At 67.4% G+C, this 57671-nt stretch carries 48 protein-coding genes (1 of these 48 running past the window's edge); 16 read left to right on the top strand and 32 right to left on the bottom strand.

Annotated elements, in window-relative coordinates:
- Positions 1-430: 430 nt before the first annotated feature.
- From QRN07_RS18330 to QRN07_RS18320, 3 genes are all read right to left on the bottom strand, one after another.
- A complete protein-coding gene (locus tag QRN07_RS18330; RefSeq protein ID WP_285241829.1) occupies positions 431-1705 on the bottom strand; it encodes a DUF4192 domain-containing protein in 1275 nt (424 codons plus the stop codon).
- A gap of 158 nt (positions 1706-1863) precedes the next feature.
- Positions 1864-3225 (bottom strand): MFS transporter, encoded by a 1362-nt coding sequence (locus QRN07_RS18325; protein WP_285241828.1) that lies wholly within the window; start codon positions 3223-3225, stop codon positions 1864-1866.
- Positions 3226-3276: 51 nt separating this feature from the next.
- Positions 3277-4215 (bottom strand): proteasome assembly chaperone family protein, encoded by a 939-nt coding sequence (locus QRN07_RS18320; protein WP_050685723.1) that lies wholly within the window; start codon positions 4213-4215, stop codon positions 3277-3279.
- Between the two features lie 259 nt (positions 4216-4474).
- Here QRN07_RS18320 and QRN07_RS18315 point away from each other — a divergent pair, with 259 nt between their 5' ends.
- The 5 genes from QRN07_RS18315 (at position 4475) to QRN07_RS18295 (ending at position 10531) form a co-directional block, all read left to right on the top strand.
- A complete protein-coding gene (locus tag QRN07_RS18315) occupies positions 4475-6001 on the top strand; it encodes a leucyl aminopeptidase (RefSeq protein WP_285241827.1) in 1527 nt (508 codons plus the stop codon).
- A gap of 245 nt (positions 6002-6246) precedes the next feature.
- Positions 6247-7629: a dihydrolipoyl dehydrogenase gene (gene lpdA / locus QRN07_RS18310; RefSeq protein ID WP_050685721.1), complete on the top strand. Its 1383-nt coding sequence runs from the start codon at positions 6247-6249 to the stop codon at positions 7627-7629.
- A 115-nt stretch (positions 7630-7744) separates the two neighbouring features.
- Complete coding sequence (gene sucB / locus QRN07_RS18305) at positions 7745-9475, top strand: 2-oxoglutarate dehydrogenase, E2 component, dihydrolipoamide succinyltransferase (protein WP_056598824.1); 1731 nt, start codon at positions 7745-7747, stop codon at positions 9473-9475.
- Between the two features lie 126 nt (positions 9476-9601).
- A complete protein-coding gene (locus QRN07_RS18300; RefSeq protein WP_050685719.1) occupies positions 9602-9955 on the top strand; it encodes a hypothetical protein in 354 nt (117 codons plus the stop codon).
- A 147-nt stretch (positions 9956-10102) separates the two neighbouring features.
- Positions 10103-10531 (top strand): OsmC family protein, encoded by a 429-nt coding sequence (locus QRN07_RS18295; RefSeq protein ID WP_050685718.1) that lies wholly within the window; start codon positions 10103-10105, stop codon positions 10529-10531.
- 280 nt (positions 10532-10811) lie between these two features.
- Here QRN07_RS18295 and QRN07_RS18290 read toward each other — a convergent pair whose 3' ends face one another.
- Positions 10812-14318 carry a S41 family peptidase gene (locus QRN07_RS18290; protein WP_285241826.1) on the bottom strand — a complete coding sequence of 1169 codons (3507 nt, stop codon included), beginning with the start codon at positions 14316-14318 and terminating at the stop codon, positions 10812-10814.
- Between the two features lie 74 nt (positions 14319-14392).
- Here QRN07_RS18290 and QRN07_RS18285 point away from each other — a divergent pair, with 74 nt between their 5' ends.
- Positions 14393-15286 carry a TIGR01777 family oxidoreductase gene (locus tag QRN07_RS18285; protein WP_285241825.1) on the top strand — a complete coding sequence of 298 codons (894 nt, stop codon included), beginning with the start codon at positions 14393-14395 and terminating at the stop codon, positions 15284-15286.
- Between the two features lie 91 nt (positions 15287-15377).
- Here QRN07_RS18285 and QRN07_RS18280 read toward each other — a convergent pair whose 3' ends face one another.
- Positions 15378-17369 (bottom strand): serine/threonine-protein kinase, encoded by a 1992-nt coding sequence (locus tag QRN07_RS18280; RefSeq protein ID WP_285241824.1) that lies wholly within the window; start codon positions 17367-17369, stop codon positions 15378-15380.
- 133 nt (positions 17370-17502) lie between these two features.
- Between QRN07_RS18280 and lipB the strand changes: the two genes are divergently transcribed.
- The 4 genes from lipB (at position 17503) to QRN07_RS18260 (ending at position 20447) form a co-directional block, all read left to right on the top strand.
- Positions 17503-18171, top strand: a complete 669-nt coding sequence (gene lipB, locus QRN07_RS18275) for a lipoyl(octanoyl) transferase LipB (RefSeq protein WP_056598811.1) — start codon at positions 17503-17505, stop codon at positions 18169-18171.
- Complete coding sequence (gene lipA, locus QRN07_RS18270) at positions 18168-19175, top strand: lipoyl synthase (RefSeq protein WP_056598808.1); 1008 nt, start codon at positions 18168-18170, stop codon at positions 19173-19175. The genes lipB and lipA overlap by 4 nt, the downstream gene beginning before the upstream one ends.
- An 87-nt stretch (positions 19176-19262) precedes the next feature.
- Positions 19263-20009 carry a DUF4191 domain-containing protein gene (locus QRN07_RS18265; RefSeq protein ID WP_050684175.1) on the top strand — a complete coding sequence of 249 codons (747 nt, stop codon included), beginning with the start codon at positions 19263-19265 and terminating at the stop codon, positions 20007-20009.
- 84 nt (positions 20010-20093) lie between these two features.
- A complete protein-coding gene (locus QRN07_RS18260) occupies positions 20094-20447 on the top strand; it encodes a DUF3817 domain-containing protein (RefSeq protein ID WP_050684174.1) in 354 nt (117 codons plus the stop codon).
- Between the two features lie 10 nt (positions 20448-20457).
- On the opposite strand, the gene QRN07_RS18255 is transcribed toward QRN07_RS18260, so the two are convergent.
- Complete coding sequence (locus QRN07_RS18255; RefSeq protein ID WP_050684178.1) at positions 20458-20895, bottom strand: RDD family protein; 438 nt, start codon at positions 20893-20895, stop codon at positions 20458-20460.
- Positions 20896-21185: 290 nt separating this feature from the next.
- On the opposite strand from QRN07_RS18255, the gene glnA (QRN07_RS18250) reads away from it, so the two are divergent.
- Positions 21186-22610: a type I glutamate--ammonia ligase gene (gene glnA / locus QRN07_RS18250; RefSeq protein WP_050684173.1), complete on the top strand. Its 1425-nt coding sequence runs from the start codon at positions 21186-21188 to the stop codon at positions 22608-22610.
- A 254-nt stretch (positions 22611-22864) separates the two neighbouring features.
- Here glnA (QRN07_RS18250) and QRN07_RS18245 read toward each other — a convergent pair whose 3' ends face one another.
- The 4 genes from QRN07_RS18245 to glnA (QRN07_RS18230) all read right to left on the bottom strand — a co-directional run bounded on the left by QRN07_RS18245 (position 22865) and on the right by glnA (QRN07_RS18230) (position 28268).
- Positions 22865-23392: a GNAT family N-acetyltransferase gene (locus QRN07_RS18245; RefSeq protein WP_056598805.1), complete on the bottom strand. Its 528-nt coding sequence runs from the start codon at positions 23390-23392 to the stop codon at positions 22865-22867.
- A 5-nt stretch (positions 23393-23397) separates the two neighbouring features.
- The gene (locus QRN07_RS18240) at positions 23398-23838 is read right to left on the bottom strand and encodes a VOC family protein (protein ID WP_050684171.1); all 441 of its coding nucleotides are present in this window, start codon (positions 23836-23838) and stop codon (positions 23398-23400) included.
- Positions 23839-23906: 68 nt separating this feature from the next.
- Positions 23907-26918 (bottom strand): bifunctional [glutamine synthetase] adenylyltransferase/[glutamine synthetase]-adenylyl-L-tyrosine phosphorylase, encoded by a 3012-nt coding sequence (locus tag QRN07_RS18235; protein WP_056598803.1) that lies wholly within the window; start codon positions 26916-26918, stop codon positions 23907-23909.
- A 9-nt stretch (positions 26919-26927) separates the two neighbouring features.
- Complete coding sequence (gene glnA, locus QRN07_RS18230) at positions 26928-28268, bottom strand: type I glutamate--ammonia ligase (protein WP_050684169.1); 1341 nt, start codon at positions 28266-28268, stop codon at positions 26928-26930.
- Positions 28269-28535: 267 nt separating this feature from the next.
- Between glnA (QRN07_RS18230) and panB the strand changes: the two genes are divergently transcribed.
- On the top strand, positions 28536-29429 hold the full coding sequence (gene panB / locus QRN07_RS18225; protein WP_050684168.1) for a 3-methyl-2-oxobutanoate hydroxymethyltransferase: 894 nt from the start codon (positions 28536-28538) through the stop codon (positions 29427-29429).
- Position 29430: 1 nt separating this feature from the next.
- On the opposite strand, the gene QRN07_RS18220 is transcribed toward panB, so the two are convergent.
- Positions 29431-29595, bottom strand: coding sequence for an SPOR domain-containing protein (locus tag QRN07_RS18220; protein ID WP_157370968.1), 165 nt, complete (start codon positions 29593-29595; stop codon positions 29431-29433).
- A 120-nt stretch (positions 29596-29715) separates the two neighbouring features.
- Here QRN07_RS18220 and map point away from each other — a divergent pair, with 120 nt between their 5' ends.
- The 3 genes from map to QRN07_RS18205 all read left to right on the top strand — a co-directional run bounded on the left by map (position 29716) and on the right by QRN07_RS18205 (position 32280).
- Entirely contained in the window at positions 29716-30594 is an 879-nt protein-coding gene (gene map / locus QRN07_RS18215) for a type I methionyl aminopeptidase (RefSeq protein ID WP_050684167.1), read from the top strand.
- A 99-nt stretch (positions 30595-30693) separates the two neighbouring features.
- The gene (ppgK, locus tag QRN07_RS18210) at positions 30694-31497 is read left to right on the top strand and encodes a polyphosphate--glucose phosphotransferase (protein WP_056598800.1); all 804 of its coding nucleotides are present in this window, start codon (positions 30694-30696) and stop codon (positions 31495-31497) included.
- A gap of 3 nt (positions 31498-31500) precedes the next feature.
- Positions 31501-32280, top strand: a complete 780-nt coding sequence (locus QRN07_RS18205) for an SDR family oxidoreductase (protein WP_157370967.1) — start codon at positions 31501-31503, stop codon at positions 32278-32280.
- 91 nt (positions 32281-32371) lie between these two features.
- On the opposite strand, the gene nrdR is transcribed toward QRN07_RS18205, so the two are convergent.
- The 3 genes from nrdR to QRN07_RS18190 form a co-directional block, all read right to left on the bottom strand.
- Positions 32372-32878 (bottom strand): transcriptional regulator NrdR, encoded by a 507-nt coding sequence (nrdR, locus tag QRN07_RS18200; RefSeq protein ID WP_050684164.1) that lies wholly within the window; start codon positions 32876-32878, stop codon positions 32372-32374.
- Positions 32879-33010: 132 nt separating this feature from the next.
- Positions 33011-34384, bottom strand: a complete 1374-nt coding sequence (gene hisD / locus QRN07_RS18195) for a histidinol dehydrogenase (RefSeq protein WP_056598797.1) — start codon at positions 34382-34384, stop codon at positions 33011-33013.
- 4 nt (positions 34385-34388) lie between these two features.
- A complete protein-coding gene (locus tag QRN07_RS18190) occupies positions 34389-34922 on the bottom strand; it encodes a hypothetical protein (RefSeq protein ID WP_050684162.1) in 534 nt (177 codons plus the stop codon).
- Positions 34923-35089: 167 nt separating this feature from the next.
- On the opposite strand from QRN07_RS18190, the gene QRN07_RS18185 reads away from it, so the two are divergent.
- Positions 35090-35548 (top strand): flavin reductase family protein, encoded by a 459-nt coding sequence (locus QRN07_RS18185; protein WP_197273508.1) that lies wholly within the window; start codon positions 35090-35092, stop codon positions 35546-35548.
- 25 nt (positions 35549-35573) lie between these two features.
- On the opposite strand, the gene dnaE is transcribed toward QRN07_RS18185, so the two are convergent.
- The 18 genes from dnaE to QRN07_RS18095 all read right to left on the bottom strand — a co-directional run.
- Positions 35574-39131, bottom strand: coding sequence for a DNA polymerase III subunit alpha (dnaE, locus tag QRN07_RS18180; RefSeq protein ID WP_050684160.1), 3558 nt, complete (start codon positions 39129-39131; stop codon positions 35574-35576).
- Positions 39132-39166: 35 nt separating this feature from the next.
- Positions 39167-40093, bottom strand: coding sequence for an RluA family pseudouridine synthase (locus QRN07_RS18175; protein WP_056598794.1), 927 nt, complete (start codon positions 40091-40093; stop codon positions 39167-39169).
- Complete coding sequence (lspA, locus tag QRN07_RS18170) at positions 40086-40676, bottom strand: signal peptidase II (RefSeq protein WP_050684158.1); 591 nt, start codon at positions 40674-40676, stop codon at positions 40086-40088. The genes QRN07_RS18175 and lspA overlap by 8 nt, the downstream gene beginning before the upstream one ends.
- Positions 40677-40767: 91 nt before the next feature.
- On the bottom strand, positions 40768-41466 hold the full coding sequence (locus tag QRN07_RS18165) for a DivIVA domain-containing protein (protein ID WP_056598790.1): 699 nt from the start codon (positions 41464-41466) through the stop codon (positions 40768-40770).
- 176 nt (positions 41467-41642) lie between these two features.
- Positions 41643-41930, bottom strand: coding sequence for a YggT family protein (locus QRN07_RS18160; protein WP_056598786.1), 288 nt, complete (start codon positions 41928-41930; stop codon positions 41643-41645).
- Positions 41931-42051: 121 nt separating this feature from the next.
- On the bottom strand, positions 42052-42582 hold the full coding sequence (locus QRN07_RS18155) for a cell division protein SepF (protein ID WP_050684155.1): 531 nt from the start codon (positions 42580-42582) through the stop codon (positions 42052-42054).
- A 92-nt stretch (positions 42583-42674) separates the two neighbouring features.
- The gene (locus QRN07_RS18150; protein ID WP_056598783.1) at positions 42675-43430 is read right to left on the bottom strand and encodes a YggS family pyridoxal phosphate-dependent enzyme; all 756 of its coding nucleotides are present in this window, start codon (positions 43428-43430) and stop codon (positions 42675-42677) included.
- Positions 43423-44112, bottom strand: coding sequence for a purine nucleoside phosphorylase YfiH/LACC1 family protein (locus QRN07_RS18145; RefSeq protein WP_056598780.1), 690 nt, complete (start codon positions 44110-44112; stop codon positions 43423-43425). The genes QRN07_RS18150 and QRN07_RS18145 overlap by 8 nt, the downstream gene beginning before the upstream one ends.
- A gap of 8 nt (positions 44113-44120) precedes the next feature.
- A complete protein-coding gene (gene ftsZ, locus QRN07_RS18140) occupies positions 44121-45353 on the bottom strand; it encodes a cell division protein FtsZ (RefSeq protein ID WP_050684152.1) in 1233 nt (410 codons plus the stop codon).
- A 210-nt stretch (positions 45354-45563) separates the two neighbouring features.
- The gene (locus QRN07_RS18135) at positions 45564-46601 is read right to left on the bottom strand and encodes a cell division protein FtsQ/DivIB (RefSeq protein ID WP_285241823.1); all 1038 of its coding nucleotides are present in this window, start codon (positions 46599-46601) and stop codon (positions 45564-45566) included.
- Positions 46594-47970 (bottom strand): UDP-N-acetylmuramate--L-alanine ligase, encoded by a 1377-nt coding sequence (gene murC, locus QRN07_RS18130; protein WP_285241822.1) that lies wholly within the window; start codon positions 47968-47970, stop codon positions 46594-46596. The genes QRN07_RS18135 and murC overlap by 8 nt, the downstream gene beginning before the upstream one ends.
- Complete coding sequence (gene murG, locus QRN07_RS18125; RefSeq protein WP_050684149.1) at positions 47967-49067, bottom strand: undecaprenyldiphospho-muramoylpentapeptide beta-N-acetylglucosaminyltransferase; 1101 nt, start codon at positions 49065-49067, stop codon at positions 47967-47969. Before murG ends, murC begins: the two co-directional genes overlap by 4 nt.
- A gap of 6 nt (positions 49068-49073) precedes the next feature.
- On the bottom strand, positions 49074-50462 hold the full coding sequence (gene ftsW, locus QRN07_RS18120; protein WP_285241821.1) for a putative lipid II flippase FtsW: 1389 nt from the start codon (positions 50460-50462) through the stop codon (positions 49074-49076).
- Positions 50463-50464: 2 nt separating this feature from the next.
- Entirely contained in the window at positions 50465-52042 is a 1578-nt protein-coding gene (murD, locus tag QRN07_RS18115) for a UDP-N-acetylmuramoyl-L-alanine--D-glutamate ligase (RefSeq protein ID WP_285241820.1), read from the bottom strand.
- Positions 52024-53133, bottom strand: coding sequence for a phospho-N-acetylmuramoyl-pentapeptide-transferase (mraY, locus tag QRN07_RS18110; protein WP_050684146.1), 1110 nt, complete (start codon positions 53131-53133; stop codon positions 52024-52026). The genes murD and mraY overlap by 19 nt, the downstream gene beginning before the upstream one ends.
- Positions 53130-54596, bottom strand: coding sequence for a UDP-N-acetylmuramoyl-tripeptide--D-alanyl-D-alanine ligase (locus QRN07_RS18105; protein ID WP_285241819.1), 1467 nt, complete (start codon positions 54594-54596; stop codon positions 53130-53132). The genes mraY and QRN07_RS18105 overlap by 4 nt, the downstream gene beginning before the upstream one ends.
- Before the next feature lie 6 nt (positions 54597-54602).
- A complete protein-coding gene (locus QRN07_RS18100; RefSeq protein WP_285241818.1) occupies positions 54603-56237 on the bottom strand; it encodes a UDP-N-acetylmuramoyl-L-alanyl-D-glutamate--2,6-diaminopimelate ligase in 1635 nt (544 codons plus the stop codon).
- Between the two features lie 74 nt (positions 56238-56311).
- A protein-coding gene (locus tag QRN07_RS18095) for a peptidoglycan D,D-transpeptidase FtsI family protein (RefSeq protein ID WP_050684143.1) crosses the window boundary here: on the bottom strand, positions 56312-57671 show its 3' portion. It continues 443 nt past the right edge of the window; only the last 1360 of its 1803 coding nucleotides appear in the window; the start codon falls outside the window, past its right edge — the gene reads right to left on this strand; it ends in the stop codon at positions 56312-56314.

Here is a 57671-nt window from a genome sequence, read left to right as displayed (position 1 = left end):
TAACTCAACTGCCGGAGTGGCTGAATTGTTCCCCGAGGGGCCCAACACAAGCTCTTGACACACGGACCCAACCGGGTCTCGGCGTCCATTGTCTCACGGTTTCGCCGGATCGGACCTACCTGCCGACACTCCTCTCCCGCGATGCCACCCGTGACTGCCTGCTGGACGCCCGCACTCCAGCCGCTGCCAGCCGAAACTTCCGACCGCCGTCCCGCACTCCACTCGCTACCGGCGGCGACTTCCGCCACTGGTTGCCCGCGCCCCTGCGGCCGCTACGCCCATCCCGCCCGTCCGCCCTCCGCCAGCCGGTCCCCCGCCGTGCAGCCGCGCACGCTGTTCAGGCACACACACCATTCAGGACCACACACCGTTCAGGCACACACACCGCTCGGGACCACACACCTTGTCGCCCCTCCGGCCCGCACGCCCCTCAGCCAAGCTGTCCGGTTCCCCGCTCAGGATCAGTGCTGAACTTCTGCCACGCAGCCTCCTTCCTTGCCGCCCAGCCGCAGATGGTGCCCCGCTGGTCCAGCTCCAGCAGCAGCCCGGCCAGGCGGTACTGCGGTTGCGCGCGGAGCGCCCGGCAGTAGTAGGCAGCAGCGACGGAGCCCCTCCCCCGGCACCACGCAACCCAGCCCTGCAGAGTCAGCGGCGCAGCAGCGGACTTCCCGCCCGCCAGCGCAAGGTGCGCCAGCATCCGGTCGAGCGCCTCGAGCTGGGGCCAATCCGGCACTTCCGGTCCCAGCCCCAGGAGGACATCACCGTAACCGAACACCTGGCCGGCACTGGTACCAACGCCTGTGCCACTGCCACTGCCACTGCCACTGCCAGCATCACCGCCAGGTTGACGGCCGGGCAGGTCGCCAGCCGGCAACGGCGACAGCGGTCTGGGGAACGGCCCGTCGCGGAGAAGGCCGAACTGTGCTGCCCCCGCGACTGCCGTGGTCCGCCCCGCCGCGGCCTGCACCAGGACGGCGTCGCGCAGGCAGGGAACCATCAGGGTGGCCAAGAGGAAACCGTCCCGGTCCGCCGCAGGCAGCAGCGGTTCCCCCGCAGGCCGGCCCAGGACCGCTGCCCAGTACGACAGGACCAGGTGGAACTGCTCCCGGCTGCCGCGTCGCCGCTCCAGCTTGCGGCGCCACGCGGTGCGGGCCGCGCGCACGGCTGCCAAATAGTCGGCTGCCCACTGGTCACCGATAGGAGACCCATCCGGTGGAGGTCCCACGGTGCTGCCCTGGAACACCATTTCCGCGTACAGCCGGCTGTCCAGGATCTGCTGGACCGGCCTGCCCGGTGCCGGACAGCACGATGAATCAACACAGAAGGCGCCGCGCCAGTACCTGTCCCCCACGTACCACGCATCGCGGACAGGCATCCCTGCCCGCTGCAGGGCATCGTAAAGTTCCAGCATCAACAGCTGGTGCAGCTGCGGGGCGGGGGCAGCTGCCGTCCCACCGAAAACAGCGACCAGTGTGCCGTCCGCGTCACCGTCCGCCTGCAGGTAGCCGCGGACGGCCCTGGCAAAGGCTTCCGGGCGCCGAAGCCCCGCCGGCCCGGGCAGGTCCAGCCTCAGGGTGGCCCCAAGCCGCTTCCCGTGCAGGGTCATGGCCACCACACTGGACGAGGGCCAATAGCCCAGCGAATGCGGGATGAAGGCGAGGATGTCTTCGGGTCCATGGACACTCAGCGGTTGCGGTGCAGTCATGGACCCACTGTCCGCCGGCACCGTCGCTGCGGTAAGCGGACCTGTCCCCTATGTGCACAACCCCGCCGGCGGAGGCGCCGGTGGAGGAGAAGTCACGCGCCGGCGCCCGACGCGCAGGCCGCGGCCCGGGCGGTGTGCGCCCCGGTTGTCAGTGGTAATTACACCTGGTCCGTGTTGCCGTCGGACCCGGCGGTACCCCTGCGGCGGGCCAGCGCCTCCCGGCGCTGCCTGGCCAGGGCGCTGCGCAGTGGCGGCACCACAACCCCCTGCGCGGCCATCTGCCGCCGCACCTTGCGCCGGGACACGAGCACAGCACCAACACCAACCCCCAGCAACAGGAACTGGACGCCCAAGGCAAGCCGGAACGGCTCCAGTCCATACAGTTCCCCGTTGGAGAAACCGCTGGCGTAGAGGAGGTCCAGGACCAGCCCGATCAGGAAAATCGCCACCAGCGCCGCGATGAAGCCGCCCACGTTGACGATTCCGGTGGCCGTGCCGATCCGGTGGGCCGGGTTGAAGGTCCTGGCGAAGTCGAAACCGATCATCGAACCCGGTCCGCCGATGGCCAGCACCACCACCAGCCCTGCCAGCAGCCACAGCGGCGCCCTGCCGGGGGTGAAGAGGACGGCAGCCCAGCCGGCGGCGGTGGCAGCTGCGATGAGCAGCACCATGGTGGAACGCCGGAGCGGATGCCGGGATACAAAACGGCCGATGAACGGGCCCACGGCCATTGCGGCGGCCACATAAAGTGCCATCAGCGCGGCCACCGTGCCGGCGTCAAGGCCCTGGCCGGAGATCAGGAACGGATACCCCCAGGTCATGGCGAACACCGTGCCGCTGAACTGGATGGTGAAGTGGCTCCACATGCCCAGCCGCGTCCCCGGCTGCCGCCAGGCGCGGGCCAGCGAGGCGCCGGTGGCCCGGAAACCCTGCTGGGGAGCGGGCCTGGCCGTTCCGGGAGGGGCGTCCTGCAGGAACAGCGCCACGAGGAGGACGGCGAGGGCGGACATCCCGGCCAGCATCAGGAACGCCGGGGTCCAGCCGGACGTGTGCAGGACAAACGCAAAGGGGAGAACACTGAAAAGCTGGCCCAATTGCCCGGACATGCCCGTCAGTTGGGTCACCAAGGGCACCCTGGCCGGGGCAAACCACAGCGGGATCAGGCGGATCACCGAGATGAAGGTCATGGCGTCGCCGGCGCCCACAAGGACCCGGCCGGCCACCCCGGCGGGGATGCTGTCGGCGAAAGCCAGCTGCAGCTGGCCCAGCCCCATCAGAACGGCACCGCCCACAATCATGGCCCGGGACCCGAACCGGTCCACCAGAAGGCCCACCGGGATCTGCAGCCCTGCGTAAACAAGGAGCTGCAGGACGGTGAAGAAGGAGATGGCTGAAGCGCTGGCGTGGAACCGCTCGGTCGCTTCGAGCCCCACCACGCCGAACGATGTCCGCTGCGACACCGCCACCAGGTACCCGAAAATTCCAACGGTCCAGATAAGCCAGGCGCGGGGAGCAGTCACCCCCTCATTATGCCCACACCCCCGCCGGCAGCCGTGCCGCCGGGGAACCACCTACTGGCCGGGGTTCTCCCTGGCCAGGTACGCCTCCACGGCGGCGCCAAGCTCATCGCCGTCGGGCAGCTGGTCATTTTCGTTGGCCAGCAGGGACCGGCGCACGGTCCCTTCGGCCTTCTCGTCGTAGCGGCTTTCCAGCCGCGCCACCACCTGCTGGACATCCTCGGACGCGTCGATCTGCTCGGCGATCTGCCGGCTGACGTCCCGCCCGGATTCGCGGAGCCTGTCCGTAGGCATCATCAGCGAGGTTGCGGCGCCAAGGTATTCCAGACCGGCGACGGCGGCCGGCGGGTATTCGGCGTCGGCCAGGTAGTGCGGGACGTGGATGACGTAGCCCGCCACGTTCCGGCCGGCCTCCATGAGGCGCAGTTCCAGGATGTGTCCGATGGCGGCCGGGACCTCCACCGTGGGCTTCCACACCGAGATGCCCTCGATGAGGTCGGGGCGGTTGCCGTGCACCGTCACACCCACGGGCCGGGTGTGCGGCACAGGCATGGGAATGGAGTGCAGCCAGGTGACCAGGTTGACGTCGAGTTTCTCCACGATGCCCACCACGGCGCGGGCAAACCGCTCCCATTGCAGGTCCGGTTCGAAGCCTGCCAGCAGGAGGAACGGGCTCCCCAGCCCGTCCACCAGCCGGTAGAGGGCAAGCTTGGGTTCCTGGTAATCCTGCAGGTGGTCCTCAACGAAGGTCAGGTGCGGCCTGCGGGAGCGGTAGTCGATCAGCTGGTCGGCATCGAAGACCGCAACGGGCTTGACGTCCAGGGAGTCCAGGAGCTCGGTGTTGACCTGCTTAACCACATGGCCTGCGTCAGCGAAGCCAGTGAATCCCATCACGAGGTTCAAGCCACGCAGCTCCGGGCTGTGGAACAGCTCGATGTTGCTGGCATAGAGCGCATCGGGGTCCAGCAGATAGCCGGAAATCCGTTCAAGCACGGCATGTTCCTTTCACGGGAACGGTTGGTTTCCCAGTACAACACGGCGGGCGGTCCGTGCATTCCGACTGCCGGTGTGGCGCAGCTCTCAATGGATTCCATCCCGGCGCAAAGGAAGGACTACGATCGGAACTGGCCTGCCGGACGGGCCCGCAGACACCCGGACCGCGTCCAGAACGGCAGCATCCGGGCAACCATGGCAGGACGCCGAACATGCATCCTGCTGCGAATCATCTTTCGAGAATTGAGGACTGATCCCTGTGGTCAAGAACGCTGAAATCAACCTAAGTACCCTCTCCCGGGACCTGGTCAAGAGCCCCAGTGACGCAGTGGTCATAGGAGTGGGACAGGGCACCGACGGGCCGTTCCTGCTGGCGAACCCGCTGACGGCCAAGTCCGCCGAAACCCTCACCGATTCCCTGAAGGCCCTGGGCGTCACCGGCTCGGCCGACCAGGCAGTCCGGCTTCCGGGCCTTCCGGAAACAGGCGCGCCCGTGCTTGTCCTGGCCGGCGTCGGAAAGGTATCCGCCACCCGGCCGCTGACCGAAGAGGCACTCCGCCGGGCAGCCGGTTCCGCCGTCCGCCAGCTTGCCGGTCTCACCACGGTGACCCTGGCCCTCCCGACGGCATCCGTGGCCGACGTCGCGGCCGTCGCCGAAGGTGCCGCGCTGGGTGCCTACTCCTTCACGGAGTTCCGGTCCTCGCAGGACGGCCTGAAGGCACCTGTCAGCAACGCCGTGATCCTGACCGCCCTTGCCGGGGACAAGGACGTTCCCGCGGCCCTCAAGCGCGCCACCCTGCTGGGCCGGGCCGTGAACGCCACCCGGTCACTGGTCAACCAGCCGCCCAGCCACCTCTACCCGGAATCATTCGCCGAGTCCGCGAAGGAACTGGCCAAGGGCCTGCCCGTCAAGGTGACCGTCTGGGACGAGAAGCGGCTTGAGAAGGAAGGCTTCGGCGGCATCATGGGCGTGGGCAAGGGCTCGGCCCGACAGCCCCGGCTGGTCAAGGTGGAGTACTCCCCCGCCAAGGCGACCACGAAAATCGCCCTGGTGGGCAAGGGCATCACCTTTGACACCGGTGGAATCTCCATCAAACCGGCCCTCGGCATGGGTGACATGAAGTCGGACATGGCGGGTGCCGCCGTCGTGCTTAACACCGTCCTGGCCCTCGCGGGCCTGGGCCTGCCCGTCAAGGCCACCGCATGGCTGTGCATCGCCGAAAACATGCCGTCCGGCGCCGCATCCCGCCCGGCCGATGTCCTGACCATGTTCGGCGGCAAGACCGTGGAGGTCCTCAATACGGACGCCGAAGGCCGCCTGGTCATGGCGGACGGCATCGTGGCCGCCAGCCGCGAATACCCGGACGCGATCATCGACGTGGCAACCCTGACCGGCGCGCAGCTGATCGCCCTGGGCAACCGGACAGCCGGCATCATGGGCTCCGAAAGCGTCACCGGTGCCCTGAAAGCGGCAGCGGACCGCGCCGGCGAGCTGGTCTGGCCCATGCCGCTGCCGGAGGAACTGCGTCCCAGCCTGGACTCGCAGGTGGCCGACCTGGCCAACATCGGCGAACGCCACGGCGGCATGATGACCGCTGCGGTGTTCCTGCAGGAGTTTGTGGGCGAGGGCAAGGACGGCGAGCAGATCCCGTGGGCCCACGTGGACATCGCAGGCCCGTCGTTCAACAACGGCAGCCCATACGGCTATACCCACAAGCAGGGCACCGGCTGCACCGTCCGGACCCTGGTGGCATACGTCGAGGACATCCTGGCCGCAGCGGCCTGAGTTCCAGCCGTCGCACGGCCCTGCGGCGGGCGGGCTGATCCGTCCGCCACAGGGCCGCGTGACACTCGCCACAAGCACGCCACAAACACTGTGCCAAGGTGGAGCATGGATAAGTGGTTCGCTAAGGTGAACCACGGTAGTCACAAATGCAAGGGAATGGCGCTGCTGGCATAATCACGGCAGTGCTAGTTCCAAGACCAGATGATGCGCGGATCGCGTCATCGTTCACGCGAGGGAGCGTTTAAGTGGCCGATCAGGCAACTGCGCAAGAATTCGACATCCTGGTACTCGGTGGCGGCAGCGGCGGATACGCTGCAGCGCTCCGGGCCGTACAGCTTGGCCTCACCGTGGGCCTCGTGGAGAAGGCAAAGCTGGGTGGTACCTGCCTGCACAACGGCTGTATCCCCACCAAGGCCCTGCTCCACTCCGCCGAACTGGCCGACCACGCCCGTGACTCCGCCAAGTACGGCGTGAACGTCACCCTCGACAGCATCGACATCACTGCCGTCAATGCGTACAAGGACGGCATCATCGCCGGCAAGTACAAGGGCCTGCAGGGACTCATCAAGTCCAAGGGCATCACCGTCATCGAAGGCGAAGGCAAGCTCCAGGGCACCGACACCGTTGTTGTGGACGGCACCGCCTACAAGGGCAAAAACATCATCCTGGCCACCGGCTCCTACTCCCGCACCCTTCCGGGCCTGGAAATCGGCGGCAAGGTCATCACCTCCGATGAGGCCCTGAAGATGGATTCCATCCCCAAGAGCGTCATCATCCTGGGCGGCGGCGTCATCGGCGTCGAGTTCGCCTCGGTCTGGAAGTCCTTCGGCGTGGACGTCACCATTGTGGAAGGCCTGCCGTCGCTGGTCCCCAACGAAGACGCCACGATCATCAAGAACTTCGAGCGTGCCTTCAAAAAGCGCGGCATCAAGTTCTCCACCGGCGTGTTTTTCCAGGGCGTCGAGCAGAACAACGACGGCGTCAAGGTCACCCTGGTGGACGGCAAGACATTTGAAGCCGACCTGCTCCTCGTGGCCGTGGGCCGTGGCCCCGTCACCGCCAACCTTGGCTACGAGGAAGCCGGCGTCACCATCGACCGCGGCTTCGTCATCACCAACGAGCGCCTGCACACCGGCGTGGGCAACATCTACGCCGTGGGCGACATTGTCCCCGGCGTGCAGCTGGCCCACCGCGGCTACCAGCAGGGCATCTTCGTGGCCGAGGAAATCGCCGGCCTGAAGCCCGTAGTGGTCGAAGACATCAACATCCCCAAGGTCACCTACTCCGAGCCCGAGATCGCCACCGTGGGCTACACCGAGAAGGCCGCCAAGGAGAAGTTCGGCGAGGACCAGGTCCAGACCCAGGAATACAACCTGGCCGGCAACGGCAAGAGCTCGATTCTGGGCACCAGCGGCCTGGTCAAGCTGGTCCGCCAGAAGGACGGCCCCGTGGTGGGTGTCCACATGATCGGTGCCCGCATGGGCGAGCAGGTGGGCGAGGCCCAGCTGATCGTGAACTGGGAAGCGTACCCGGAGGATGTGGCCCAGCTGCTGCACGCCCACCCCACCCAGAACGAGTCCCTCGGCGAAGCCCACCTGGCCCTCGCCGGCAAGGCCCTGCACGGCTAATTTTCCCCGTAGTTCCTGGGGCCTGGTGCACCTGGACCCGACTTCCGGGTGCACTAGGCTTCAAACAAGGCAGCATTCATCCGCATCAAAGATCAATAAGGAGAACGGGGACGACATGTCTGAATCCGTTAACTTGCCCGCCCTCGGTGAGAGCGTCACCGAAGGAACCGTCACCCGCTGGCTTAAGCAGGTAGGTGACCGGGTAGAGGTGGACGAGCCGCTGCTCGAAGTCTCCACCGACAAAGTAGACACTGAAATCCCCTCTCCCGTAGCTGGCGTGATTGAAGAAATCCTGGTCGCTGAAGACGAGACCGCCGAAGTAGGCGCACCGCTGGTGCGGATCGGCGACGGCTCCGGCGGCGGCGCGCCCGCAGAGGAAGCACCCGCTGCAGAAGCACCGGCCGAAGAGGCCCCCGCAGCAGCTGAGGAAGCCCCCGCGGCAGCCCCGGCCGAAGAGGCACCGGCGCAGGAAGCTCCGGCAGCCGGCGGCGGCGAAGGCCACGAGGTTACCCTCCCGGCGCTCGGCGAAAGCGTCACCGAAGGCACCGTCACCCGCTGGCTCAAGGCCGTGGGCGATTCCGTCGAGGTCGACGAGCCGCTGCTCGAAGTGTCCACCGACAAGGTGGACACGGAAATCCCGTCCCCCGTTGCCGGCACCCTCCAGGAAATCCGCGTCAACGAGGACGAAACGGCAGAGGTTGGCTCTGTCCTGGCCGTCATCGGCTCCGGCGCAGCAGCAGCACCGGCTGAAGCACCCAAGGCCGCTCCCGCACCGGAGGCACCGAAGGCTGAAGCCCCCAAGGCAGAGGCACCGAAGGCAGAGGCACTGAAGGCTGCCCCGGCACCGGAAGCGCCCAAGCAGGCCCCCAAGTCAGCTCCGGCACCCGAAGCCCCCAAGGCTGAGGCCCCGGCAGCAGCAGCCTCCGAGTCGGGCTACGTCACTCCCCTGGTCCGCAAGCTGGCCAACCAGCACGGCGTGGATATCACCTCGCTCGCCGGAACCGGCGTGGGTGGCCGCATCCGCAAGCAGGACGTCATCGCCGCCGCCGAAGCCAAGGCAGCCCCTGCCGCTCCGGCCGCAGCACCGGCAGCATCCGCACCGGCGCCGGTCGCGGAATCGTCCCTGCGCGGGACCAGCCAGAAGGCTCCCCGCATCCGCCAGGTCATCGCCCGCCGGATGCGCGAATCCCTGGAGATCTCCACCCAGCTGACGCAGGTCCACGAAGTTGATATGACCAAGGTGGCCAAGCTCCGCACCAAGGCCAAGAACTCCTTCCAGGCCCAGAACGGCGTCAAGCTGACCTTCCTGCCGTTCATCGCCAAGGCAGTGGCTGAAGCCCTCAAGCAGCACCCCAAGCTCAACGCTGCGTACGACGAGGACAAGCAGGAAATCACGTACCACAACGCCGAGCACCTGGCGATCGCCGTCGACACCGACAAGGGCCTGCTGGTCCCGGTCATCTCCGACGCCGGCAACCTGAACCTCGCCGGGCTGGCCGCCAAGATCGCCGACGTTGCAGGCCGCACCCGCGGTGGCAAGATCGGCCCGGACGAACTGTCCGGCGGTACGTTCTCGATCACGAACATCGGTTCCGTGGGTGCCCTGTTCGACACACCGATCATCAACCAGCCCCAGGTGGGCATCCTGGGCACCGGTGCGATCGTCAAGCGCGCCGTGGTGGTTGCTGACGAAAACGGCGACGACTCGATCGCCATCCGGTCCATGATGTACCTGTCGCTCACGTACGACCACCGCCTGGTGGACGGCGCGGACGCCGGCCGCTTCCTGCAGACCCTGAAGGCACGCCTCGAAGAAGGCGCCTTCGAAGCGGACCTCGGGCTCTAACCCGCTCAACCGCTTGACGACGGCGGTGCAAGGCCAGGGAGGGAAACCTCCGGAAGCCCTGCGCCGCCGTCGTGCTTTAACCGCCTTCTGCTACAGGGCGTAGAACAAACTGGCTAAGCTGGGATTATGACTATTCTCTTCAGCATCCTGGTGTTCCTGCACATCGTCGGGGCGGCCATGATCGTGGGCTACTGGATTGCCACGATCAAGGAACCCACGGTCCACCCCCGCCAGCGCGACGGCGCTTTCCTGCAGCTCCTGACCGGCATCGCCATGATGGGCCTGCTGCCTTTTATGCCGGACGCCGACCCCAATTACGCGAAGCTCGGGATCAAGCTGGTCATCGCCGTTGTGGTTGCAGTCCTCGCCATCGTTGGCGTCCGCAAGGCCAGGAGCGGCCAGCCCGTCTCCACCGGCCTGGCGCACGGCGTGGGCGGCCTTGCGCTGATCAATATCGCGATCGCCACCATCTGGAACTGACCCGCTGCGCTGCCGGGCAGCTCCGTCAAAGTCACAATCCACTGACAGCGGACATCCGTCGCGCGCCGTAAGCGAAGTCCCTAGGATGGAACAAGGCGGGGCCCAGGCAGTAGCCTGCCCCGGTAACAATCAACCTGAGGAGTGAACATGGCAGCAACGCGTTCAGCAAACGCCGTATGGAACGGGAACCTGACGGAGGGTTCCGGAACCACCAGCCTGGCTACCTCCGGCCTGGGCACGTTTGATGTCACCTGGAAGGCCCGCACCGAAGCGGCCAACGGCAAGACCAGCCCGGAAGAGCTCATCGCCGCGGCCCACGCAGCCTGCTTCTCCATGGCATTCAGCAACGAACTGGCCACCGCCGGCCACAACCCGGAGGAAGTCCGCACCAAGGCTGACGTCACCTTTGTCCCCGGCACCGGCATCACCGGTAGCCACCTGACCATGTCAGCCAAGGTTCCCGGCATCTCCGAGGAGGAGTTCCAGAAGATCGCCGCTGCTGCGAAGGTGGGCTGCCCCGTTTCCGGCGCCCTCGCCAGCATCGACATCACCCTGGACGCCACGCTCGACGCCTGAGCCGACAGCGGCGCAGATGCGCCGGATGGTTTGAACAGGGCCGGTGACCGGCCCGCAGGAGTGGCCCCGTCCCAGCTGGGACGGGGCCATTCCTGTGCCATATCCGGCCGGACCCGGACGGACCGGACTTGCGCCGGGGTTGGAGATTGGCTTTGCTGCCGGGCGGATCCGGAACATGCCCGGCACAAAAAAGCTCCCCGGGCGCCGGAGCTGGCATTGCCGGTCCGGCCCCCGGGGAGCCTGGTGCCCGGTCAGGCAGCGCCTGTCCGCGCTGCTGCGCCTACTTTCCCTGCCGGCGGGCCGGCAACGGGGCCGGGCGCAACCGGCGGTATCCCTCGCGGGCCGGGGGCCGGTCGGTGGGCAGTTCCTGGACCATTTCCTTGAGCGCACCAATGCCGTATTCAAGCTGGGGATCACGGCCGGCGGCGTAGGCGTGGGGCGGGAAGGCCACCTCGATGTCCGGATCAACACCATAGTTTTCCACGCCCCAGCCAACACCGCCGCCGAACCAGTTGGCGTAGCGCGGCTGGGTGACCCCGGTGCCGTCGGCCAGGCTGAAGCGGTTGTCGATGCCCACCACGCCACCCCAGGTGCGGGTGCCGATGACGGGTCCGATCCCCCGCAGCTTGGAGACCTGGGTGATGATGTCGCCGTCGGAGCCGGCGAACTCGTCCGCCAGGAGGATGACCGGGCCGCGCGGCGCGTGGTCCGGATAGGTCCTGGGCTTTTCGCCGCGTGGCATGCTCCAGCCGGTGACCTTTCGGCCAATCAGCTCTGCCACCAGCTGCGAGGTGTGCCCGCCGCGGTTGCGGCGGACATCCACGATCAGGCCATCGAGCGCCGTCTCGGTGTCCATGTCCCGGTGCAGCTGCGCCCAGCCATTGGCCATCATGTCCGGGATATGCAGGTAGCCGAACGTGCCGCCGGATGCCTCCCGGACGGTGCGCCGGTTCGCAGCCACCCATTCCTGGTAGCGCAGCCGTTCCTCGTCCTTGACGGGGACCACAGCGACACGGCGCTGGGATCCTGCGGCTTCGCCATGGGCGGCACCGTTCAGGAGGGTCAACTCGACGGCCCGGCCTGCAGCTCCCACCAGTTGCATGGCGGGGGTGACGACGTCGGAGAGCGGGACGCCGTCCACGGCGAGGAGGATGTCCCCTGCCTTGGCGCCGACCCCGGGCCTGGTGAGGGGCGAGGTGGCCAGCGGATCAGATGATTCGCCTGCCAGGATGCGGGTGATTTCCCACCCCGCCGGGGTGTGGCTGAGGTCGGCGCCGAGCCTGCCCTGGCCGTGGCTGCCGGGTTCGGTCACCGCGGCGGGCTTGACGTAGGCGTGCGAGGTTCCGAGTTCGCCGTGCAGCTCCCAGAGCAGGTCCACCAGGTCATCGTGCGAGCCCAGGCGGTCCACCAGGGGACGGTAGCGCTTGTGGATGGATTCCCAGTCCTGGCCGGCCATGTCCTCGGTCCAGAAGAAATCGCGCTGCAGGCGCCAGGCTTCATCAAAGGCCTGGCCCCAGACGCTCAGCGGGTCCATCATCACGCGGATCCGGCCCAGGTCCACCTTGACCAGCTTGCCGGACTCCTCATCCGCCTTCGCATCGGCCGGGACCTCGCTCACCTGCTTGTCGGCGATCAGCACCACCTTGGCGCGGTCACCGGAAAGCCGGTAACTGTCCACCGCATCCACCAGTGTGGTCTGCTTGCGGCGTTCCAGGTCGAACCGGACCAGGCTGGGGCGGGCATCCTTGTCGTCCTTGTTGGCCTTGCCGTCACCCGTAACCCCGGCAAGGGCCCAGTCGAGCCACAGCAGGGCCCCGTCCGTGGCTTTCAGGGCGGTGTAGTTGCCCTGCGGGACGGGGACGCCGATGACGCGGTGGGACAAGCCTTCCGCATCCACCACCACGGCGGACTGTTCCGTCCCGTCAGTGCCGGCGGTTTCCCCGGCTGCCGTCCCGGCGTCGTTATCAACGGCGGGACCAAACGGCGACGGCGTCCGGGCACCCAGTGCCACCAGGTACGGCTTGATGGGGCTGGGGAAGGAAAGGTCGAAGGAATGCCCGTCGTAGACAGGGTCGAAGCTGCGGTTGGACAGGAAGGCCAGGAACTTGCCGTCCGGGGTGAAGGCCGGCGACCGGTCGCAGAAACGCCCGTCCGTCACCTCCACGGGCCCGGTCCTGGGCTCCGTCACGTTGGCCAGGCGCAGCTTGGTCCGGGTGCCAAACGACGTGACGGGCTCAGCCCACGCCAGCCACTGCGAGTCCGCGGACCAGGCCAGGTCGTAGATGGAACCCTCACCGATGCTGGCCACCAGGGTCAGGGCACCGGTGGCGGTGTCCGCGAGGTGCAGGTCGCCGAAGGATGTGCCCACCGCAAGCCAGCGGCCGTCCGGGCTCGCTTCCAGGGAACTGGTGCGCGACGGCGACGGAAGGTTGATGCGCACGGCGTTTCCGTCGGCGTCAGCCGGCCGGGCCGCGGCGGCGTCCGCGGCCGCTTCGGCAGCGCCGGTTTCGGGGGCGACGTCAGCCTGCTGGTCGTCGCCGGCCGGAGCGGTGGCGTTGTCCCGGGCCAACACGGCGGAGCCGGCGGCGGGGACGGGTTGCGGCAACGCCGGGGCTGCTGCGACGGCGGGTGCCGCTGCCGTGGCGGGCACGGATTTCGCCGGCACAGCAGGTGTGGTCACCACGCCGCTGTGCTGGACCGGAGCGGCGATGTCCTTAATGTAAAGCGCCTCGACGCCGTCGTGGTCCGCGACGTAGGCGATCCGGCCGCCGGCCACAGGCCGGGGAAGGCGTGCCCGGACCCCGGGCGTGGCCTCGATGATGCGCGAGGGGCCGTCCTTGTGCCGGAGCCAGTGGATGGTGCCGTGCGCCTCGATGGCGCTGGCGTTGCCGGCTTCGTCGGGGATCACGGCGCCCAGGTGCCTGGTGGTCTTCAGGAGCGCCGGCCGGCGTGACTGGGAAGCAGAGCCGAGGCTGATGTCCAGCCGGACGGCGTCGGACTGCAGGTCATGCAGTACCCACAGTTCGCCGGCAGACTCGAAAATGACCCGGGTACCGTCCGAAGCCGCATGGCGGACGTAAAAGTCCTCGTGGTCCGTGTGCCGGCGCAGGTCCTTGCCGCCGGGGAGCACCGAGTAGAGGTTGCCGTAGCCTTCGTGGTCCGACAGGAACGCGATCCGGCCATCCACCCACATGGGGTCGGCGATGTTGCCGTCCAGGTCGGGGAGCAGCCGGTCGAACTCGCCGTTGCCGTCCGAGTCGATCCACAGCTTGCCGGCGGTACCGCCCCGGTAGCGCTTCCACCAGGCCGGTTCACGGGACAATACGGAGGCCACAACAACGGGCCGCTCATCGCCCAGCTCCGGACCGAAAGCCACTGACTCCACAGGCCCGAACGGGAGCTCTTCGGCCGCGCCGCCTTCCAACGGAACGCTGTAAGCGTAAGTGTGGCGGCTTTCGGCCTGCCGGAAGGCGCTGGTGACCACCACGGAGCCGCCGGCAGTGAAACCCTTGACCCGGGTGGTGGCGTGGCCGAAGTAGGTGAGCTGCCGGTACCCGCCGCCATCAACTTCCGCTGTGACCACCTCCGGCGCCGTTCCCTGCACCACCGACCAGACCAGCCGCTTGCCGTCCGGCGTAAAGCGGGGGTTGCGGGCGGGCAGCTGCAACGCGGAAACACGCCAGGCCCGGCCGCCTCCCAGCGGTGCAATCCATACGTCGTCCTCAGCCACAAAGGTGACCAGATCGCCGTGCAGGTGCGGGAATCGGAGGTAGCTCGAAGAGGTCATCGTTCGATCATAGTCAAACCATCCACGCCACCGTGGCACGTGCCGGGAGAACCGCGGCCATGGTGAGATGGAGCATGCGCATCGTCATCGCCGGAGCTTCGGGACTGATCGGCACCCACATGTCCGCCACTTTCCGCACTGCCGGGCACGAGGTGATCTCCCTGGTGCGGCGGGAGCCTTCAGCCGCCACGGAAGCCCGGTGGGACCCCGCCCGCGGTGAGCTGGACCCCGGCGTCCTGGCCGGCGCGGACGCCGTCGTTAACCTTTCCGGCGCCGGAATCGGTGACCGGCCCTGGACCCGGACCCGGGTGGCGGAGCTTTACAGTTCCCGGGTGGACTCCACCAGGACCTTGGCCAAGGCCATGCACAAGCTGGACGTCCCACCGGCCACGTTCCTCAGCCAGTCCGGTTCGAACTATTACGGCGACACCGGGAACACGGTGCTGCGCGAGAACTCGCCGGCAGGATCGGCGATCCTTTCGCGGCTGTGCCTTGAATGGGAGGAAGCTGCGGCCAGGGCACCGCACGGGGTCCGGGTGGTAACCCCCCGCACCGGAGTGGTCTTCAGCCGGTCCGGTGGGGCGCTAGGAAAGCTGTTGCCGCTGATGCGGCTCGGGGTAGGCGGGCCGTTGGGCGACGGCAGGCAGTACTGGCCCTGGGTCACCCTGCCGGATGTGTCGGCAGCTTTCCTCTTCCTCTTGGAGTCGGAAATCTCCGGGCCGGTCAACCTGTGCGCGCCGGAGCAGGCAGACGTTGACACCATCGTGGCGGCCCTGGCCCGTGCACTGCACCGGCCGGCCGTGTTCCGCGTGCCGGCGCCGGTCCTGAGGCTGCTCATGCGGGACCTAGCGGAGGAGCTCCTGCTCTCCAGCGTGCGGATGGAGCCGGGAGTGCTTTCCGCCGCCGGTTTCCACTGGCAGCACCCCACCTTGGCGGCGGCTGCCGGGTGGGTGGCCGGCAAAGACTGATCCGGCCGCAGCTGAATCCGGAACGGCAGCTGGATCCGGGCAGGGTACTGGATCCGGGCCCGGGTGCTTCTAAGCCGGCTGCTAATGCCGGTCACCCGCCGGCCAGGATCTCGCTGACACGCCACGAGCCAGCCAACTCCACCAGGACCACGCGGAGCCGCTGCCCTTCCCCGGCAGGAACTGCGGCCAGCACGGAACCCTGTGCGTCCACTTCGCTGTAGGCCGACGTAGCCACCGTGGCGCCCACGACGGCCCGGCCGCCTGGTGGCGGGGGCGCGGCGGCCGGTCCTTCCGGGGCTGCCGGTGCGGCCGGACCGGGTTCGGCCGCCACGTCTGTCAGGGTGCTGGTGAACCCTGACAACCGCCGGCCGGCCGCCAGCAGGCCGTCCATGATGAGAGTGTCCGTCGCCGCAGCCGCTGAGCCGGGCGCATTCACGCCCGCCAACAACCCTGGTTGTTGCGTCCTGAAGGCCTGGTCCCGGAGCGCAGCCAGGCCCATGATTGCCCGGGCAGGGTCGGCTTCCGTTGCCAGGCCCCTGGCAGCTCCGAAAGCCTCGTCGTTCGCTGCCGGGTTAGGGCCGTCTGAGGCGCCCGGTGGGCCGGCTGCCGCGTTGGAGGCGTTGGAATCCGCTGCGGCGTTGGGCTCGGGTGCGGCGCTGGAATCCGCTGCGGCGCCGGAACCCTGATCCGCGGGACTGGCCGCCCCTCCGGGCGAAGCGGTTGGCGCAAGGATCCACGCCGGTCCGGTGCTGCCTGGCCACCGCGCTCCGGCGATCCCCAGCGGTCCCGTCGCTCCCAGCCCCAGCGCTGCCAGCCCCAGCCCTGCTACGACCGCGGCGCAGGTTGCGGCTGCAATGACGGCGGTGCGGAGGGTTGCCCCAGCTCGGCGCCGAGTCCCTGTCCCTGTTGCTGCCCGGGGTTGGTGCCACAGCCGTGGACCCCGGCCCTGACGCTGCCCCGCCATGACCAGCCGCCGCCCGCCCCTGGCCCTGTCGGTGTGCCTGCCGCGGACAGCTGGGTGCTTTGGCACCGCGGGGAGGTCAGGCGCCACGGGCGCGGGGAAATCCCGAACCGGTTGCCCGTCCCCTGGCTGTCGGGTGACGGCGGGGAACGGGATCCGGGCGCCGGTTCCGTCCCGCCCCAAGGTAGCCAGCCGCCGTCGGACGTTCCCCAGCCTGGCAGCGGCGGCGGCCTTCCGGGATGGTTCCGGGGCCGGCCGTCGCGTCAGCAGGTGCGGAATCACCGAGGGGTGGACGGACGAAGACAGGTCGAGCGGCGCCGCCGCCGCGCTGCGGTAGACGGCCGTTGCCAGGGCAGCAGCTGTGGGCCGGAGCCGGCGGTCCTCACTGAGGCCGGCTTCCAGGATGGCGGCGAGGTCCGCCGGAACCTCCGGCACCAGCAGGGAGAGCGGCATGCGGTCGAGGGTGCGCGCCGGGGCGCGGCCCGTCAGGCAGAACCAGCCCAAGGCAGCCACCGAGTAGACGTCACGCTCCGGCTGGAGGCCCGCCCTGACGGCGTCCACCGGGGCCGGGTCCTGGAAGCCCGGCGTGCCGGCCGGACCCGCAGCGGCAGGGTCACCCAGCATCCGGGCCAGGCCAACATCGGAAAGGAGCGGCTTGCCGTGCACAGTGAACAGGACATTGCCGGGCGACACGTCCGAGTGGGTGAACCCCTTTCCGTGCAGGTAGGCCAGCGCCTGGGCGATAGGCGTCAGGACCGTAACCGTTTCCCCCACGCCGATCCGGCCGCGTGCCGCCACAAGCCCGGCCAGCGAGCCTCCCGGTGCGTAGTCCATGATCAGCGCAGCCGTTCCGGCGCCTGCTCCGGCCGACGGGATAACAGCGCTGTGGGCCCGCACCAGGTGCTGATGGTCAAGGACGGACAGGATACGGATTTCCCGCCGGATGGCATCAGCGTTCATGGCGCGGCCGGAAGCCGTGCCACCCGGCTCCCGGAAGCATTTCAAGGCCACCTCGCGGCCCGTGCGCTGTTCCGTGGCAAGCCACACTGACGCACTCCCGCCGCTGCCCAGCAGCCGCCCCGTGGAGTAACCGGCCACCATCGGCTCCTGCAGATCATCCATCCCTCAGGTGTAGCGGAATCCGGCCGTCGCTGCAGAAGTTATCCACAGGCACGCCTGAACGCCCGGATTCTGGCCGCGGTGAGCTTGGACACTAAACCGGGCAGCGCCGGCGGCGGGGTCTAAGCTGGATGCCATGACTCTTGAGTTTTCCCAACTGGGTCTGGCTCCGGATTTCATCGACTACAACCGTGGTTGGGAAGTCCAGACTGAACTCCATGACAGTGTTGTCGGCGGAACGGCGCCGAGTACCGTCCTGTTCCTCGAGCACTCCCCCGTCTACACGGCGGGCAAGCGCACCGAGGACCATGAACGGCCGTTTGATGGAACGCCGGTGATTCCGGTGGACCGCGGCGGCAAGCTGACCTGGCACGGCCCAGGCCAGCTGGTGGGCTACCCGGTCATCCGGCTGAAGAACCGCGCTGGGATCCGCGACTACGTGGAACGCCTCGAAGCAGTCATCATCGCTGTCCTTGCCGACTACGGCATCACAGCAGTCCGGATCCGCGGTCGCGCCGGCGTCTGGATCGAAGCGGACGCCAAGGGACCGGACCGGAAGATCGCGGCCATCGGCATCCGGGTGCACGAAGGCGTCACTATGCACGGCTTCGCCATCAACTGCAACAACGATCTTGCACCGTACGCACAGATCATCGCCTGCGGCATCACCGATGCAGGCGTAACCACCATCGCCGCGGAAACGGGCAGTAATATTGCCCCCGCAGACCTGGTTTCCCGGATTACCGAGGAACTGCGCAAGAATGAAGACGCCCTAGTCGCCACCCCAGAAGGAGCATTACTTTGACACTGGCACCCGAAGGCCGGAAGATGCTCCGGATCGAACAGCGCAACGCGGCGGTGCCGGTGGAGCGCAAACCGGACTGGATCAAGGCCAAGGTCCAGATGGGCCCGGAGTTCGTCCAGCTCAAGAACCTGGTCAAGAAGGAAGGCCTGCACACTGTGTGCGAGGAGGCCGGCTGCCCCAACATCTTCGAGTGCTGGGAAGACAAGGAAGCCACCTTCCTCATTGGCGGTTCCGAATGCACCCGCCGCTGCGACTTCTGCCAGATCGACACGGGCAAGCCGTCCCCTGTGGACATGTTTGAGCCCACCAAGGTGGCGCGCTCCGTCCAGGCCATGCAGCTGCGGTACGCCACGGTGACGGGCGTGGCCCGCGATGACCTCGCGGACGAGGGCGTCTGGCTCTATGCCGAGACGGTCCGCAAGATCCACGAACTTAACCCGGGTACCGGCGTCGAACTTCTGATTCCCGACTTCTCCGGCCGGCCCGAGCACATCGCGGCCATCTGCGACTCCAAGCCCGAGGTTTTTGCCCACAACGTTGAGACGGTTCCCCGGATCTTCAAGCGCATCCGCCCCGCGTTCCGCTATGAGCGTTCGCTGGATGTCATTACCCAGGGCCGCGACCTGGGAATGGTCACCAAGTCCAACCTGATCCTGGGCATGGGCGAGACCCGCGAGGAAATCTCGGAGGCCCTGCGCGACCTGCATGCGGCTGGCTGCGACCTGATCACCATCACCCAGTACCTGCGCCCGTCGGAACGGCACCTTCCGGTGGACCGCTGGGTCAAGCCGCAGGAATTCGTTGACCTGCAGGAGGAAGCTGACGAGATCGGCTTCCTGGGCGTGATGTCCGGTCCCCTGGTCCGGTCTTCCTACCGTGCGGGGCGCCTGTGGGCCACCGCCATGCGCAAGAAGGGCTGGGAGATCCCCGCCGAACTGGCGCACATCGAGAGTTCCGGCAGCACCCGGCAGGAAGCCAGCTCGCTGTTGGCGGCGCGTTCCTGACCACTTCGACTGACGTCCCCAAAGGCAGGGCCCCGGATCACTCCGGCGTCCTGCCTTTGGCGTCCGGTCACGTAGAATTAAGGCACTATGGCGAAATCCACTGAATCCAGCACCCCCAACCCGGCGGACGCACCAAAACGCGGCCTCTTTTCGCGAAAGCCGAAAGAAGCGAAGGCCAAAAAGCCCAGCCGGCTAAAGCAGATCCGCGAAGTCTTCAACATGACCCGCCGGCACGACCCCATGGTCCCGTGGCTGATGTTGCTGGTCTTCCTGGGCGTGACGGCAGTCGGCTTCCTGGTGGGTTACTGGCTGGAAAACTGGGTTACCGGCCTGATCATCGGCATCATGCTGGGCCTGCTCGGCGCCACCCTGATTTTGTCCCGGCGCGCTGAGCGGGCCGCGTTTGCGCAGATCGAGAACCAGCCCGGCGCGTCCGGCGCAGCCCTCGGCACCCTCCGCCGCGGCTGGATCACCGAAGAGCAGCCGGTGGCGGTTAACCCCCGCACCCAGGATGCCGTGTTCCGGGCCGTCGGCCGGCCCGGCGTTGTGCTGATCAGTGAAGGCCCCACCCAACGGGTGAAGCCGCTGGTGGACGCGGAACGCAAACGGCTGTCCCGGATCCTGCCCAACGTTCCCGTGCACGTGATCGAAAGCGGCCGCGGCGAAGGCCAGGTACCCATCAGCCAGGTGGCCAAGAAGATGGGCAAGATGAAGAAGGAGCTCACCAAGCTCGAAGTCAACACCGTCTCCAAGCGGATCGCCTCGATGGGCACCCGGCTCCCCATCCCCAAGGGCATCGACCCCTACAAAGCGCGTCCCAACCGCGGACGCTAGACCCCAGACCGCCCCGGTCCCGGCTCCTGCCGGCTGCCGGGGCGTTCTTTTTTACCGCCGCAGCTCCCACGACAGGACCCCGACATGCCCGCCAAGACCATCGTGATCCGTATCTTCAAGATCCTCGCCATCGCCGAGGCCTGCAGCTGGGCTGCGCTCCTGATCGGGATGTACTTCAAGTGGATCGCCGGGACCACGGAAATCGGCGTGCAGGTTGCCGGGCCCATCCATGGTGCGTTGTTTGTGGGTTACGGCATCGCGGCGCTGGCCCTGTGGCGGCTGCAGCGCTGGCCTTTTGTGGTGGCGCTGTTCGCCGGGCTGTCCGCGGTGTTCCCCTTCGCCACCCTGGCTTTTGAACGCTGGGCCGGCAACCGCGGCTACCTGACCGCTGCACCGGCGCAGCAGGAAAAGCCGGCCAGGGAATCCAGCCGCGCCTGACAGGACCCGGTCAGCGCCGGATCAGCAAGGTGTTCATGGCGCGGTCGTGCAGGCCGCGCTGGTCCGGATCGAAGATCACGGCGGGAATCACCAGGCACAGCAGCAGCGCGCGCACCAGGGCGGCCAGCGGCCCGGGGGTGCCACCGCCGGGCCGGATGACCGAGATGCCCAGGAGTCGGTGTCCGATGCTGTAGCCGAGCGTGCCCACCAGGAGGGTCTGCTCGACGGCGAAGATCGCCAGGGTTGCCCATGCGTCGCCACCGAAGGCGTAGTTGCTGATGAGCAGCGCGAGGCCCCAGTCTACGATAATCGCGGCGAACCTGCGCCCCGCCCTGGCGATGGAGCCCGGTCCGCTTTCTGGAAGGCCAAGGCGGGCGCCGGGGTACCGGGAAATTCCAGACGTGTCAGGTCCGCTGAGCCAGGAACCAATGTCTTTGCGATCTACCACCACCCCAGTTTACCGGCGGTGCCGCCGGCAATTTTCCCGACATTCACCCGCCCACAGTGTGGATGGGGTTAGACCACAGTGTGGACACGGGATAGCGTTGTCCCTATAAGGGCATTCTGTAACCTGCCCGAAACAATGCGGACACGGACGGGAAATGCCGCGTCCATAGGCTGGTGGCAGTTTCAAGCAATTCCTTCCGGCAGGGACGATCATTGCGGTCGCCCCGCCTTCGGATTGCGCTGGATCAGCTGGCTTTCAGCCAGATATTCACATATGCGTTAGGAGCATAGATGTTCAAGACTGCGGACGAAGTCCTCAAGTTCATCAAGGACGAAGATATTAAGTTCGTCGATATCCGCTTCACCGATCTCCCGGGCGTCCAGCAGCACTTCAACGTCCCCGCGAAGAGTGTTGACGCGGACTTCTTCATCAACGGGCAGCTCTTCGACGGCTCCTCCATCCGTGGCTTCCAGGGCATCGCCGAGTCGGACATGCAGCTGATCCCGGACGTGACCACCGCGTTCCTGGACACCTTCCGCATGGAGAAGACCCTGGCGCTGAACTTCTCGATCGTGAACCCCCGCACGGGTGACCCGTACCACCGCGATCCCCGCGGCGTGGCCGAGAAGGCCGAGGCCTACTTGGCTTCCACCGGCATCGCCGACACCGCGTTCTTCGCTCCGGAAGCCGAGTTCTTCGTCTTCGACAACGTCCAGTACGAGTCCTCACCGCAGGGCAGCTTCTACAAGATCGACTCTGAAGAAGCACACTGGAACACCGGCCGCAAGGAAGAAGGCGGAAACCTCGGCTACAAGACCCCCATCAAGGGCGGTTACTTCCCGGTCTCCCCCACCGACAAGCAGGCCGACCTTCGCGACGCCATGTGTGTTGCCCTGGACGAGGCCGGCCTTGAGGTCGAGCGCAGCCACCACGAAGTCGGCTCCGCCGGCCAGGCTGAGATCAACTACAAGTTCACCACGCTGACCCACGCTGCCGATGACCTGCAGAAGTTCAAGTACGTCATCAAGAACACGGCAGATGCCTGGGGCAAGTCCGTGACCTTTATGCCGAAGCCCGTCTTCGGTGACAACGGCTCGGGCATGCACTGCCACCAGTCGCTGTGGACCGGCGGCGAGCCGCTGTTCTACGACGAGAAGGGCTACGCCGGCCTGTCCGACACCGCCCGCTGGTACATCGGCGGCCTGTTGAAGCACTCCTCGGCTGTCCTGGCCTTCACCAACCCGACGGTTAACTCCTACCGCCGCCTGGTCAAGGGCTTCGAAGCCCCGGTCAACATGGTTTACTCGCAGGGCAACCGCTCCGCCGGTATCCGCATCCCGATCACGGGTTCGAACCCGAAGGCCAAGCGCATCGAGTTCCGCGCTCCGGACCCCTCCTCCAACCCGTACCTGGCGTTCGCAGCCCAGCTGATGGCCGGCATCGACGGCATCCGCAACCGCATCGAACCCCCGGCTCCGATCGACAAGGACCTCTACGAGCTCCCCGCCGAGGAAGCCAAGGACATCCCCAAGGCTCCGGGCACGCTCGAGGAAGCCCTGGAGGCCCTGCGCGAGGACAACGAGTTCCTGCAGGCCGGTGGTGTCTTCACCCAGGACCTGATCGACACCTGGATCGACTACAAGTACGAGAACGAAATCAAGCCGCTCTCACTGCGCCCGAACCCGTACGAGTTCGAGCTGTACTACGGCGTCTAGTCCGTCAACACCAAAGCGGCCACCGGAAAACCGGTGGCCGCTTTTTTGTGCCCGCGGCTATCCGCGTGAGCGCTGGGCCAAGCGGAGGGTGGGAGCCCCGTTCCAGACGTGCTGAGACCGGGAACAGGGCCCCCTGACGAATGCCCCCCGAGACGAAGACCTGCTCAGCCTTCCCCCAACAAGGTTGAAGGACACCGCCAATCCACATGATCGGCCAATCGGGAACCAAGCGCAATGCCCGGCCCGGCACGGCGTCATGCAGCCGACGCAAAACCGCTGAACATGATCCGCTGCGGGCCCGCGCTGCCGCCGGCGTATTGGCCGCGGTCCTCGAACCCGGCCGCCCGGTAGGCCGTCAGGCCCGCCGGGTTTTCCTCGTTGACGGAAAGGACGACGCCGGTCTCCGGACCTTGCAGCCGCAGCGTCAGTTTGTGCGCGGCCACCACCGCGGCGGCGGCGGCCGCGGTGCCGTGGCCACGGCCCTGGTACCGGCTGTCGATCAGGAAGCCCCGCAGCAGCCAGGCAGTACGGTCCGCCGGCCAGCCGGCAAGGCTGGCAGCCCCTGCCTGTAGGGTGAGCACACCCACAGCCCGGCCATCGGATTCGATCACGTACGGCAACCGTTCCTCCTCGGCCAGCCCGGCCAGGGCCATCCGGAGCGGGTCCCCCACGAAGCGTTCCTGGCCCGGACTGAGCCGCAGCGCGGCGACGGCGCCCAGCTGGATGGCCCGGGCGTCGTCGTCGAGGTCCCGGAGCGGGATGAGCCAGGCGCCGCCCTGCACGCGGTTCAGGACCCTGCGGGTCCGCTGCCGCTGTCTTCCGCGTCGGTGGCAGGCCCGGCCGGGTCCATCCAGAGCACCTCCCACAGGTGGCCGTCCGGGTCCTGGAAGCTGTGGTTGTACATAAAGCCGTGGTCGATGGCATCCTCCGACAGTGAGCCGCCGTTCGCCAGGGCCGTCCGGACGGCCTCGTCCACGGCTTCCCGGCTGTCCACCGAATAGGCCACGATAGCTTCGGCGGCACCGCTGGTGCTGGCCACCTCCTTCGCGGTGAAGGTTTTGAAGTAGTTCTCCACCAGCAGCATCACATAGGCGTTGTCGTTGACGATCATGCAGGTGGCGTTCTCGTCGGTGAAGTCCGGGTTGAAGGTGAACCCCAGGGCGGTGAAGAACTTCACGGACCGGGGCAGGTCCTTGACGGGCAGGTTCAGGAAGATTTGGGTAGCCATGCGCCCAAAGTTAGCACCGGCGCCCGGCGGCTGTCAGCCATTGCCCGTCCCGCAGGCCCCGCGGGGCGTCAGTGCCCATAGAAGACCCGTTCGAAGACCGCCCTGGCGCGCCGGCTCAGCCGCAGGTAGTCCTCTTCCAGGGCGGCAGCGTTTCCGGGTTCGTAGCCGCACCAGCGGGCCACTGCCTCCAGGTCGCGGCGGGACGAGGGCAGCAGGTCCGAGGCCTTGCCGGTCCAGATCACGTTGGCGGACCTGATCCGGCTGGCCAGCCGCCACGCGGAGGCCAGCAGGTCCGCATCCTCCCGGGCCAGCAGCCCCAGGTCAGCGGCTGCATCCAGCGCGCCCACCGTGGACGTGGTCCGCAGCTCCTGGTGCTGCCCGGCATGCTGCAGCTGGAGCAGCTGCACCAGCCACTCGACGTCGCTCAAGCCGCCGCGGCCCAGCTTCAGGTGGCGGGCCGGATCCGCACCGCGCGGCAGCCGCTCGGCCTCAACCCGCGCCTTGACCCGCCGGACCTCGCGCACGTCCTGCTCGGAGATTTCCTCCGGATACCGGATGGGTTCAATGAGCTGCAGGAAGTCCGCCGCCAGGGCGTCGTCCCCTGCCATGGGCCTGGCCCGCAGCAAAGCCTGTGCCTCCCAGACCAGCGACCAGCGCCGGTAATACTCCGCGTAGGAATCCAGCGAACGGACCATGGCACCGTTTTTTCCTTCGGGCCGGAGGTCGGCGTCCATCTGGAGGACCCGTTCGGCCATGATGGCAGGCTTCAACGGCTGGGTCAGCAGGCTGGAGACCTTGGCCACCATCCGCAGGCCCTGCTCCTGCGCCTCGGCGTCGGTGAACCCCGGCAGCGCCCGGTGGACGTACATAACATCCGCGTCGGAGCCATACCCGATCTCCCGGCCGCCCTGCCGGCCCATGGCAACCACCAGCATGGCGGTCTTGAGCGGGCCCGACATCTGGACCACACTTTCAGCGACGCGGAGCGCGCCCAGCACGGCAGCCCGGTCCGTGTCCGCCAGCGCAGCCCCCACCTGGTCCTGGTCCAGCAGTCCCACGGAATCGGCGATCGCAATCCGCAGGATCTCGCGGCGCCGGATGAGCCGGATCAGGCGCATGGCGCTTTCCGGATCCGAGTGCCGCGACATCTTGGCCGTGATCTCCTGCCATTGGGCCTGGAACGGGACGGGCGCCAGGTCCTTGTCCTGCCCCAGCCACGCCACGGACTCCGGCGAGACTTCGAGCAGGTCGGCGATGAGCCGCGAGTTGGACAGCATGTGGCACAGCCGTTCAGCGGCGGCGGTGGAGTCCCGGAGCATACCCAGATACCAGTGGGTGGTGCCCAGCGCCTCGCTGACGCGCCGGAAGGCCAGCAGCCCGGCATCCGGGTCCACACCCTCCGCCAGCCAGTCCAGGAGCACGGGGAGCAACTGGCGCTGCAACGCTGCCCGCCTGCTCACCCCTGCCGTCAGCGCCTCGATGTGCCGCATGGCACCGGGCGGGTCAAGGTAGCCCAGCGCCGCAAGCCGGCCCTGCGCGGCTTCGGGAGTGAGCCGGGCGTCTTCGGAGCTGAGCTTTGCGGCGGTGTTCAGCAGCGGCCGGTAGAAGATCCGTTCGTGCAGTTCGCGGACCGAGCGTTTGGTCTTCTGCCAGGCGGCCAGCAAAGCGTCCGGGTGGGGCCGTTCGGTGGCAAAGGGGCCAAGGACTGCCTTGGCCAGGGACCGGAGGGCCGGGTCCGCTACGGGCATCAGGTGGGTGCGCCGCAGCTGGAACAGCTGGATCCGGTGTTCGAGCAGCCGCAGGTAGCGGTAGGCATTGTCGAACGCGGCAGCGTCGGACCGGCCGATGTACCCGCCGGCGGACAGCGCAGCAATGGCCGAGGTGGTGTCACGGCGGCGCAGCGACTCGTCAGCCTTGCCGTGGACCAGCTGCAGGAGCTGGACGGTGAATTCGACGTCGCGCAGGCCGCCACGGCCCAGCTTGATCTGGCGCTGCTCTTCGGCCGGCGGGATGTGGTCGGTGACCCGGCGCCGCATGGCCTGCACGGACTCCACAAATCCGTCCCGGCTGGCCGACGTCCAGATCAGCGGCGCCACCGCTTCCTCGTAACGGCGGCCCAGGGCGGCGTCGCCGGCAATGGTACGGGCCTTCAGCAGCGCCTGGAACTCCCAGCTTTCGGCCCAGCGCGCGTAATACGATTCGTGCGAGGCAAGGGTCCGCACCAGTGGACCGGATTTGCCCTCCGGGCGCAGGTTGGCGTCCACCTCCCAGAGGCCCGGCTCCCGGGCGAGACCCATGATGGCGCGCGAAATGCCCGTGGCGAGTGCCGTGCCGATGGTATTGGCGTGGGCGTCATCCAACTGCCCCGCGTCCACCACGTAGATCACGTCGACGTCGGAAATGTAGTTCAGTTCCCGGGCGCCGCATTTGCCCATGCCAATGACGGCGAGGCCAATCCCGGCAACGTCCGAGGCACTGTGCTGCTCCGCTGCCTCGGCCCGCGCCACGGCGAGGGCCGCCTCGATGGCGGCACCTGCCAGGTCAGCCAGTTCGGCCCCCACTGCGGGCAGGAAATCCAGCGGGTCGGCGGCGCAGAGGTCCTTGACCGCAAGGTCCACCACTCCCCTGCGGTAGGCGGTGCGCAGCGCCACGTAGGCTTCCACTCCGGTCCGGGTGGCCACCGGCCTGGCAGCCCGCGGGTCGGCGCCCACGGACTGCAGAAGCACCGCGCGGAGCACGGCCGGGTCCGCCTGGACTGGCTCGGGGCTTGCCCGGACGTTGAAGGCCTCGAGGTGTTCCGGGTGCCGGATCAGGAACTCACCCAGCGCCTCGGAGGCGCCCAGCACCCGGTACAGCGGTTCGCTGGTTTCAGGGTCGGCTTCGGCGAGTTCCCGCAGCGCGGGGTGCTTCTCCACCAGGCGCACCAGGGACTGCAGCGCCGTATCCGGACTGGCAGCCATCTGCAGCCCGGCGAAGAGCCGGTCCTGGTCCAGGCCCTCCAGTTCCCGGGCAGCCAGAAACCGCCCTGCCTTCTCCAGGTCACTGAAGCCGGCCGAGATCAGGCGACGCGCCAGGCTCACGCCGACAGCCTAGAGGATGCCGAGATTGCGCTGCAGCTCGTAAGGGGTGACCTGCAGCCGGTAGTCCTGCCATTCGGCCCGCTTATTGCGCAGGAAGTGCTCAAAGACCTGTTCGCCCAGGATCTGGGGCATCAGTTCAGAGTCCTCCATGGAGCGGATCGCATCGTGGAGGCTGGCGGGCAGCGGATCGTGGCCCATGGCGCGGCGCTCCGCGGAACTCAGCGACCAGACATCGTCCTCAGCGGCTGCCGGCAGGTCGTAGCCCTCTTCGATGCCCTTGAGCCCGGCACCGAGCAGGACGGCGTACGCCAAGTAGGGGTTGGCGGCGGAATCGATGCCGCGGTACTCGATCCGGGCGGACTGGCCCTTGCCCGGCTTGTACAGCGGAACCCGGACCAGGGCCGAGCGGTTGTTGTGGCCCCAGCTCAGGTAGCTGGGCGCCTCGCCGCCGCCCCAGAGGCGCTTGTACGAGTTCACGAACTGGTTGGTGACGGCCGTGAACTCAGGTGCGTGCTTGAGGATGCCGGCGATGAACTGCCGTGCGGTCTTGGACAGCTGGAACTCGGCGCCGGCCTCGTAGAAGGCGTTGGCGTCGCCTTCGAACAGCGAGAAGTGGGTGTGCATGCCGGAGCCGGGGTGGTCCGTGAACGGCTTGGGCATAAACGTGGCGTACGTGCCCTGCTGCAGCGCCACTTCCTTGATGACGGTGCGGAACGTCATGATGTTGTCCGCGGTCTGCAGGGCGTCAGCGTAGCGCAGGTCAATTTCGTTCTGGCCGGGGCCGGCCTCGTGGTGGCTGAACTCCACGGAGATGCCCACCGATTCGAGCATGGTCACGGCGGTGCGGCGGAAGTCCTGGGCGACGCCGCCGGGGACGTGGTCAAAGTAGCCGCCCTCGTCCACGGGGATCGGCGCGCCGTCCGGGCCCGGGGCCTGCGACTTGAGCAGGTAGAACTCGATTTCCGGGTGGGTGTAACAGGTGAAACCCATGTCGGCGGCTTTGGCCAGCGTGCGCTTGAGGACGTTGCGCGGATCGGCGGCGGAAGGTTCGCCGTCGGGTGTAAGGATGTCGCAGAACATCCGCGATGTCTGCTCCGTTTCGCCCCGCCACGGCAGGATCTGGAAGGTTGAGGGGTCCGGCTGGGCAAGCATGTCGGATTCGAAGACGCGGGCCAGGCCTTCGATGGCGGAGCCGTCAAACCCGAGGCCTTCCTCGAACGCCCCCTCCACTTCGGCCGGCGCCAGGGCCACTGACTTGAGCGATCCCACAACGTCGGTGAACCACAGGCGCACGAAGCGTACGTCGCGCTCTTCGATTGTGCGCAGGACAAACTCTTGCTGGCGGTCCATGAAGGCCTCTTCTCCGGTCAACGTCCATGCTCCGGGTCCACAAGAAAGGGAAGCCGGCAGCAGTTCACCAACACTGTACTAAGCATTCGACGGCGATGCTGAAGCCCGCACCGCGTGTAACACAGCGTTTACAACCGATCCAGGGTCCGCGCCAGCCGCCGCACGCGGCGGGCACCTGCAAATGGCCGGTGGATTATGACCCTTATCACCCGTGCGCCAGGACCCGGCCGGTAGCAGGGACCGCGCACCGCCCACTACGCTCGTGCCATGGACTCCAGCAACAGTGCAGCCTCAGCCACGCCCGCAGAACAGCCCGCCCCTTACGGCAACGGGCCGGGCCACGGTGCTGCGGGATCGGAACGGCGGCCCGCGAAGGTGCGGATCCACCACCTGCTGCAGGCCAAGCAGGACGGCACGAGGTTTGCCATGCTCACCGCGTATGAGCAGTACACGGCCGAAATTTTTGATGCCGCCGGGATCGAGGTGCTCCTGGTGGGCGACTCCGCCTCCAACAACGTCTACGGCAACGAAACCAGCCTGCCCGTAACGGTGGACGAGCTGCTGCCCCTCTGCCGGGCCGTGGCCCGCTCCGCGAAGCGCGCCCTGGTGGTGGCCGACCTGCCCTTCGGCAGCTACGAGGTCTCAGCGGAACAGGCGGTGGCGACGGGGGTCCGGTTCCTCAAGGAAGGCCTGGCCCACGCCGTCAAGATCGAGGGCGGCAAGTACTACGCGGATACCGTGAAGGCAATGGTCCAGGCCGGCATCCCGGTCATGGCGCACATCGGTTTCACGCCGCAAAGCGAACACTCGCTGGGCGGCTACCGGGTCCAGGGCCGGGGAGAGGACGCCCAGCGCTTGATTGACGACGCCGTGGCGCTTGCTGACGCCGGCGCGTTCAGCGTGCTGATGGAAATGGTTCCGGCCGCCACAGCGGCAGCCATCGATGCCGCCGTCGCAGTTCCCACGGTGGGGATCGGCGCCGGCAAGGAAACCACCGGCCAGGTGCTCGTCTGGCAGGACATGGCCGGGCTGCGCGGCGGAAAAATGGCCAAGTTCGTCAAGCAGTACGCGGACCTCCGCACCACGCTCCTGGACGCCGCCACGGCTTACGGCGAGGATGTCAGGTCCGGGCAGTTCCCCGGACCCGAGCACTCCTTCTAGCTCAGTCCTCGTCCTGCTTGTCCCACTGCTCGTTCCGGGCCCGCACCTTCTCCATCGCGTGCTCGGCTTCCTCACGGGTCTTGTAGGGGCCGATCAACTGGCTCCAGTCGGACTGCCGGTCCTCCTCGACCTCGTGGGTGTTGACGTTATACCAGTACTCACTCATGGCTGCTCCTGTCCCCGTCCGGCAGGCTGCCGGGCCTGACCTGCGTAACGTTCCTGCTGACGCGGTCCTGCCACGGCTTCCTGTTGCCAGGCGTTCTGTGGTCCCTTATATGATCAATCTATGCCTTCCCTTGCCTCCACTGCACCCATCGGCACCCTCACCCCGGGAACCGTGGGCCCGCAGCGCCCCGTTCCGGCAACCATCCCCCGCCCGGAGTACGTGGGCAGGCCCGCGCCGGCCAAATTCACCGGCTCCGAGGTGAAATCCGCCGAGACGGTGGAAAAGATCCGGGTGGCGGGCAGGATCGCGGCCCAGGCCATCGTGGAGGTGGGCAAGCACATCAAGCCCGGCGTGACCACTGACCAGCTGGACCAGGTGGGCCACGAGTTCCTCCTCGACCACCATGCCTACCCCTCCACCCTCGGCTACCGGGGTTTCCCCAAGTCGCTGTGCTCCTCCCTGAACGAGGTCATCTGCCACGGCATCCCGGACAGTACGGTGGTCCGTGACGGCGACATCATCAACATCGACATCACCGCATACATCAACGGTGTGCACGGCGACACCAACTTCACCTTCCCGGTGGGTGAGGTGGACGAGGATTCGCGGCTGCTGGTGGAGCGGACGCAGGAATCCCTGAACCGCGCCATCAAGGCCGTGGCCCCGGGCCGGGAGATCAACGTGATCGGCCGGGCCATCCAGTCCTACGCCAAGCGCTTCAACTACGGCGTGGTCCGCGATTTCACCGGCCATGGCGTGGGAGAGGCCTTCCACACGGGGCTGATCATCCCGCACTATGACGCTGCGCCCGCCTACAACACGGTCATCGAGACCGGCATGGTGTTCACCATTGAACCGATGCTCACCCTGGGCACCGTGGAATGGGACATGTGGGCCGACGACTGGACAGTGGTCACCAAGGACCGCAAGCGCACCGCGCAGTTCGAACACACCCTGCTTGTTACGGAATCCGGCGCGGAAATCCTCACGCTGCCGTAACCTGTTCCTTCAACCTTCGACGCCCGGTGCCTGCACCGGATGTCCGGGCCGGCAGTTCGCCGGTTCTCCCCTGCCCGCCACCGCACGAACGGATACCCCTTGGCCAAGAAGGACGAAAAGTCGCACAAGAACGCCCCACTGATCGGCATCGACATCGGAGGGACGGGCATTAAGGGCGGCATTGTCGACCTTAAGAAGGGCAAGCTGCTCGGTGAGCGGTTCCGCGTGCCCACCCCGCAGCCGGCCACCCCCGAAGCGGTTGCTGAAGCAGTGGCACAGGTGGTCGCCGAACTCTCCGCCCGGCCCGAAGCCCCCGCCGCCGGTTCGCCGGTCGGTGTGACGTTCCCCGGCATCATCCAGCACGGCGTGGTGCATTCGGCCGCGAACGTGGACAAATCCTGGCTGGACACGGACATCGACGCCCTCCTGACCGAACGCCTGGGCCGCCCCGTGGAGGTCATCAACGATGCCGACGCCGCAGGCCTTGCCGAAGCGCGCTACGGCGCAGGCGAGGGCGTCGCCGGCACGGTCCTGGTGATCACGCTGGGCACCGGCATCGGTTCGGCGTTCATCTTTGACGGCAAGCTGGTACCCAACGCCGAACTGGGCCACCTGGAAGTGGACGGCTTCGACGCGGAGAGCAAGGCCTCCGCGGTGGCCCGCGAACGCGACGGCCTGTCCTGGGACGAATACAGTGTCCTCCTGCAGCGCTACTTCTCCCACGTCGAGTTCCTCTTCTCCCCCGAACTCTTTATTGTGGGCGGCGGGATCTCCAAGCGGGCGGACGAGTACCTGCCCAACCTCAAGCTGCGCACCAAAATCGTTCCGGCCGAGCTGCGCAACGAGGCAGGCATTGTGGGCGCCGCCATCGAAATCGCCCTGAAGCACAAACTGGCCAAGTAGCCGGTGGCTGCAACGGAACCGGCCGCCGGCGGCACCGACCGCGGGGTCCTGCTGGTTACCGGTGCCAGCCGCGGCATCGGGGCCGCCATTGCCCGGCGCGCCGCCCGTGCGGGTTACGCCGTGGTGGTGAACTACTCGGAGGACTCCGCCGGTGCGGAGCGGGTGGTCCAGGACATTCACGACGACGGCGGCACGGCACTGGCTGCACGCGCGGACATCAGCGTGCCCGCCGCCGTCGGCTCCCTTTTTGATGCCGCGGCGCGCCTGGGCGAGGTCACCGCCGTGGTCAACAACGCCGGGATTACCGGGAACCTGATCGGTAACCTGGTGGACATGCCGGCGGAAAACGTCAGCCGGGTGATGGACGTCAACGTCGGCGGCACCATCTTTATGTGCCAGGAGGCGGTGCGGCGGATGGGCACGCAGGCGGGTGGCCGCGGCGGGGCCATCATCAACATCTCCTCCACCGCCACCAAGGCCGGTTCACCCGGGACCTGGGCCCACTACGCTGCGTCCAAGGGCGCCGTGGATGTCCTGACCACAGGACTGGCCGCCGAGGTGGCACAGCATGGGATCCGGGTCAACGCCGTGGCCCCCGGCAGCACCAACACCGGGCTGCATGCCGCGGCAGGAATGCCGGACCGGGTGGCACGGCTGAACCCCACCATCCCGATGGGCAGGGGCGCCGAACCCGAAGAGGTGGCAGCCGCCGTCCTGTGGCTGCTTTCGGACGAGGCCGCCTACATCACCGGCGCCATCCTGCCCGTTTCCGGCGGCAGGTAACCGGCCGGGCCGGGGGGCCCAGGCAGCAGATGGACCGGTCCGGGGGTGCCGGCGGCGGCTGCGGCTTCCCCTCCGCGCCGCCACCGGCAAGCTAAAGGGCGCTTTTCTCCGGGCCCACGGGTGCCGTGGCCGGACCGGCCGCAGCGTCCTGGTCCGCTTCATGGCGGAGCAGGGAGATGGCTGTTTCGAAGTCCGCCAGGGACTCGAAGGCCTGGTAGACGCTGGCGAACCGGAGGTAGGCCACCTTGTCCAGCTTCTGCAGCGGGCCAAGAATCACCAGCCCCACCTCATGGGCGTCGATTTCCGCGGCTCCGGAGGCGCGGATCTGCTCCTCCACCTCCTGGGCCAGCAGCGCGAGGTCATCCTCGCTGACAGGCCTGCCCTGGCACGCCTTGCGGACGCCGTTAATGACCTTGCTGCGGCTGAACGGCTCACCGACGCCGGAGCGCTTGATCACGGACAGGCTGGTGGTTTCCACTGTGGTGAACCGGCGGCCGCAGCCAGGGCACTGGCGACGGCGGCGGATGGCCGAGCCGTCATCAGCCATGCGGCTGTCAACAACGCGGGAATCGGGATTGCGGCAGAACGGACAGTACAAGGTGTCCCCTTTCGCACGGTCCCGGTGACCGGGACGTCCCAACCGGCCCCCGGCGGAGGCGGCAGTACAGCACTGTTCAGTTTACGGCCACATCTGGGGTAATCACAATCCTGTAATTACTACATGTGGTGCCTAGCGCGCTGCGGGGAAGCGGGCGGTCACCGCGTCGCCGTGTGCCGGCAGGTCCTCTGCCCGGGAAAGGCTGACGATGTGGCCGCTGACCTCGGAGAGCGCCGCACGGCTGTAGTTGATCACCTGGATGGCCCGCAGGAAAGTGGTGACGTTCAAGCCGGAAGAGAAGGCTGCGGTGCCGCTGGTGGGCAGGACGTGGTTGGAGCCTGCGCAGTAGTCGCCCAGGCTGACCGGGCTGTAGTCCCCCACAAATATGGCTCCGGCGTTCCTGATCCGGGCTGCCACGGCTGCGGCGTCCCGGGTCATGATCTCCAGGTGCTCGGCGGCGTAGGCGTCGCAGGCGGCGATGCCCTGTTCCAGGCCGTCCACCAGCACCACCCCTGACTGCGGCCCGGACAGGGCTTCAGCCACCCTGGCGGCGTGCCGGGTGGCGGCAGCCTGCCGGTCCAGTTCAACACGCACCGCTGCGGCGAGTTCCCCGGAGTCCGTCACCAGAACTGACGCTGCCTGCGGATCGTGCTCGGCTTGGCTGATGAGGTCTGCGGCCACGAGGTGCGGCTGGGCGCTGGAGTCGGCGAGGATAGCGATCTCCGTGGTGCCGGCCTCCGAATCGATCCCCACCACTCCCTTGACCAGGCGCTTGGCCGTCGCCACAAAGATGTTGCCGGGGCCAGTCACCACATCCACGGGCTCCAGGGCGGGTCCGGCCGGGGCCGCCGGGATGCCGTAGGCGAAAGCGGCGATGGCCTGCGCGCCGCCGATGGCGTAAACCTCGGTAATCCCCAGCAGCGCGGCGGCGGCAAGGATGGTGGGGTGCGGCAGCCCGCCGAATTCCTTCTGCGGCGGCGACGCCAGGGCGATCGAGGCCACGCCCGCGGCTTGGGCGGGGACCACGTTCATGATCACGGAGGACGGGTAGACGGCCAGGCCACCGGGGACGTACAGGCCCACGCGTCCCACCGGGACCCAGTTCTGGCTGACCACGGCGCCGTCGCCCAGTTCAACGTCGATGTTCCGTGGACGCTGCCCGTCGGCAAAAATCCGGGCACGGCTGATCGATTCCTCCAGCGCGCTGCGCACCTCGGGATCCAGCCCGGCCAGGGCGGCGTCCAGCGCGTCCTGCGGGACCAGCGGGTGCTGCTGCTCCACGCCGTCGAACTTTGCCGCGAGGCTAGCCAGGGCGGCGAACCCGTCCGCCCTGACGGCGGCGATGATGCCGTGCACTTTTTCCTCGGCGTCGGCAACTGTCCGGCCCTTGGCCCGCGGCACGGCGGCGCGCAGTCCGGCCAGCGTCAGGTCCTGGCCGCGGAGGTCAACGGTGCGGAAGGCGACGGCGGAAGTGGCGGGGGCAGAAGGCTGGGAAGAAAGGCTCACCCGGCTATTTTACGGGGCCGGGGGCGTCCTGCCCGGACATCATCCCGGAGGCTGGCCTGCGGCCTGGAAACTGGATGATTTCGAGGACAAATACTGCGATGGCGGTGGCGGCCGGCCAGATCAGGATCACGGGCCAGGCGCGCAGCGAAAACGCCACACTGGCATTCAATGCCGGGTCGGCGGCAGGTCCCCACAGCGAGGCGGCGAGGAGGCCCGTCTGCCAGGCAAGGACTGCACCGCAGAACGACCCTGCCAGGCCCAGCACCAGGGCAGTCTGCGGGTCCGGCCGCTTGCTGCCGGCCAGGAAGGCCGCCACAAGGCAGCCGGCGAGGAGGAACAGGCCGGCGAGCGTCAGGTCCCGGGGCAGCCACGCCAGCGGGTTGGTGCCTGTGCCGAGGGCGGGGTCCCGGGTGATCAGGTTCAGCCCGGCCGGGGCCAGCAGCCACCAGAGGACGCCGGCAGGGATGCCTGCGGCAGCCGTCACCACGAGGGTGGCCCAGGATGGCCGTGCGCGCTGCCGGCGGGGAATAGTGCTCATGCAACAAACCTTAACAAATTACGGGGTGGTCCAGCGCCGGTCTTCCGGCTTCACAGGCGTTCGGCGCCCCGGCCACAGGGCCATACCCTTGAAGCCAAGCAACCTTTTATTTGTCAGGAGTTCCGGTGGATGAGACCAGTGCGTCGTTCGAGGCGACGTTCAAGCAGATGTTCCGCCGGCATGCAGCCGGCGTCGCCATCATCACAGTCAACTACCAGGACCGGCCCTACGGCTTCACTGCCACGTCAGTGGCGTCACTGTCTGCGCAGCCGCCGCGGTTTACGTTCAACATGGCCCGCAGCTCCAGCTCCTGGCCCGCCGTGGCCAACACCACCCACGTGGGCGTCCATATGCTGGGCCTGGAGAACCAGGACCTGGCTGACCGGTTCGCCAGGACCAGGAACCGTTTCGAAGGGGACCACTGGGAGGTGGGCCCGCACGGAGTGCCGGTCCTCAAGGACGTCGCCGGCTGGCTGATCGGGGAAGTCCAGATGCGGCTCTCGTTCGAGAACAACGCCGTGGTGGTGGTCCAGGTGGTGGACGGCCAGGTGGGCGGCGATGGCCTGCCCCTGCTGTACCACGACGGCGCCTACAGCCAGCCGGCACCCCTCGACTACGAGATCTGAGGGGCGGCCGGGGCGTAGCGGCGGGTCAGGCGTCCAGGCAGGCTGGCCCCAGGAGGACCTTCAGGTCACCGAACAGTGACGGGCTGGGGTTCACCCGGAGGTGGACCGGCAGGCCCATGATCTCGGTGCGGGTATCGCCCTGCAGGTGCAGCCGGACTTCCGAGTTGCCCCGGTGGGTCCGGAGCACGTCGCCGAGCTCGGTGACCACGGCTTCGGTGGCCTTGTGCGTGGCCATGGTGATCACCAGCGGCCCGTTGAGCCCCTCGCTGAGGTCCGGCACGGACAGCTCCATGCAGTTCAGGGCGATGGCGCCGTCGTCGCGCTTCTGCAGGCGGCCCTTGACCACCACAATCAGGTCCTCCGCCAGTACGGAGGCGATGGGCCCGTAGACCTGGCCGAAGAACATTACTTCCAGTGAACCGCCCAGGTCCTCCACTTCGGCCCGGGCGTACGCGTTGCCGCTGGCTTTGGCGATCCGGCGGCTCAGGGAGGTGATCATGCCGGCGATGGTGATGATGGCGCCGTCCTGGGGTCCGTCCTCGCCGAGGACGGTAGTGATGCTCATTTCGGCGTGCTGGCTCAGGAGCCCTTCGAGCCCCTGCAGGGGGTGGTCGGAGACGTAGAGGCCCAGCATGTCCCGCTCGAAAGACAGTTTGTCCTTCTTTTCCCATTCGGGCAGGTCCGGGATTTCGATGCTGAGCGACGCTTCCGAGTCGGAATCCTCGAAGCCGGCAAAGAGGTCGAACTGGCCGATCGCCTCATTGCGCTTGAGGGTGATCACCGAGTCGATGGCTTCCTCGTGGATCATGGCCAGCGCACGCCGGTGGTGCCCCAGGGAGTCGAAGGCCCCGGACTTGATCAGTGACTCGATGGTGCGCTTGTTGCAGACCACCGCGGGGACCTTCATCAGGTAGTCCTTGAAGGAGATGTATGCTCCCTCGCTTTCGCGGGCGGCCACCATGGCTTCGACCGCGTTGACGCCCACGTTCCGGATGGCGCCCATGCCGAAGCGGATGTCGGTGCCCACCGGAGTGAAGTTCAGGGCGGACTCGTTCACATCCGGCGGCAGCACGGTGATGCCCATACGGCGGCATTCGTTGAGGTAGATGGCGGACTTGTCCTTGTCGTCCCCCACGGAGGTCAGCAGCGCAGCCATGTACTCCGGCGCGTAGTGCGCCTTGAGGTACGCAGTCCAGTAGGAAATGACGCCGTAGGCCGCCGAGTGCGCCTTGTTGAAGGCGTAGTCGGAGAAGGGCAGCAGGATGTCCCAGAGGGTTTTCACGGCAGCCATGGAGTAGCCGTTGTCCTGCATGCCCTGGGAGAACCCGGCGAACTGCTTGTCCAGCTCGGATTTCTTCTTTTTGCCCATGGCGCGGCGAAGGATGTCGGCCTGGCCCAGGGAGTAGCCGGCCAGCTTCTGGGCCACGGCCATGACCTGCTCCTGGTACACAATCAGGCCGTACGTACCGCCCAGGATTTCCGCGAGCGGTTCCTTGAGCTCGGGGTGGATGGGGATGACTTCCTGGATGCCGTTCTTGCGCAGGGCATAGTCGGTGTGGGCGTTGGCGCCCATGGGGCCGGGACGGTACAGGGCAAGCACTGCCGAGATGTCTTCGAAGTTGTCAGGCTTCATGAGCTTCAGGAGGGAGCGCATGGGGCCGCCGTCGAGCTGGAACACCCCGAGGGTGTCGCCGCGGGCCAGGAGTTCGTAGGATTCGACGTCGTCCAGTTCCAGGGTCTCCAGGTCCAGGTCGATGTTCCGGTTCATCTTGATGTTTTCCAGGGCATCGGAAATGATCGTCAGGTTCCTCAGGCCGAGGAAGTCCATCTTGATCAGGCCCAGGCCCTCGGACGTCGGATAGTCGAACTGCGTGATGACCTGGCCGTCCTGGAAGCGGCGCATGACGGGGATCACGTCGATGATGGGGTCCGAGGACATGATCACGCCGGCGGCGTGCACGCCCCACTGGCGTTTCAGGCCTTCGATGCCCAGGGCCGTTTCGAAGACCTTGGCGGCTTCGGGGTCAGTGGCGATCAGCTGCCGGAAGTCGCCGGCCTCGCTGTAGCGCTTTGAGTCCTTGTTCTGGATATCGGCCAGGGGGATGTCCTTGGCCATCACGGCGGGCGGCAGCGCCTTGGTCAGCGTTTCGCCCATGCTGAACGGGTAGCCCAGCACGCGGGAGGAGTCCTTGAGCGCCTGCTTGGTTTTGATGGTGCCGTAGGTGACGATCATGGCCACGCGCTCATCGCCGTATTTGCGGGTGACGTAGTCGATGACTTCGGAGCGGCGCCGGTCATCGAAGTCGACGTCGAAGTCGGGCATGGAGACGCGGTCGGGGTTCAGGAACCGTTCGAAGATCAGGCCGTGGTGCAGCGGATCGAGGTCGGTGATGCGCATGGCGTAGGCAACCATGGAACCAGCGCCGGAACCACGGCCGGGACCCACGCGGATACCGTTGTTTTTGGCCCAGTTGATGAAGTCGGCCACCACCAGGAAGTAGCCCGGGAAGCCCATGGACGTGATGACTTCGAGTTCGTAGTCTGCCTGCTTGCGGACCTTGTCCGGGATGCCCTGCGGGTAGCGGTAGCGCAGTCCGGTATCCACTTCCTTGACCAGCCAGGAGGTTTCGTCCTCACCCTCCGGGCAGGGGAACCGGGGCATGTAGTTGGCGCCGGTGTTGAACGAAACTTCGCAGCGTTCGGCGATCAGGAGGGTGTTGTCGCAGGCTTCCGGGTGGTCGCGGAACAGTTCCCGCATTTCCCGCGGCGACTTGAGGTAATAGCCGCTGCCGGAGAACGCGAAGCGGGAGCCGCCGTTGTCGTACGTGGGTTCCAGGAGCGTGGAGCCGGACTGGATGGCGAGCAGCGCCTCGTGCGCCTTCGCGTCGTGCTCGTGGGTGTAGTGCAGGTCGTTGGTAGCCACCAGGGGCAGGTTAAGGTCCTTGGCCAGGCGCAGCAGGTCGCCGGTGACCCGCCGCTCGATATCCAGGCCGTGGTCCATCAGTTCGCAGAAGTAGTTTTCCGCACCGAAGATATCCCGGAATTCGGCGGCCGCCTCCAGGGCCTCGCGGTACTGGCCGAGCCGAAGGCGGGTCTGGACTTCTCCGGAGGGGCAGCCTGTGGTGGCGATGAGGCCTTCGGAGTAGGTGTTCAGCAGTTCGCGGTCCAGCCGGGGCCACTTGCCGAATACCGAGTCGAGGGAGGCGATGGAGGAGGCTCGGAACAGGTTGCGCATGCCGACGTTGTTGTAGCTCAGCAGCGTCATGTGGGTGTAGGAGCCACCGCCGGAGACGTCGTCCTTGCGCTGGTTTTCCTCGCCCCAGCGGACGCGGCTCTTGTCGCCGCGGGCCGTGCCGGGGGTGACGTAGGCTTCCACCCCGATGATGGGTTTGATGCCCTTATCCGTGGCTTTCCGCCAGAAATCAAAGGCCCCGAAGAGGTACCCGTGGTCCGTGGTGGCCAGCGCCGGCATGCCCAGCCGGTCGGTTTCATCGAACAGTTCACCCAGCCGGGCCGCCCCATCCAGCATGGAGTATTCGGTGTGGGTGTGCAGGTGGACGAACGAATCATTGCTGGAAGTCACCGCACCATTCTACGCACTGGCGCGCGTGGGGATGGCTAGGCCTGGCCCGAGCCGAGCACTTCCAGTGCGTGGGAAAGGTCCTGCGGGTACTCGCTGGACACCAGCACAGGTTCACCGGTGACGGGATGCTCGAAGCCCAGCTGACGGGCGTGCAGCCACTGCCGCGTGAGCCCCAGGGTGGCCGCGAGCCGCGGGTCCGCTCCGTAGGTCAGGTCGCCGACGCAGGGGTGGCGGAGGGCGGAGAAATGCACTCGGATCTGGTGGGTGCGTCCCGTTTCGAGGTGCACCTCCACCAGCGATGCTTTTCCGAAGGCCTCCAGGACTTCATAGTGCGTGACGGAGGGGCGGCCGTCCTCGATGACGGCGAAGCGCCAGTCGTGGCCGGGATGCCGGCCGATGGGCGCGTCGATGGTGCCTTCGAGCGGGTCAGGCAGTCCCTGGACCACCGCGTGGTAGACCTTCTCCACGGTGCGCTCCTTGAAAGCCCGCTTCAGGGCCGTGTAGGCGCGCTCGGACTTGGCCACCACCATCACGCCCGACGTGCCGACGTCGAGCCGGTGGACGATGCCGGCGCGTTCCGGTGCCCCGGACGTGGAAATGCGGTAACCAGCCCCGGCGAGGCCGCCCACCACCGTGGGGCCCACCCAGCCCGGTGACGGGTGCGCGGCAACCCCCACGGGCTTGTCGACGACGACGAAATCTTCGTCGTCGAGCAGGATCAACAGGTCTTCCACAACTTCCTCCACGACTTCCAGCGGGTCGCGCCGGTCCGGAATGGTGACCAGGAGTTCGTCTCCGGCCACGAGTTTTGCCGACTTGCCCAGCACCTTGCCGCCGGCAACAACGTTGCCTTCGGCCAGGAGGGTGGCCGCCATCGAACGGGAGATGCCCAGCAGGGCGGCCAGGCCGGCGTCGGCCCGTGTTCCGCCGAATTCTCCGGCAACAATGATGCGCTCAGGCATCACCGGACTCCTTCGCCGTGTCGGGGCTGGTTTTGGCCGCAGCGTGCAGTCGGGCACCGTCCATGCCAATGCCGCGGAGCGTCAGGATGCAGATGATCGCCACCGCGGAGACCACTGCGGAGTCGGCGATGTTGAAGATGGCGAAGTTGGGTAGCTGGATGAAGTCCACCACATGGCCCATTCCGAAGGAAGGTTCCCGGAACAGCCGGTCTGTCAGGTTTCCCAGTGCGCCGCCGAGCAGCAGCCCCAGGGCAAGCGCCCACCAGCGGGAGCCGATTTTGCGGATCTGGAACAGGATGGCGACCACCACGGCCGCCATGATGATGGAAAAGATCCAGGTTACGTTCTCGCCGATCGAGAAAGCGGCGCCGGAGTTCCTGATGAAGTACCAGTGCAGGACCGGCGGCAGGACGGGGATCCGTTCGCCCTCCACCATGGTGGATACCACCCAGATCTTCGTCAGTTGGTCAAAGACGTAGGCGAAGACTGCGAACCCGGCAAACAGGGACAGCAGCACGGCGCGGCGGGGGCGCTGCGAAGGCGGGACAGGGCGTGCAGCGGCAGCGGCAGGTTCGTCAGTCATGGTGCTTTCATTCGTGATAGCGGTATTAATGCCAAAAGCCGGTGGCCGAGGAATCCTCAGCCACCGGCTTTCAGAATACGTGCTGGGTGGATCAGTTGGCTTCGCTGACTTCCGGTGCAGCGACGGAGCCGCGTGCGTCGAGGTCGCGGAGCTGGCCCTCGATGTAAGCCTTGAGGCGTGAACGGTAGTCGCGTTCGAAGCCGCGCAGCTGCTCGACCTTGCGCTCCAGGACGGACCGCTGCTGTTCCAGGGCGCCGAGGATCTTGCGTGACTTTTCCTGGGCGTCGTTGACGAGGCTGGAGGCTTCGATCTGCGCTTCGGCGATGATCTTGTCCTTCTGGGCCTGGCCGTCGGAGACGTGGCGGTCGTGCATCTGCTGGGCCATGGCCAACAGGCCGGCAGCGGATTCCGCTGACGGGGTGTTGGCCGGGGCTGCTGCTGCCGGTGCCGGTGCGGCCTGTACTGCCGGGGCGGGAGCGGCCGGAGCGGCTTCCTTCTTCTTGGCAGCTTCGGCGGCCTTGGCTGCCTCGGCCTTCTCGTTGGCGTCGTCCTTGTCGGCCTTGACCGGTGCGGGGACCTTCTCCACCACAGGTGCTGCGGCGGTGGCGGCCGGGACGCTGGTGCCGGAATCGGCGAGCTTCTTGCGGAGCTCGTCGTTTTCCTGGTTCAGGCGTCGGAGTTCGACGACGATTTCGTCTAGGAAGTCATCAACTTCGTCCTGGTCGTAGCCCTCGCGGAACTTGGTGGGCTGAAAGCGTTTGTTGACAACGTCTTCTGGCGTCAAAGCCATCTGGTCACCTCACTGGTCTGGTTAGTCAGTAGGCCTTCCGGCCGTCAAAACTACGGTACCTAAATTTGGTCTGCTACCTGTAATTCAACACTGAAGTGTCAAATACGGGTTTTCTTCACTTCACCCTAGCCGTTCCCGGGGCGGGCCCAGCGTATTTGACAGGGTTTCGCGGGTATTCAGGCGAGGCTGCGGGTGATTCCCATCGCAATGCTCACGGCGATGAACAGAATCAGGAACCCCAGGTCCAGCGAAATGCCGCCGAGCCGCAGGGGCGGGATCAGCCGGCGGAGCACCTTCAGGGGCGGGTCGGTGATCGAGTAGACAGTGTGCGCCGCCACCAGGGCGGCCCCGCGGGGCCGCCATTCCCGGGCAAACATCTGCACCCAGTCAAAGACCAGGCGGATGATCAGGGCGACAAAAAAGAGCAGGAGGGCGAGATAGACAAGTCCGAAAACAATTCCCATGACTTAACTCATATCTCCATGTCAGTTGTGATTACCGCGGCGTTGTGCCGGTTCTTCTGGTCTATTTCAGCACAGATGCCAGGCAGGTGTCCCTGCCTGGCATCCGGTGCGGCCTTGCCGGTCAGCTCTGGTTGAAGAAACTGGCCTGGGTGTCGCTGGCTTTTTTGTCATCGCCGATGACTTCAACGTACGACGGCGAGAGCAGGAAGACCTTGTTGGTGACCCGTTCGATGCTGCCGCGGAGTCCGAAGACCAAGCCGGCGGAGAAATCGACCAGGCGCTTGGCGTCTGCCTCGCCCATGTCGGTGACGTTCATGATCACCGGAATGCCGTCCCGGAAGCTCTCACCGATGAGTTTGGCATCGTTGTAGGAGCGCGGGTGGATGGTGGTGATCTGCCGGAGCCCGGTAATTTCCTCGCGGCTGGACGCCGCACGCTTGATGGGTGTCACAGGGGCGCGGTATTCCTCTTCGGGGCTGTAGGACGCTTCCCGGCTGACTTCGCGGACCGGTGCGGGCGCACGGCGTTCCTCGCGGTCTGCTTCCATGGGTTCGTCCTCATCCTTACGTGTGGTCTGGTGCTCGGACTCGTAATGCTCATCGCCATCGGCGAGCCCAAGATAGATCATTGTCTTGCGCAGAGCGCCGGCCATGGTCGACTCCTATTTCGTATGTCCCGGATGCGGGCCGCCCAATGGTTTGACAGCACTGGAGTCCCCGCCGATCACTTCCAACAGGATCGACGCTACCCCACCGCGGGACGTGTTCCGAGAATATCGGAGCCGATCCGCAGGTGTGTCGCCCCGAAGCGGATGGCCGCCTCGAGGTCCTGGCTCATGCCCGCTGAAATGCCCGTGGCGCCGGGGTGCTGCGCCACCAGCCGGGCGGACACGCCGGCAAGTTTTTCGAAGGCCGATTCCGGCTGGCCACCCAGCGGGGCAACCGCCATCACGCCTGCCAACCGGAGGCCTTCCGCTGCCGCTATCCGGTGGGCCAGTTCCGGAACGTCGGCCGGGTCCGCTCCGCCGCGGTGCGCGCCGGCGTCCTCCTCCAGGCTGACCTGGATGAAACAGTCCAGGTCCGGGCGGGGCGCACCATCCTGCGCGGCCGTATTCTGAGCAGTGGCCATGGCCTTTGCCAGGGCATCCACCAGCTGGACCCGGTCCACGGAGTGCACGGCGGCTGCGTAACGGGCCACGGATTTGGCTTTTTTGCTCTGGACCTGTCCCACAAAGTGCCAGGTGAGGCCACAGTCCGCCAGTTCGGCGGCTTTGGCGGCCGCCTCCTGGTCCCTGTTTTCGCCAACGTCCCGGACCCCAAGGGCTGCCAGCCGGCGGACGTCCGCGGCCGGGTGGAATTTGGTCACCACAATCAGGCGGGGCGGCCGGTCCTGCCGGCCTGCGTCGGCGGCAGCACGCGTTATCCGGGCCTGGACGGCTGCCAGCCGGTCCGCCAGTTCAAGGGAACGGGGGTCGGCCCCGTGGGGTGCGGATTCAGTCATGGCTCCACACCACCCCGGCGAACCGTCCGGTCTTTTGGTTGCGCCGGTATGAGTAGAGGGATTCCGTCTCCAGGGTGCAGGGGCCGGTGTAATCCACCGGAACGCCGGCAGCTTCAAGCTGGCTGCGCGCTCCGGCCGGAAGGTCAAGGGCCGGGGTTCCCCAGGAGGTGGTGCCCGCGGTGGCGGGGACTGCGGCGGCCACCTCATCGCGGAGCCCGGCCGGCACCTCGTAGCAGTGTCCGCAGATTGAAGGGCCCAGCCAGGCACGGATGCCGGTGGCGCCCAGGGACCGCATGCTGTCCACGGCTTTTGGCAGGACACCGTTGGCGATTCCAGGCCGGCCGGCGTGGACGGCGGCAAGGACCGGACCGGCCGGCGAGGTTCCGGCCAGGAGCACGGGAATGCAGTCCGCCACCATCACGGCCAGCGGCACCCCGAGCGAGACCATGGCATCGGCGTCGGGGGCCGGGCCGCCGGCGGCCATCACGGCCACGGTGGAACCGTGGACCTGGTTCATGAACAACAGGTCCTGCGGCGCCACGCCCATGGATTGCTCCAGGTGGGCGCGGCGGCCGCGGACTTCGTCGGGGTGGTCCCCCACATGCAAAGCCAGGTTCCCGGCGCGGACATCCGTGAATGCGGCGGAAACACCGGGCAGGATGTCTGCACGCCAGAGGAACAAGCCGGACCCTACTTCAGGAAGTCGGGGACATCCAGGTCATCCGAGCGGCTGCCGGTCATGTCCGGCTCCACCACGGACGGCAGGTCCACGTCGAAACCGGAGTCGGCCGGGACGGCGCTGGGACGCTGCTGGCCCCAGTTGCCCAGGCCGGCAGCGCCGACGCCCGCGTGCACGGGCTGGACGTTGGTGTGGTGGTTGCCGGCGGTGGGCGCCTGGGCGGGTGCGGCAGCGGGGGCTGCCGGGCGCTGCGGGGCGACCTGGGCCTGCGACTGGTCCATGGACGGCGAGGTGGCCTTGACGTCGTCGAAGCCGGCCGCGATGACCGTAACGCGGGCTTCGTCACCGAGGGCGTCGTCGATGACGGCGCCGAAGATGATGTTGGCTTCGGGGTGTGCCACTTCCTGCACCAGGCGGGCTGCCTCGTTGATTTCGAACAGGCCGAGGTCGGAGCCGCCCTGGATGGAGAGCAGCACGCCGTGGGCGCCGTCGATGGATGCTTCCAGCAGCGGCGATGCGATGGCCAGTTCCGCGGCCTTCACGGCGCGGTCCTCGCCACGGGCGGAGCCGATGCCCATCAGCGCCGAGCCTGCACCCTGCATCACCGACTTGACGTCGGCGAAGTCGAGGTTGATCAGGCCGGGGGTGGTGATGAGGTCGGTGATGCCCTGGACGCCGGACAGCAGCACCTGGTCAGCGGAGCGGAAGGCGTCAAGCACCGAGACGTTGCGGTCGCTGATGGACAGCAGGCGGTCGTTGGGGATCACGATGAGGGTGTCGACTTCGTCGCGGAGGGCGTCGATGCCGGCCTCGGCGGAGCCCGCACGGCGGCGGCCTTCGAAGGTGAACGGACGGGTCACAACGCCGATGGTCAGGGCGCCCAGGGACCGCGCGATGCGGGCCACTACGGGCGCGCCGCCGGTTCCGGTGCCGCCACCTTCGCCGGCGGTCACAAAGACCATGTCCGCGCCGCGGAGGACTTCTTCAATCTCGTCGGCGTGGTCCTCGGCGGCCTGCTTGCCCACCTCGGGGTTGGCGCCGGCGCCAAGGCCGCGGGTGAGTTCGCGGCCGACGTCGAGCTTGACGTCGGCGTCACTCATCAACAGCGCCTGGGCGTCCGTGTTGATGGCGATGAATTCGACACCACGGAGGCCCACATCGATCATGCGGTTGACTGCGTTTACGCCACCGCCGCCGATGCCGACGACTTTGATGACGGCCAAGTAGTTCTGCGGAGCTGCCACGTTACGTGTCCCTTGTTCGTGTCTTTTTTGTTCGTGTGTACTGCGAAGTTTGCTGCGAAAGCTGATGGAGGACTTGAATCCTGAAACCTTAACCTTCGTGTTGAAGGTTATAGTTATGTCAAGTAACTCATGTCTGGAACGGTATTTCCTCTGGTTCCCACATTCAATAACCGGGTCCGCGTGTCGGATTAATACCCGAAAGAAAGCGCCTCATCGCGTCACGGGGTGGCGCGGGACACTGACGTCATAGACCTTGACCGGGTTTTTGGGATCCACGGGGGCCTTCAGCAGGGCAGCCAGGACCTTGGCTTTGAGCTCCTTCTCCGACGCGTTGCCCCACACAATGGTCTGGCCGTCCACCAGCTTCAGTTCCACCGCGTCCACCGACTGGGCGGACGCGTTGGAGAGCTTGGCCAGGACGTCGGCGGGCAGCGCCGCCAGCACGTTGGCGGTGGCCAGGAAGAGGTCCTGGCCGATGGTGCCCGCTCCCCCGTCGATCACGGGCAGGGCGACGGACGCGGGGTCGGCTGTGGTGGCCAGCCGGACGCCGTCGACGTCCACCAGCTGGTACTGCTCGCCCTGCTTCACCAGCGCCACGGGAACCCGCTCACGGACTGTTACGGCAAGGCCCGACGGCGGCCGGGCCAGGATGGCGACGGATTCCACCTGCACCAGTGGTTCCAGCAGCCGGGAAACTTCTTCCTTGCTGATCTGGGGCAGCGGTTTGCCCTGCAGCGGTGACAGGGCGGCCTGCACCTGGTCCGGCGCCAGCAGCTTGGTCCCGGACACGCTGACCTCGCGGAGCGCCAGGATCGGGGAGTAGATGGCTGCGGCCAGCACCACGGCCACCAGCACAGCGATGGTGGACGCTGCCACCAGCAGGTTACGGCGGCGCCGCTTGCTTTTGGGCTCCGGGAACGCCACCACGTTGGCAGCGGTTCCTGCACCGTTGGACTGGTGCCGCGCACGCCGCCAGCCAGGCAGCGCCAGGCGTGCCGCCCGGGCCGGCTTTCCGGAACCGGGTGCGGCGGGCACGGGCGCGCCGGGCACGGAAGCGCCCGGAGCGGGGAGGCTCCGGGAGGCCGAGATGATGTCTGCAGCGGGCTTGGCCGCTGCAGGCCGAACTGCCTCCTGCTGGCCGGTATCCTCCTGGCTGCCGGGGTCGGGGCGTCCGGCAGGGCGCCCCGGGTTGCCTGGGCCGCCGGCCCGGTTCGCAGAGGTGTAGGTGAGCCGGCGGGAGCTAGGCACGCAGGGCCTCGACAATCCGGGCACCGTACGCCGTGACGTCGCCCGCACCGGCGGTGAGCACAATGTCACCGGGAGCCGCGGCGGCCGCCAGGGCAGCGGCGGCATCGGCTGCTTCAACCAGCCGGCCGCCCGGGCCCAGGTGGTCCGCGATCAGCTGGCTGGTGACACCCGGGATGGGGTCCTCGCGGGCCGGGTAGATGTCCAGGACAAGCGCCGTGTCGGCGAGGTTGAGCGCCCCGGCGAACTCGGCAGCGAACTCGCGGGTGCGGGAAAACAGGTGCGGCTGGAACAGGACGTGCACCTTGTGGGCGCCCGCCACGCTCCTGGCCGCCGTCAGCGCCGCCCGGACTTCGGTGGGATGGTGGGCATAGTCGTCAAACACACGCACTCCCCCGGCTTCGCCCTTGAGCTCGAAGCGCCGGGAAGCGCCGGCGAAGTGGCCCAGGGCCGAGGCCGCGGCTGCGGGGTCCACGCCCAGCTCCAGGGCCACCGCGAAGGCTGCCGCCGCGTTCAGGGCGTTGTGCCTGCCGGGTACCTGCAGGGCCAGGTCGAACCGGCCGGCCGGGGCAGACACGGACACCTGGCCGGGACCGCCGTCGTGCAGCTGCAGGTCCGCCTCCGCGCCGGTGCCGTAGAGGAAAACCCGGGTGTTGCCCCGCTGCCGGGTCCGGTCCGCCAGCGCCAGCGCACCGGCGTCGTCCGCGCAGGCGATCAGGACGCCGTCCGCCGGCAGCAGTGCGGTGAAGCTGTCGAAGGAGGCGTAAACGGCCTCGGGCGTGCCGTAGTGGTCCAGGTGATCGGGCTCGACGTTGGTGACCACGGCGATCTGCGGCCGGTAGTTCAGGAAGGACCCGTCGGACTCGTCAGCCTCGGCCACAAAGATCCCGGACGAGCCGTGCGCGGCGTTGACGCCGAGTGCCGGGACGTTGGCGCCGATTGCGAACGTGGGGTCCAGGCCCGCGCCTTTCAGCAGCACCGCGACCATGGAGGTCGTGGTGGACTTCCCGTGTGTCCCGGCCACTGTCACCACGGTGTCCGCGCCCATGATGGCGGCCAGGGCCTGGGAGCGGTGCAGGACGGGCAGGCCGGCCTCCCGGGCGGCGGCGAGTTCGGGGTTATCAGCCCGGATGGCGGAGCCGGCCACAACCGTCTGGGCGTCACCCAGGTTGCCGGCCGCGTAGCCCACTCCGATCCGGGCGCCGGCGGCGGCAAGGTCCGCCATCACGGGCAGGTCCTTGGCATCGGAGCCGCTGACGGGTATCCCGCGGGCCACCATGATCCGTGCCACGGCGGACATGCCCACGCCGCCGATGCCGATGAAGTGGGTCCGGCCCAGGGTGGCAGGGCCGGTGGGGACGTCGATGCTCATGCGGAGACCGCTTCCAGGACGAGGCCGGCCATGCGCTGGTCGGCGTTGCGGATGCCAAGCTGGTGGGAACTGGCGGCCATGGCGGCCAGCCGTGCGGGATCGGTGGCCAGCGGGATCAGTTCCCGCTCCACCCAGCCGGGCGTGAAGTCCCGGTCAGGGACCAGGACCGCGCCGCCGGCCTTGACGAGCCCGGCAGCGTTGAGGGCCTGCTCGCCGTTGCCGATGGGCAGCGGCACCAGGACGGCCGGGACGCCAACGGCGGCTGCCTCACAGACGGTTGCGGCTCCCGAGCGGGCCAGCAGGAGGTCAGCGGCGGCGTACACCAGTTCCATGCCGGCCACGTATTCCACCTGCCGGTACCCGGCTGCAGCGAGGGGCTGCCCGGAGCTGCCTGCCACGGTCTTGCCGCGGCCGGTGATGTGCAGGGTCTGGATGCCGGCCGCAGCCAGTGTGCCGACTGCTGCCGCGATGGTCCGGTTGATGCTTTGCGCGCCGGAGGATCCCCCGGTGACGATGAGCGTGGGCAGGTGCGGGTCCAGTCCCAGCGCCGTCCGCGCATCGTGCCGGGCGGCGGCGCGGTCCAGGCCGGAAATTTCGGTGCGCATGGGCATCCCCACGTGCACGGCGTGGCGCAGCGGGGTGCCCTCGAACGCCACCGCGACCCGTTTGGTCAGCTGCGCACCCAGCCGGTTGGCCAGGCCGGGCCGGGCGTTGGCTTCATGGATCACAATCGGTACGCCCCGGCGTCGGGCTGCCAGGTACAGCGGCGTGCAGACATAACCGCCCACCCCCACCAGGACATCCGCCCCGGACTTGTCCAGGATCTCCCCTGCCTGCCGCACTGCGCCGGCCAGGCGGGCTGGAAGGCGCAGCAGGTCCAGGGAGGGCCGCCGCGGAAACGGCACCCGGTCAATGGTGGCAAGTTCCACGCCGGCGGCGGGTACCAGCCGGGTTTCCATCCCGGCGGGGGTACCGACGGCGAGGATGGCCGCGCCGGGCGAGGCGGCCCGGAGGGCAGCGGCGATGGCCAGGAGCGGGCTGATGTGGCCGGCAGTACCGCCACCCGCCAGGACGATGGATGGGTTTGTCGGAGTCATCGGTGGTTAGGCACGCTTCCTTGCAGTCTTCTTTTTGGCGGCGGTGTCTTTCGCCGTTTTGGCCTTCAGCTTCAGCATCCGGCGGGGCCGGATGGCGGGCGCCATCTGTTCCCTCGCCAGGGAGAGCACCACGCCGATGGCGCAGAGTGACATCAGCAGGGCCGAGCCGCCGTAGGAGATGAACGGCAGCGGCACGCCGATGACGGGCATCAGCCCGGTCACCACCGACATGTTGACGGTGGCCTGGCCCAGCAGCCACACCATGATGGTGCCGGCCAGGACGCGGTGGAACATGTCCTCCTGCGCCACGACCACCCGGTAGATGGCGGCGCCGAGGATGGCGAAGAGGATGAGGACGACGACGGTGCCCACCAGGCCGAGTTCCTCGCCGATGATGGCGAAGATGAAGTCGTTGTGGGCTTCGGGGATCCAGCTGTACTTTTGCCGGCTCTGGCCCAGCCCCACACCGAACCAGCCACCGGAGGCCAGGCCGTACAGGCCGTTCGTGGCCTGGTAGTTGGCGTCGGTGCCGTTGGCGCAGGTCTCGCCGGTCCACCAGGACGTGATGCGGCACATCCGGTTGGAGCTCGTCACGGCCATCAGCGCGGTTCCGGCAGCTGCGGCCAGACCGGCGATCCCAAAGAGGTACAGGGGTACGCCGGCAAAGAACAGCGCCGCTGCCGCAATCATCATGATGATCATGGCGGTGCCAAGGTCGTTGCCGATCAGGACCAGCCCGATCACGATCGCGGCCATGGGGACGGCCGGGATGGCCACGTGCTGCCAGCGGCTGAGCAGCCTGCCCTTCATGGCCAGCACGGTGGCCATCCACAGCGCCAGTGCCAGTTTCGAGGCCTCTGAGGGCTGGAACGTGATGCCGCCCAGGTCGATCCAGTTTTTGTTGCCGTTGATTTCGCTGCCCACTACCTGGACCAGGGCCAGCAGGACCACCGCGGCGCCTACCCCTGGCCACGCCAGGCGTTTCAGCCACACCACGTTGATCCGGGAAAGTACAAACATGGTGAACATGCCGATGGCCGCGAACACCCCCTGCTTCAGGGCGTCGCCGTACGGCGATTTCCCGGCGGCAATGGATTCGACGCTGGACGCGGACAGGACCATCATGATCCCGATGGCTGTCAGGGCCAGGGTGGATCCGAGGATCAGGTAATACGTGGACCCGTTCCGGGACGTACCGGTACCTTCAAGGGCGGACCAGAACCTGCGGTAGGCGGACCGCAGCCGGCCGGGAAGGGATACCGCCGGACGGGCCGTGGCACCGGTTTTTGCCGCTTTGGGCGCTGCGCCCTGCCGGGTTCCGGCCGGAGACTGCCGGGCCTGGGGGTTCCGGGCATGGCTTTTTTTGGCCTGCGGCCGGGTGGGCGTGCTGACCATTGTTACTCCTCGCCGGTCCGGGCCTGCCCCTCCACCAGCCCGCGGACAGCTTCAATGAAGGCGCCGCCACGGTGAGCATAGGAAGAGAACTGATCCATGGAAGCAGCTGCCGGGGCCATCAGCACAGTGTCGCCGGAGACGGCCACCTGCGCTGCTGACGCGACGGCCAGGGACATCACCTCTTCCCCGGACACGGGGCCGGCCGGACCAGGGGTCCGCTCCGCCGCAGCAGTCTGCACCCCTTCAGTGTGACCCGGCAGCGCGGGGATCATGGGGACATCCGGCGCGTGTCGCCGGAGGGCCTCAACGAGGGCCGAGGTGTCGGTTCCAATGAGCACCACGGCCTTGAGCCGCTTCGCGTTCTCACGGACCAGGTGGTCATAGCTGACGCCTTTGGAGAGGCCACCGGCGATCCACACCACGTTGGTGAAGGCTGCAAGGGAGGCGGCAGCGGCGTGCGGGTTGGTGGCCTTGGAATCGTTGATCCAGAGGATTCCGTTCTGCCGGGCCACGGGCTGGATGCGGTGGTCACCGGGGACGTAGTCGCGGATGCCCTGGCGGACCGCCTGCTGATCCACGCCGTAGGCCCGGACCAGGCCGGCTGCGGCCAGGACGTTGGCCACCATGTGCCGGGGTGCAAGTTCGCCGAGGTCGCTCATGGAAGCCAGTTCCGCGGCGCTGTCCCTGCGCCCTTCGATGAATGCACGGTCCACCAGCAGCCCTTCCACCACACCGAGCATGCTGACGGCCGGCGTGACGGTGGTGAATCCCACGGCGCGGCAGCCTTCAACCACGTCGGCGTTTTCCACCATCCGTTCGGTTTCGATCTGTTCCGCGTTGTAGATGCAGGCTTTGACGGTGCGTTCGTAGACTTTGGCTTTGTCGGCCAGGTAGGAGCCGTAGGAGCCGTGCCAGTCCACGTGGTCCTCGGCGACGTTGAGGCAGACGCTGGCGATGGGCGACAGGGATTCGGACCAGTGCAGCTGGAAGCTGGACAGTTCAACGGCAAGGACGTCATATTCCACCGGGTCCCGGAGCGCGTCCAGGATGGGGGTGCCCACGTTTCCTACAGCGAGGGCCTTGAGGCCGGCGGCGCGCAGCATGGATTCAGTCAGGCCCACCGTGGTGGTTTTGCCGTTGGTGCCGGTGATGGCAAGCCAGTCAGCGGTCGTCCGGCCCTCGCGGACCCGCACCCGCCAGGCAAGTTCAACGTCGCCCCATACCGGAATGTGGGCGCGCGCTGCGGCGGCGAGCAGGGCCTGGTCGGGACGCCAGCCCGGCGAGGTGACAATCAGTTCCGGCAGTTCGCCGTCGATCCTTGGAATGCTGGTGACGGCGTCCTCACCCAGCAGGACATCCACCGCGCCCACGATCCGGAGCGTGTCGGCCTGGGCCAGGGCGGTTTCGCTGGTGGCGGCATCAACCACCACCACGCGGGCCCCGAGCTCGATCAGGGTGTCGGCCGCGGCGAAGCCGGAGACGCCGATTCCGGTGACGGCAACACGCAGTCCGGACCAGTCGGAGTCCCAGGAGACCAGGGAGTTGAGCCGGGGGGAAACGGTCACAGCAGCACGACCCATTCAGCGTAGAAGATGCCCAGGCCTACGGCGACGAACAGGCCGCAGAGGATCCAGAAGCGGACCACCACTGTGACTTCCGCCCAGCCCTTGAGCTCGAAGTGGTGCTGCAGCGGTGCCATCTTGAAGACACGTTTGCCGCCAGTGGCTTTGAAGTAGCCCACCTGGATGATGACAGAGAGGGTGATGATGACGAAGAGGCCACCGATGATGCCCAGCAGCAGTTCGGTGCGGGACAGGATGGCGAAGCCGGCAACGGCACCGCCGATGGCCAGGGAGCCGGTGTCCCCCATGAAGATTTTGGCCGGTGAGGTGTTCCACCACAGGAAGCCCACCAGGGCGGCGCTGAGGATGGCAGCCAGCAGCGCCAGGTCCAGGGGGTCACGGACGGAGTAGCAGCCGCTGCCGGCCTCGCGGGGCGAGCCGCAGGCCTGGTTGCTCTGCCAGATGCCCATGAGGGTGTACGCCCCGAAGACCATCACGGAGGCGCCCGCGGCCAGTCCGTCGAGGCCGTCAGTGAGGTTCACGCCGTTGGTGGCGGCGGTGACAATCAGGTTGGACCAGACCACAAAGAGGATGGCGCCAAGGACGGTGCCGCCGAACGCAAGGTCCAGCCAGGGCAGGTCGCGCACCAGGGAGATTTTGGTCGACGCCGGCGTCAGCCCGTTCTCGTCCGGGAAGTTCAGTGCCAGGACGGCGAAGATGATGCCCACCGCGGCCTGGAGGATGAGTTTGGCTTTGGCGTCCAGGCCCAGGCTGCGTTGGCGCGAGATCTTGATGAAGTCGTCCAGGAAGCCCACCAGTCCCATGCCCACCATCAGGAAGAGCAGGATCAGGGCGGACGCTGACGGTCCGGGCGAGTCGGGGTTCATCATCAGCATGATGAGATGCGTGAGCCCGTAGCTCAGGAGCACCGCCGCGACCACCACGGTGCCGCCCATGGTGGGCGTGCCGCGCTTGGTGTGGTGCGAGGTGGGTCCGTCATCACGGATGAACTGGCCGTAGCCGCGGCGCACCAGGAGCCGGATGAAAAGTGGGGTCCCTACGAGGGCGAACAGCAGGGCAAGGCCCGCACCGATCAAAAGTGCAATCACGGCAGAGTGCTCCTTTCATCGGCGTTTTGCTGGGTTTGTGGGGGTAATGCTATCCGATCGCCCAGATGGCGAAGCCCCACGCTGTTGGAGGACTTGAACAGGACCAGGTCGCCGGGTTTGAGTTCGTGGTTGAGCAGTTCGTAGGCCTCTTCGGCGTTTTCAGTGAAGATGCATTCGTCCCCCCAGGATCCTTCCTGGACGGCGGAAACGTAGAGGGCGCGGGCCTCCCGGCCCACCACCACCAGTCGGGAGATGTTGAGCCGGACCACCTGCGTGCCCACGGCCGTGTGCTCGCGGATGGAGTCCGGTCCCAGCTCCAGCATGGCGCCCAGGACAGCCCAGGTCCGGCGGCCCCGGCCCAGGTCGGCCAGGGTGCGCAGTGCGGCCCGCATGGACTCCGGGTTGGCGTTGTAGGCGTCGTTGATGATGGTGACGCCGTCGGCGCGTTCGGTCCGCTCCATGCGCCAGCGGCTGGCGGCTGACTGGCTGCCCAGGGACGCGGCAATGGCTGCTGCGGGGATTCCGGCGGCATGCGCGGCCGCGGCGGCGGCGAGCAGGTTCGTTACGTGGTGGGCGCCGATGAGCTGGCTGCTGACGTGCAGCGGGGCGTCTTCGCCGGGGAGCTGCAGCTCGAATTCCGGGTTGCCGGCGGCGTTGGTGTCGGCGTCGAGGGCCTGCACTGCGGCATCCGGCCGGCCTTCGGCGGAGAACCCCAGCACCGTGGCGCCGGTGCGGTCCTGCATGGCGGCGACCCGGCCGTCGTCGAGGTTGATGATGGCTGTTCCTGCGGCGGACAGGCCTTCGACCAGTTCGCCCTTGGCGCGGGCGATGTTTTCCACGCCGCCGAATTCGCCGGCGTGGGCTGTTCCCACGCCCAGGACAACGCCGATATCAGGCTTGACCATTTCGGCGAGGTAGCGGATGTGGCCAACGCCGGTGGCGCCCATTTCGATCACCAGGTAACGGGTGCCGGCGTCGGCGCGGAAGACCGTCAGGGGCACTCCGACCTCGCCGTTGAAGGAACCCTGCGGCGCCACGGTATTTCCGGCAGCGGAGAAGATTCCTGCCAGCAGGTCCTTCGTGGTGGTTTTGCCGGCCGAGCCGGTGATGCCAACCACCGTCAGTTCCTCGCCGGCGGCTGCGCGGGCAGCCCGGATCCGGCGGACAGCCTCGGCGGCCAGCGCACCCATCGCCAGGACGGCGTCCGCCACCTGGACCGAGGGGTACACCGTGCCGTCGGGGGCGACGGCGGGGCGTTCGACAAGGGCGAGGGTGGCTCCGGCAACAAAGGCCGCGCCAATGAAGTCGTGCCCATCAGCGTGTTCGCCGGGTTTGGCGACGTAGAGCGAACCCGGTGTGGCGTCGCGTGAATCCGTCACCACCGACAGCGGCGTGGTTCCGGGATCGGCGGCCAGGCGCCCGTTAGTGATGTCGGCGATTTCCGCCGCAGTAAGTGCAATCATGTCGGTCTAGGACTCTATCCGGTCGTCTTGGAGAACGTTGAATCCCCTGGCTGTCAAGGCGTTGCGCAGTTCCACCCTGTCGTCGAGGGCGATGTTGACGCCCTGGACCTCCTGCCACACCTCGTGGCCGCGGCCCGCGACAAGGATGGTGTCCTGCGGTCCGGCGAGTTCCACGGCGCGCCGGATGGCTTCGTCGCGGGGGTGGATCTCGAGGATTTCGCAGGGCAGCGAGCCGCCGTCGCGGGCGGCCACGGCGCCGGCCAGGACATCAGCCCGGATGGCTGCGGCGTCCTCGTCGTGCGGGTCGTCGTCGGTGATGATCACGGTGTCGGCGAGCCGGGCTGCGATGGCGCCCATGGCGGGGCGTTTCCCTTGGTCGCGTTGCCCGGTGGCGCCGAAGACCACAATCAGTTTTGCGCCTTCCTCCCCCGGGCGCACGGCCTCGCAGGCACGGGCCAACGCGTCGGTGTTGTGGGCAAAATCAACCACAGCCGCCGGACGTTCGGAGATGAGCTGCATCCGGCCCGGGACGGCAACGGTGAACGGGTCCCGGGAATCAAGGGCAGCCTGGACCGTGGCGGCGTCGACTCCTGAGGCCAGGACCATCACCACGGCGAGGGCGGCGTTGGCCACGTTGAATCCGCCCGGCAGGCCGGTGTGGACCTGGAGGGTGGCGTTGCCGGGGCCGGTGAGGGTGAAGTCGGTGCCCAGGCCGCGGGCTGTGGTGGCAGTGATGGTCCAGTCCGCTGCGGCTCCGGGGCGGGTCGCGAGGGTGGTTGTGGGGATGGCTGCCGTGGCGGCGAGCCGGCGGCCCCACTCGTCGTCCACCGTCACCACGGCCCTGCCGGCCCTGGCCGGGGTGAAGAGGTCGGCTTTGGTGGCGAAGTAGTCGTCCATGGTGTGGTGCAGGTCCAGGTGGTCCTGGGTGAGGTTGGTGAATCCGGCCACGTCGAAGCGGACCCCATCCACGCGCTGGAAGGAGATGGCGTGGGAGGACACCTCCATGGCCGCGGCTTCAAGGCCCCGCTCGCGCATGAGTGCCAGCAGGGCGTGCACGTCGGTGGATTCCGGGGTGGTGAGCAGGCTGGGGATGGGCTCCCCGCCGGCAACGATCTCGATGGTGCCGATCAGCCCCGTGGTGCGGCCCAGGGCGCGCAGCAGCGAGGTGATGAAGTAGGTGGTGGTGGTTTTGCCGTTGGTGCCGGTGACGGCGAACAGCTCGGGCGCGGTCCCGTCGGTGGGCTGGCTGCCGTAAACCATTGCGGACAGGGGTCCCACCACGTTCCGGGGATGGTGGACCACCAGGACGGGGACCGGAGTGTCGGCGGCGAGGGCCAGGAGCCTGGCGCCGGCGTCGTCGGTGAGGACGGCGGCAGCGCCGGCGTCGATGGCCTGGGACACAAAGTCCGCACCGTGCCGGGTGGCCCCGGGGAGGGCGACGTACAGGTCGCCGGCTTCCACGGCGCGGGAGTTCAACGAGACTCCGGTGACAGCCACGTCAGCGGAGGCGCCGGGTACGGCCACGCCCAGCGCGTCGCCGATGGTTGCCAGGCTGACCGGGACAACGGTGGAGGGGCGGAACGGCGACCGGCCGGCCTGCGGGTCCGGGGCCGGGCCGCCGGACGGGGTGAACTCTGACAAGGGATCTCCGATGGTGCTAGGGGTGCCCGCCGCGTTCAGGCCGGCCGGCCGGGCCGGCTGTTGGTGCCGGGGAATTACTTGGCGAACTGGGGCAGCCTTGCCGGCTCACCCGTGGACGGCTGGACGTTGTAGGTGCGCAGCGCCTGGCTCATGACGGACCGGAAAACCGGGCCGTTGGTGATGCCGTAGATGCTGCCCTTGGGCCGCTGCAGGACCACCTCAACAATAAACCGGGGATCGTCCATCGGCGCCATCCCCACCATCGAGGCGGTGTAGCCGCAGTAGCCGGACTTGCCGTCGTCGCACGGCGATTCCGAGGTGCCGGTCTTGGCGCCGACGCGGTAGCCGTCAATGCCGGCGTCCTTGATCTGGCCTTCGGTAACCGCGCTTTCCAGGATGTCCTGGACCTGCTGTGCCGTGTTGTTGGATACCACCTGGCGGGAGGGTTCGGCCGGAACCTTTTCCTCGGTCCCATCAGGGGAAACATAGGAATCGATGAGCCGTGGCTGAAGCATGACGCCGTTGTTGGCGATGGTCTGGAAGGCCCGGACGGTCTGCAGTGTTGACTGCGAAACTCCCTGCCCGAAAAGGACTGTGTATTCCTGCCGACCGTCCCATTGGTCGGCTGGAGTCAGGATGCCTGAGGCGGTGGCGGGCAGGCCGATATCGGGGGCTTCGCCGATCCCGAATTTCTTCAGCCAGTCGTACCGCTGGTCTTTGGACAGCTGCTGGCCGGCCATCACGGTTCCCGTGTTCATGGAGTAGCCAAGGATCCCGGCGAGCGTCCGCTCCTCGGTGCCGTGGGAGAAGGAGTCTGTGAATGTCTGCCCGTCCACGGTGTAGGAGGGCGGGAGCGTATATTCGCTCAAGGGGTTGGCTTTGCCCTCGTCAATGAGGGCTGCTGCGGTAATCATCTTCTGGACCGAACCCGGTTCGTAGGCGGCTGTGACGGAGCGGACGCCGCGGTCCTTCGCAGCCACCAACCCGGGGTTGTTGGGGTCGGGTGCGTTGGTGTCGGCCATGGCCACGAGGTTGCCGGTCTTGGCGTCCATCACAATGATGACGCCCCACTCGGCGCCCAGCTTGTCCGACTGGCTTTGGATGGCCTGCTGGGCGAAGTACTGCAGGTCCGAGTTCAGGGTGAGCTTGACGTCCTTGCCGTCCTCCGGCGGGGTCAGTTCGTCAAAGCCCACGGGAATCCGGAGCCCGTCTGCGCCTTCCTCGTACAGTCGTTTGCCGTCGGTGCCCTTCAGCAACCCGTCCTGGGTCTGTTCGATACCGGCCTGGCCGGTGGTTCCGTCCTGGAGGAAACCCACGATCCCGCCGGCCACGGAGCCGTTGGGATAAACACGCTTGCTGACACCCTGGCTGACAAGCCCGGGAATCTGAAGCTGGGAGATGCGGTCCTCGTCCTCGGGTTTGACCTCTTTGGCG

It is taken from the genome of Pseudarthrobacter sp. MEB009, assembly GCF_030208875.1.
Taxonomy (GTDB): Bacteria; Actinomycetota; Actinomycetes; order Actinomycetales; family Micrococcaceae; genus Arthrobacter.
Note: the sequence above shows the minus strand (reverse complement) of the source record. Positions and strands in the feature narration are given on the sequence as shown.

Coding starts and splice junctions, on each gene's coding strand:
- map (WP_050684167.1), top strand. CDS start 29,716: ATGCCTTCCCTTGCCTCCACTGCACCCATCGGCACCCTCACCCCGGGA.
- QRN07_RS18265 (WP_050684175.1), top strand. CDS start 19,263: ATGGCGAAATCCACTGAATCCAGCACCCCCAACCCGGCGGACGCACCA.
- QRN07_RS18190 (WP_050684162.1), bottom strand. CDS start 34,922: ATGAGCACTATTCCCCGCCGGCAGCGCGCACGGCCATCCTGGGCCACC.
- lipB (WP_056598811.1), top strand. CDS start 17,503: ATGACTCTTGAGTTTTCCCAACTGGGTCTGGCTCCGGATTTCATCGAC.
- glnA (WP_050684169.1), bottom strand. CDS start 28,268: ATGGACCGCCAGCAAGAGTTTGTCCTGCGCACAATCGAAGAGCGCGAC.
- lspA (WP_050684158.1), bottom strand. CDS start 40,676: ATGACTGACGAACCTGCCGCTGCCGCTGCACGCCCTGTCCCGCCTTCG.
- panB (WP_050684168.1), top strand. CDS start 28,536: ATGGACTCCAGCAACAGTGCAGCCTCAGCCACGCCCGCAGAACAGCCC.
- QRN07_RS18290 (WP_285241826.1), bottom strand. CDS start 14,318: ATGACCTCTTCGAGCTACCTCCGATTCCCGCACCTGCACGGCGATCTG.
- QRN07_RS18165 (WP_056598790.1), bottom strand. CDS start 41,466: ATGGCTTTGACGCCAGAAGACGTTGTCAACAAACGCTTTCAGCCCACC.
- QRN07_RS18150 (WP_056598783.1), bottom strand. CDS start 43,430: ATGACTGAATCCGCACCCCACGGGGCCGACCCCCGTTCCCTTGAACTG.
- murC (WP_285241822.1), bottom strand. CDS start 47,970: ATGAGCATCGACGTCCCCACCGGCCCTGCCACCCTGGGCCGGACCCAC.
- QRN07_RS18280 (WP_285241824.1), bottom strand. CDS start 17,369: ATGGATGATCTGCAGGAGCCGATGGTGGCCGGTTACTCCACGGGGCGG.
- glnA (WP_050684173.1), top strand. CDS start 21,186: ATGTTCAAGACTGCGGACGAAGTCCTCAAGTTCATCAAGGACGAAGAT.
- QRN07_RS18300 (WP_050685719.1), top strand. CDS start 9,602: ATGACTATTCTCTTCAGCATCCTGGTGTTCCTGCACATCGTCGGGGCG.
- QRN07_RS18220 (WP_157370968.1), bottom strand. CDS start 29,595: ATGAGTGAGTACTGGTATAACGTCAACACCCACGAGGTCGAGGAGGAC.
- QRN07_RS18155 (WP_050684155.1), bottom strand. CDS start 42,582: ATGGCCGGCGCTCTGCGCAAGACAATGATCTATCTTGGGCTCGCCGAT.
- QRN07_RS18160 (WP_056598786.1), bottom strand. CDS start 41,930: ATGGGAATTGTTTTCGGACTTGTCTATCTCGCCCTCCTGCTCTTTTTT.
- QRN07_RS18175 (WP_056598794.1), bottom strand. CDS start 40,093: ATGCCTGAGCGCATCATTGTTGCCGGAGAATTCGGCGGAACACGGGCC.
- murD (WP_285241820.1), bottom strand. CDS start 52,042: ATGGGTCGTGCTGCTGTGACCGTTTCCCCCCGGCTCAACTCCCTGGTC.
- QRN07_RS18285 (WP_285241825.1), top strand. CDS start 14,393: ATGCGCATCGTCATCGCCGGAGCTTCGGGACTGATCGGCACCCACATG.
- QRN07_RS18260 (WP_050684174.1), top strand. CDS start 20,094: ATGCCCGCCAAGACCATCGTGATCCGTATCTTCAAGATCCTCGCCATC.
- QRN07_RS18240 (WP_050684171.1), bottom strand. CDS start 23,838: ATGGCTACCCAAATCTTCCTGAACCTGCCCGTCAAGGACCTGCCCCGG.
- QRN07_RS18295 (WP_050685718.1), top strand. CDS start 10,103: ATGGCAGCAACGCGTTCAGCAAACGCCGTATGGAACGGGAACCTGACG.
- QRN07_RS18330 (WP_285241829.1), bottom strand. CDS start 1,705: ATGACTGCACCGCAACCGCTGAGTGTCCATGGACCCGAAGACATCCTC.
- murG (WP_050684149.1), bottom strand. CDS start 49,067: ATGACTCCGACAAACCCATCCATCGTCCTGGCGGGTGGCGGTACTGCC.
- sucB (WP_056598824.1), top strand. CDS start 7,745: ATGTCTGAATCCGTTAACTTGCCCGCCCTCGGTGAGAGCGTCACCGAA.
- QRN07_RS18185 (WP_197273508.1), top strand. CDS start 35,090: ATGTTCCGCCGGCATGCAGCCGGCGTCGCCATCATCACAGTCAACTAC.
- QRN07_RS18105 (WP_285241819.1), bottom strand. CDS start 54,596: ATGATTGCACTTACTGCGGCGGAAATCGCCGACATCACTAACGGGCGC.
- ftsW (WP_285241821.1), bottom strand. CDS start 50,462: ATGGTCAGCACGCCCACCCGGCCGCAGGCCAAAAAAAGCCATGCCCGG.